The sequence below is a fragment of the Microbispora sp. GKU 823 genome (genome assembly GCF_002027145.1).
In the GTDB taxonomy this organism is placed as follows: Bacteria; Actinomycetota; Actinomycetes; order Streptosporangiales; family Streptosporangiaceae; genus Microbispora; species Microbispora siamensis.
In genome coordinates this window covers 1-57,671 of the sequence record NZ_MWJN01000045.1, presented here as the reverse complement: position 1 = coordinate 57,671, position 57,671 = coordinate 1, and the positions used below count along the sequence as shown (strand labels likewise).

The window sequence follows — 57,671 nt, the reverse complement described above, 5'->3', positions numbered from 1 at the left end:
GCGCTCGACGTGGAGGTGCTGGTCGAGCTGCGCGACGTCCTGCACGACGAGCTGGCCGCCACCGGCAAGCTGGAGTGGGCGCTGGAGGAGTTCGCGTCGATCCTGGCCGCTCCCGCCCATCCCCCGCGTACCGACCCGTGGCGGCGCACCTCGGGCATCCACCGGGTGCGCACGCTGCGCGGGCTCGCCGTGGTGCGGGAGCTGTGGACGCTGCGCGACGAGATCGCGCGGGAGGCCGACCTCGCGCCGGGCCGCGTGCTGCCCGACTCGGCGATCGTGCAGGCCGCCCTCGACCAGCCGCGCACGACCAAGTCCCTCACCGAGATCACGCCGTTCGTCGGCCGCAGCGCCCGCCGCCACCTCAACGACTGGCTGGCGGCGGTGAACCGGGCCCGCACGATGCCGGAGGCGGCGCTGCCGCAGCCCGTGGGGCCCGGGGACGGCCCTCCCCCGGCCAACCGGTGGGCCGACCGGGACCCGGCCGCCGCCAAGCGGCTCGTGGCGGCGCGGGCCGTCGTCGCCGCGCTCGCCGACGAGCACCGCATGCCGACGGAGAACCTCCTCCAGCCCGACGCCGTACGCAGGCTGACCTGGGAGCCGCCCGCGCCGATCAGCGAGGAGACCGTGGCGGCGCGGCTGCGCGCACTGGGCGCGCGGGAGTGGCAGATCGGCCTGACCGTCCACCCGCTGGCCAAGGCGCTCGAACGGCTGGAGATCAAAGGAGAGGTGTGACATGCGGGGCCATGGCGCGGACGTGGAGTCCCCCTTCGGCTACCGCCTGCACCACGTCCAGCTCGCCGTTCCGCCCGGTGCGGAGGACGACTGCCGCGCCTTCTACGTGGGCCTGCTCGGGATGACCGAGATCGGCAAGCCCTCCGTGCTCGCCGCGCGCGGGGGCCTGTGGGTGCGGGCCGGCGCCCTGGAGATCCACCTCGGCGTGGAGGAGGACTTCCGCCCCGCGCGTAAGGCGCACCCGGGCATCCTGGTGACCGGCCTCGACGACCTCGCCGCGCGCCTGGAGGCCGCCGGCGTCGAGGTCGCCTGGGATCCGCACTTCCCCGGCCACCGCCGCTTCTACGCCCACGACAATGTCGGCAACCGCCTGGAGTTCCTCGAACCGCTGTGAGACTACGCGGAGGCTCCCGGAGGCGTGGCCGTCGCGCCCCCGGGAGCCGCCCGTGATCAGACCGCGTCGTCGTCGGTCACGACGAGCCGGGTGAAGCCGCCGCCGATCGTCGCGCCGACCGGCACGGAGGCGACCACCTGGTAGGACTGCGGCGCGGACGCCACCGCGGTGTCGCCGTTCACCGGCACCCGGAAGGACGCCTCCAGGGCCCCGGCCGGGACGACGACCTCCTGCGCCGCCGAGGCGACCACCGGGGCGGCCCCGCTCGCGATCGTCTGGATCTGGACCGTCACCGGCGCGGCGCTCCTGCCCGACAGCCGCACGGTCATCGTGGCCGTGCCCGGCCCGTCGCCCTCGTCCACCGTGGCGCCCTCCACCGACACCTGCGGCAGCGTGTCGGTGCGGGCCTCACCCGCGGCCATCGTGGTGAACGCGAGATCGGCGAGGTAGACCGCGCCCTGCCGGCTCGCGCCCGAGATCCGGATCTCGCTGATCTGCTGCGGCTTGACGCCGGTGAGCGCGCTCAGCGGGACGCGGACCGTGCGCAGCCAGGTCTTGGGCAGCGGCGAGGCCGTGCCGGGGAAGGCCGTGAGCGCGTCGCTCACCTCGGACACCCTGACCGTCTGGGAGGCGCCCCGCTTGTCGACGACCTCGACCGCGAGGTCCACGTCGCCGGTCGCCGTCTCGTCCCTCGCCGCGCGGAAGGTGAGCGCGTCGTAGCGGGAGACGTTCTGGACCTGCTTGTCCAGCGGCACCGTCACCGTGCCCGTGGGGTCGCTCCAGGAGAACCGCAGCACCGGGGTCGAGGCGACGTTGTTCGCGTACGTCGCGGGCGTCCAGGACGGCGCCTGCGCGGTGGTCAGCGTGGAGGCGCAGGACGGCAGGCCGCTCTGCGGCGAGCGGCCGAGCATCCCGGCGCAGACGACCGCGGTGGCCGCGCCGGAGACCCGCGTGGACGGCGCGAGCGACGTGAAGGAGGCCACGTCGAGGCGCCTGCCCGCGGGCGCCTGGGCGACGGCGTGCACGACGGCCGCCCGGCGGAGGCGGTGGTGCCGCCGCTGCCGTCGAACAGCGGCAGCAGGCCCTGCTCGCCGCCCTGGACCAGGCGGAAGAACCCGGCGATGTACGCGGTGCCGACGGCGTACTGCTCGGCGGCGGTCAGTCGCGACGGCGCGGTGCCGCCGCAGACCGGGTCGTTGCGGTTCGACCAGTCGTCGGACGCGGGCGCGTGCGCGACGCCGGGGGTCCACTCGGTGTTGAAGAAGTTGTGGTCGGCGCCCATGACCATCAGCGAGGAGCGGAAGGCCGGGTCGCCGTCCGCGGCGTACCGGGAGTCGTCGTAGAAGTGCTGGCCCTGCTGGTTGGAGACGTCCCCGTCGCAGTACGGCAGGATGACGGCCATCGGCGTGCCGGGCAGGGTCGCCCGCGCGAAGTCCGTCGGCGCGAGCGGCAGCACCGCCCTGATCCCGTACGGCCTGGCCCGGCCCGCGTTCATCAGCGCGGCCTTGACGACGCCCTCGCCGCCGCGCGAGTGGCCCATCAGGCCGACGTCGGACATGTCGAGGCGGCCCTTGAACAGGCTCACCAGCTTCGCGTCGCCCACGCCCCTGTCGGCGTCGGCGAGCAGGTCGAGGTGCCGCATGACGACCTCGCCCCGGGCCAGCGCGCCCCGGTCCTCGCTGTAGGGGTTGTCGGCGGCGTTGACGCCGTTGGCGCTGACCGACACGACGGCGTACCCGTGGCTGGCGAGCACGTCGGCGGGGCCGTCGTAGCCCTGGTAGCTGGCGATGGGCTGCTGTCCCGCCGGGCAGGGCCACTGGGTGTTGGACGTCGTCCAGGCCGCCGGGTTGTAGCAGGCCGAGTGGCGGCCGTGCAGGAAGACGACCAAGGGGCGCCTGCCGCGGGCGCCGTCCGGCAGGTAGACCTTCGCCCGGATCTCGGCCTGACGGCCGCCGAGGCCCTCCAGCGTGATGGCGGTGTCGCCCAGGTCGTACTCGTCGTGGGTCACGGCGTACGGACCGGGCGCGGCGGGATCGACGGGCGCGGGAGCCGGTTTGCCGTGAGTCTTGGCGGGCGCCGGGGCGGCCTTGCCGGCGGCCGCCGCGGTGGCCTCGGGCACCTCGCCGTTCCAGGCCACGTCGACCGACGACGCCGTGGCCACGGCGGGGTCGGGGGTGACGACGGTCAGCGTCATGCCGTCGGGCGACTCCTCGGCCGGGCCGAGCGACCGGCCGTCCGCGGCGAGTTCGGGGACGGCGTCGCGGACCGGCAGCGGCGTGTTCAGGTGGAACGTGACCCGGTGGCCGCCGCCGACGGGTTCGACGGTCCAGGTGCCGTCCCCGCCGGCCGAGCCGGGCGGCGCGGCGTGCGCGGGTCCCGCGAGGAGGGGGGCGGACAGGGTCGCGGCCGTGACGGCCGCGGCGAGCGCCTTGGTCCAGGCGCGCACAGGAGAGCGCATTGGTTCCTTTTCGAGTGCAATGCCCCAAGAAAGCCGCTCAGGAGAGTTAGAGGGGGGATTCTTGAGGTTTGAGGGGTTGCATCCCGAATGAGATCGTCACCGGCGACATGTGCTGATTCCGTCTGGTTTCCGGCCGGTAAACGATCATTCACAGGCACGGCGGCCCCACCGATCCCAGGACCGGTTACTGACCAGTAGCATAGGGAGCCGGAAGCTACCGACAAGTAGGAGCGAACCCGTGCCTGCGTCCCGTGAAGTCGTCTTCGTCGACGGCGTTCGGACGCCTTTCGGCAAGTCGGGCCCGAAGGGCCTGTACGCCGAGACGCGTGCCGACGACCTGGTAGTCCGCGTCATCCGCGAGCTGATGCGGCGCAACCCCGGCCTCCCCCCGGAGCGGGTGGACGAGGTGGCCATCGCGGCCACCACCCAGATCGGCGACCAGGGCCTGACCATCGGCAGGTCCGCGGCGGTGCTCGCCGGCCTGCCGAAGTCGGTCCCCGGTTACGCCATCGACCGCATGTGCGCCGGCGCGATGACCGCCGTCACCACGGTGGCGGGCAGCATCTCCTTCGGCGCGTACGACGTGGCCATCGCCGGCGGCGTCGAGCACATGGGCCGCCACCCCATGGGCGAGGGGGTGGACCCCAACCCCCGGTTCCTGTCGGAGCAGCTCGTGGACGGCTCGGCACTGGTCATGGGCATGACCGCCGAGAACCTGCACGACCGATACCCGTCCATCACGAAGGAGCGCGCCGACGCCTTCGCCGTGGCCTCGCAGGAGAAGGTCGCCAAGGCGTACGCCGACGGCAAGATCCAGCGCGACCTGGTGCCCGTGGCGGCCCGCAAGGCCGCCGAGGGCTGGGGCCTGGCCACCGTGGACGAGGCGCCGCGCCCCGGCACGACGCTGGAGGGCCTGCGCACGCTCAAGACGCCGTTCCGCGCGCACGGGCGGGTCACGGCGGGCAACGCCTCCGGCATCAACGACGGCGCGACCGGCTGCATCGTGGCCGCCGAGGACGTGGCCAGGGAGCTGGGCCTGACCCCGCGCATGCGGCTGGTCTCCTACGCCTTCGCCGGGGTGGACCCCGAGGTCATGGGCATCGGCCCGATCCCCTCCACCGAGCGCGCGCTGCGCCTGGCCGGGCTGTCCATCGACGACATCGGCCTGTTCGAGATCAACGAGGCGTTCGCCGTACAGGTGCTGGCCTTCCTGGAACACTTCGGCATCGCCGACGACGACCCGCGCGTCAACCCGTACGGCGGCGCGATCGCGTTCGGCCACCCGCTCGCCTCGTCGGGCGTGCGGCTGATGACCCAGCTCTCGCGCGAGTTCGCCGAGCGGCCCGACGTCCGCTATGGGATCACCACGATGTGCGTCGGCATGGGCATGGGCGGCACTGTCATCTGGGAGAACCTGTCATGAGCACCCTCGACACCTGGAAGGCCCTCCTGGAGGGCAAGAACGCCGACGAGGTGGTCGCCAAGGCGCTCGTGCGCGACGTCGAGCTTCCGTACGGCGCGGGCACGATGGCCCTGATCACGCTGGACAACGGCCTCGACCACACCAAGCCCAACACCTTCGGCCCGCACGGCCTGCTCGCGCTGAACGACGCGCTCGACGCGATCGCCGCGCGCTCCGACCTCGCGGCCGTCGGCGTCGTGGGCAAGCCGTTCATCTTCGCCGTCGGGGCCGACCTCAAGGGCGCGGCGGCGGTGTCCTCCCGCGAGGAGGCGCTGGCCATCGGGCAGCTCGGTCACCACGTGTTCCGCCGCCTCGGCGAGCTGGACGTGCCGTCGTTCGCGTTCGTCAACGGCGCGGCGATGGGCGGCGGGCTGGAGATCGCGCTGCACTGCACGTATCGCACCGTGTCGTCCGGCGTCCCGGCGATCGCGCTGCCGGAGTGCTTCCTCGGCCTGGTTCCCGGATGGGGCGGCACCCAGCTCCTCCCCCGCCTGATCGGGCCGGAGAAGGCGCTGAAGCTCGTCATCGAGAACCCGCTGTCGCAGAACCGCATGATCAAGGGCCGGGACGCGTACGCGCTCGGGATCGCCGACGCGATGTTCGAGCCCGCCGACTTCGTCGAGGAGTCGCTGCGGTGGGCCGCCCAGGTGCTGCGCGGCGAGGTGACCGTCGAGCGGGCCGACCACACCGCCGACGACTGGTCCCCCGTGATCGACCAGGCCAGGACCCTCGTCGACCTCAAGCTGCGGGGCGCCTCCCCCGCGCCGTACCGGGCGCTCGACCTCATGGCCCTGGCCCGTACGGCGTCGCGCGACGAGGGCTTCGCCGCCGAGGACGAGGCACTGGCCGACCTGCTCATGAGCGACGAGCTGCGGGCCGGCTTGTACGCCTTCGACCTGGTGCAGCGCCGGGCCAAGCGCCCGGCCGGCGCGCCGGACAGGTCGCTGGCCCGCCCGGTCACCAAGGTCGGCGTGGTGGGCGCCGGGCTGATGGCCTCGCAGCTCGCGCTGCTGTTCGCCCGCCGCCTGGAGGTCCCGGTCGTGCTGACCGACCTCGACCAGGCCCGGCTGGACAAGGGCGTCGGCTACGTCCACGCCGAGGTCGACAAGCTGCTGGGCAAGGGCCGCGTCTCCGCCGACCAGGCCAACCGGCTGAAGGGCCTGGTGACGGGCTCGCTGACCAAGGACGCCTTCGCCGACGCCGACTTCGTGATCGAGGCGGTGTTCGAGGACCTCGGCGTGAAGCAGAAGGTCTTCGCCGAGGTGGAGGAGGTCGTCTCCGAGACCTGCGTGCTCGCCACCAACACCTCGTCGCTGTCGGTCACCGACATGGCGGCCGGCCTGCGGCACCCGGAGCGGGTGGTGGGCTTCCACTTCTTCAACCCGGTCGCGGTGCTGCCGCTGCTGGAGATCGTCCGGGGCGCCGCCACCGACGACGCGACGCTGGCCACGGCGTTCGCGGTCGGCAAGACGCTGAAGAAGTCGTGCGTGCTGGTCAAGGACGCGCCCGCGTTCGTCGTCAACCGGCTGCTGACGCGGTTCATGGGCGAGGTCACGGCGGCGGCCGACGAGGGCACCCCGCTGGAGGTCGCGACCACGCGCTCGACTCGCTCGGCCTGCCGATGACGCCGTTCGCGCTGCTCCAGCTCGTCGGCCCGGCCGTCGCGCTGCACGTCGCCGAGACCATGCACGCGGCGTTCCCGGACCGGTTCGGCGTCTCGGAGAACCTCGCCAAGCTGGTCGCCGCGGGCAAGCCGGGCCTGTACGGCCCGGACTTCCAGATCGACCCGGAGGTGCGGGCGCTGTTCGAGGGCGGCTCGTCCCCGTCGACGGGCGAGGAGGTGCGGCTGCGCGCGCTGCGGGCCCTCGCCCAGGAGATCAGGCTCATGCTCGACGAGGGCGTGGTCGCGGCGCCGCAGGACATCGACCTGTGCATGATCCTCGGCGCGGGCTGGCCGTTCCACACCGGCGGCATCACGCCCTACCTCGACCGTACGGGCATCTCCGAGGAGGTCACCGGCTCCCGCTTCCTGGAGCCCGGCGTCGCCTCCGTACCGGCCTGACGCATGCGGTCGCCCGGCCCAGGCTGACACGGCCCGCGCCGGGCGGCCCGCCCGAGCCTTCCGCCATGGACCCGCGAACCACGAGACCGCGGACCCACCAGGCCCTTCAACCACAGGGCCGCGCGGAACACGGGGCCCCGCACCACAGGGCCCCGACCCGAGCCGCCGCGCCACCCCGGCGCGGCGGCTCCGCATTACCGAAGCTGCGACCTGGGTGGACTCTGAACCCTGGAATGCGGAGGATGTCATCCCTCCTCTCTAGTTCTCTATGAGCAGGAAGGGAGCAGGCCATGACAGCGCAGCCGCACGACTTCGTGCCCGGCGAGACGCCGTTGCCGGAGAAGAACCTGCGAGCCATACGCTCCGCGTTGACCACCCCTCAGGACCGTGAGGCCTTCGACGCGGGGCTGAAGGCAGTGCTCGGCGAGGTCAGGGGCAGTCTGGACCTGGGTGCGCTCAACGCGTTCGTACACCGGTGGTGGATCTCCGCCTGCGACTCTGTACGCGATCCCGAAGGCCGCCGGCAGATGCACGAGCGGGCCGAACATGTCCTCGCCGGCGGACCCCGTTCCGAGGGGAAGCCGTGGCGCGAGATTCTCGCCGCCGGCAGGACCGATACGTAGGCAGGGCTGAAGCGTTCTCAGGGCTAACGCGAGCAGCGGGCCGAGTGGGTAGCGGCGCCCGCGCCGGCTGCGAGGGTCGGGTACGGCATCCAGCACCGCGGCTAGAGCGGGCAGGTCGGACAGCGGATCGGAGATGGTGACGCGCTCCAGGTGGCGGCAGAGCACGCCGATCGGGGATGATCGGCACGCGAACGCGGCCCCTGTTCTTGATCGATTGGCTAGACACCGACGATCATGAGGGGTCGCGTTTGTCATCTCCGCACCGGGGCGCCCTCAACCACCCGCCCGTCCCAGCGGTGCGAGCATCTCACCAGCCGAGAACGCTCGAGCCCTGCCCCAGGGCCAGTGCGTCGTATATGGGGCTGCGCCCCCTGACCTCGCGCTCCGCGAAGTACCGGTACCACTCCGCCGTCTCCACTGCCGCCTCCCGTATTGCCTTCGACTTTCCATCAAAGCAGGAGGAAACGAGCGCGCAAGAAGGGGGCCTCGGCGACGGGCGTTCCGGCGGACACTACGTGCGCATCAAAGATAGTCGAAAGAAAAAGCGAAGGCCGTTTACACCATGAGCGGCAAGGAAAACCAAGGCGGCACGCAACGATTCACGGCGGGTCACAAACAGGACATTCTCCATCAACTGGAAATGCCCGGGGAAACCCGCGCACAGGGGAGCTGAATTGCCCAGAAGAATCAGTCTTGTCGCCCTTTCCGCGGTCGGCGCCCTACTGACCGGCGGCGCCGTCGCCAATGCCGCCGTGAGCGGCGCCGCCAGTCCCGTGACCGCGCGGGACCTGCCCCGTCACGCCGCCGTCCACCTCTCCTCCCCGCACCCCGGCACGGACAGGAACAGGAACGACCAGCGGCAGCGGCAGCGCGGCAGTCAGAACCAGAACCAGAAGCTGCTGCGCGACTTCACCCATGTCCTGTCGCCGGTCCAGCAGGTGACGACGCAGTCGAGGACGCTGCCGGACAACCGGCAGCTCGTCGATTCACGGACGATTACCTCGAACACCCAGCAGACCGATTCACGGGTATGGAATTCACCGACACAGCAACACGAGCAGAACGTCCACGGCCGGCAGAACACGGCACAGAACGCGGCGCAGTCCCTTCAGGGAAGAGAGAACTCTCAGACTTCACACGAGAAGAACCGTAAGGGCGAGCCGGCGCAGAACCCGTGCAAGAATCCCGACATACGCGTCATGACGCAGAACATGTATGTGGGTAGCAGTTTCGCACCACTGATCGCCGCGCAGACGCCGGCGCAGTTCGTCGCGGCGGTCACGACCGTGTATCAGAACATCCTGGCGAGCAAGCCCGCCGAACGTGCGGCCGCGGTCGCCCGCGAGATCGCGCGCAACCGGCCCGACCTGGTGGGCCTCCAGGAGGCCGACATCGTGCGCACCGGCTCGCCGCCGGCGGAGAACGTGCAGTCGGACCAGCTCAAGGCCCTTCTGGCCGAGCTCGACCGGCTGGGACAGCACTACGAGACGGTGGCCATCATGCCCGGCTCAGACATCGAGGTGCCCAGCACGCTCGGGTTCGATGTGCGCCTCACCTACCGCGACGTGGTCATCGCCAGGGCGGACACGGCCAGGAGGATCACGCTCTCCAACCGGCAGGTGCAGACCTACGTGACCAACTCGAAGATCTCCACACCCGTCGGCTCCATCACCGACATCCGCGGCTGGATCTCCGTCGACGCCACCGTCTGCGGCCGGACGTTCCGCTTCATCACCACCCATCTGGACTCGACACCGCCGTTCACCACCCAGCGGACGCAGGCGCGGGAACTCATGGCCACGGCGGCGAACACGCGCCTGCCCATCGTGCTCGTCGGCGACTTCAACACCACCGCCGACGATCCGAACAATCCGACGTTCGCCACCTACCAGTTCCTTCTCGACCAGGGCTTCACCGACGCGTGGAAGCGCAGGCACCCGGGGGATCCGGGCTTCACCTGCTGTCAGGCGCCGGACCTGCGCAATCCCGTCTCCTCGCTGACGCACCGCATCGACCTCGTCCTGCTCCGCGAAGCGTTCGGCGTCAAGAGCGTCGACCTGGTCGGCAACCGGCCGGCTGACCGTACGCCGTCGGGACTGTGGCCCTCCGACCACGCGGGAGTCGTGGCGACGCTGAGACCGCCCGGCGCCAGGAAATAGGCGGCGTCGCACGGGCCGGCGGGAGACCGGCGCCCTCAGGCTCCGGCCTCCCGCCGTGCACCGCCCGGCCGCTCCCAGGCCCACAGGCGCTCGCCGTCCTCGACATGATCGGTGGGCAGCAGGCCGATCCGGCGGGCCACCGTCATGGACGCGTGGTGATCGGGGTGGATGTGCGCCTCGATCCGCGCGATGCCACGCGCCCGCAACCACCCGGCGAGGGCCGCCGCCGCCTCCGAGGCGTACCCCCTGCTCTTCTCGGATGGCGAGTGGCACCACCGATCACCAGGGGTCGCGATCTCTATCTGCTCAGCGGGGTGCCCTCAGATGACTCATCACTGGCTACCAGCCCATCTCGCCCTCCGAGAACGCTTCAGCCCTGGATACGTAGGTGATCCCGACAGCCGGAAATCAAATCCGCGCCGCCTGAGGAAACGCGGCGCCCGGCGCGGTCAGCATTCAGCCAGCAGACAGCGCTCGACCGGCCGGGCCTGCCAGAGGCCTTGCATGCCTCGGAAGCGGTCGATGACGGAGGGGATGTCGTCGGGATCTTTGAGCTTCAGGTGGTAGTAGGACACCTCGGCTGTGAAATCGCTGCTGGTGCGAGACCGCAGGTCCTTGGTGGCGTGCTCGGAATCCTCGAAGTAGAACGCCTCGACCTCCGGCGTGCCGCGGATCGCTTCGACGACCGCGTCCTGCTGCGCCTTGGTCAGAGGTTCACGGCAGCCGACCCCCTCTCCGGGCTCGGGCAGACACAGGCGCAGCGACACGTGGGCCTTGCCGTACCAGAATCCGTCGCCCTGGGGATAGACGCCGTCCACACCAGGTAGCGCACGGATGGCGCGGGAGAACTCACGGGATTTCGACCGGTCGAGCAGGACGCCGACGATGGAGTCGGTCATGTCTTCGCGTTGCCACTCGTGGAGCGGGTCGTCGCTTGTGCTCCAGGTGAGCTTCCTGTGCTCCTGGTACTCCTTCCACTCCTGCTCGGCTGATTGATATTCGACCTCGCGTACGTCGGGGCGGGCCTCAAGCGCGGCGAGGACGGCCTTCTTCTCAGCCTCGGTCGCCGAGCCGACGCTCACCTCGAACGTCCCGGTCGTGGGCCAGGGGCCGGGCGGCGGCGGGAGAGGTCCTTGGGGCGGCCCGGCCAGCAGCCGGGGCAGCCCCCACGCTCCGGCAGCCAGTACGGCGACGACGAGCGGACCCACGATCCACAACAGTCGTGACCGGGAGGATCTCGGCTCGGTCCCATCAGACATGTCGGCGAATATGCCCACTGGTCCTCGCGCGGTCAAGCAGCATCGGTGACGGCCTCCGACCCGCTCGGCGCGAGATCATTGCACGGGACAGAAGATCAACGGGGAAGGGCTGGGACTTGCTCACGGACATCGAGGCTCACTATGCGGACCTCATCGAGCGCTCCCTTGATATCGGCGAGCTGTGCATGACATGGTGCCGGGCGGCCTCGGCCGACGAGGTGATTGACGCCCTCGATGTCGAGGTGGTCGATGTCACCGTGAGTGGTCTGCACCATCTGGTCAAACAGTCGTACGACGACCTTGAGGAGGGCAGGCTGGGAAGGTACCTGATGTTGGCCGAGGAACCGCCCTGGTTCCTCGCGCTGGAGTACAGCGGCGATCGGGCTTTCCGGGCGCTTGAGCGACTCTCCTCCGGCGGCGAGGCCATCTGCCTGATAGGCAGTCAGACCCTCTATCGATTCAGGTTGTACTACGCTCGTGGGGGCCGCACGCTGTGCACATTCGACTACGGCGGCGACGTCTGGGGCGACACGGCCCCTATCGAAAAACACCTCGACGGCCTGTTCAATCTGCACGAGAGATATGCCGACGTCGAGAGAGGCCTCGTGCCGGGGGAGCAGACGCTGGACGACTGGCGCATCCATGCCTTCGTCCTGATGGAGCGGATCACCGGAATCCGCCTGTCGTTCGAATTGCTACGGGAGAACGCGCTCTACCGCTTCTGGGGGTGGGGTGACCCACCCTCAGAAGCTCCAAACCAGGACATCGGGCGCCGAGGCTGAGCCGCCGCGCCACCCCGGCGCGGCGGCTCGCCGTGCTTCCGCACGCGGTCAGGCCGCGTGGCGGTAGGCGGGATAGGTGATGTAGCCGTCATCGCCGCCCTGATACCAGGTGGACTGGTCGTGCGGCGCGATGGGGAGCCCCTGGCGCAGCCGCTCCACGAGGTCGGGATTGGCGATGAAGGCGCGGCCGAAGCTGATCAGGTCGGCGCCGAGCCCCAGCCAGTGGTCGGCGGCCGCCTTGTCCGTCTGCCGTGGGCCCATCGGGAAGACCGGGTTGACGATGAGCGTGCCGGGCCAGGCCTTGCGCAGCTCGACCAGCACGTCCTCGTCGGTGGTGGCCTCCAGGTGGACGTATGCCAGGTTCAGGGGGGCCAGTTCGGCGAGCAGCGCGCCGTACAGTTCGGGGACGTCGGTCTCCTCCGCGCCCCAGATGCCCGCGCCCGGCGAGAGCCGGATGCCGGTCCGGTCACTTCCCACCGCCTCGACGGTCGCCGACACCGCCTCCACGGCGAAGCGGATCCGGTTCGCGATCGACCCGCCGTACGCGTCGGTGCGCAGGTTGGCGGAGCTGGACAGGAACTGCGCGATGAGGTAGCCGTTCGCGCCGTGCAGCTCGACACCGTCGAAACCGGCGTCGACGGCCCGGAGCGCGGCCTGCGCGTAGGACAGGGCGTGCTCGGGCACCTCGGCGGTGTCCAGCGCCCTCGGCACGGGTGCGGGCTTGGGCCCCGCCGGAGTGAACACCTCCCCGGGGGCGGCGACGGCCGAGGGGCCCACCGGCTGCATCCCCGTGGTGTCGGGGTGGGAGACGCGGCCCCCGTGCATGATCTGGGCGAAGATGCGGCCGCCGTTGGCATGGACCGCGTCGGTGACCTGCCGCCACGACGCGACCTGCTCGTCGGTGTACAGCCCCGGTGTGCCCGGATTGGACTGGCCGACGAGGCTCGGCTGCACCCCTTCGGTCACGATGAGCCCGGCGGTGGCGCGCTGGGCGTAGTAGGTCGCCATCGACGGTGTCGCCAGGCCGCCCGCCGCCGCGCGGACCCGGGTCATCGGGGCCATCACCACACGGTTGGGCAGGGTCAGCGCGCCGAGCTGGTAGCGGTCGAAAAGGGTCGTCATTCCTGAGTGCCTTTCAGGGGTTCCTGCGGAAGGACGCGTCCGCCGGCTGGACACGGTGACTACGCTAAGACCTGACATTGACGTTAGATGCAAGCGTTCGAGCGCAGATTTTCGACAGGAGGCGCGATGCGGATCGGGGAGTTGGCGTCGCAGGCCGGGGTGAGCGTCCGCTCCCTGCGCTACTACGAGGAGCAGGGCCTGCTCACCAGCACGCGCAGCCCCAGCGGCCAGCGCCACTACACCGACGACGAGGTCGAGCGCGTACGGCTCATCCAGTGTCTGTACGCCGCCGGGCTCTCCAGCCGGACGATCGTCGAAGTGCTGCCGTGCGTCGACTCGCCGAACGAGCGGAACTCCGACGAGGCGTTCGAGCGGCTGCTCCAGGAGCGAGAACGGATCAGCCGGCACATCGACGAGCTCCTGCAGGCCCGCGACGCCCTCGACCGGCTCATCGAGATCAACCGTGCCCACCGCGCCCAGCTGACGCCTCGCTGACCTCGGGCATGACGGGGACGGCGCGGCGCAGTCGCCCGTTGCGTCGGGCGACTGCGCCGTGAGAAACCGCGGGTCAGCGTCTGAACAGACGCGGCGCCAGGTCGATGAGGTTCTTCTGCCACACGTCCCAGCCGTGCGGTCCGGGGGTGACCCCGTCGAACTCGTAGCGGATACCGAGATCGTTCAACGTGGTCAGGGACCCCATGAAGAACGGCTGCACGAAGTCGGTCTGGTCGCCGACGTACAGGCGCAGCATCGCGGTCCCCCTGTTGACCGCCTCCACGTCGACGCCGGCACCGTCGCCGAACCAGGCCGAGAACGCCGCGACGTAGGCGAACCTCCCCGGGTACGCCTTGAGCACCCCGAGCGTCTGCACACCGCCCATCGAGAGGCCGGCGAGGGCCTGCCGCGACGGGTCGCCGGAGACGTTGTAGTGGGCGCGGGCCGCCGGAACGATGTTGTCCAGCAGTTCCTTGGTGAAGTCGGACACGTTGCCGTTGCCCATCACGACCACCATCGGCACCAGCTTCCCGTCCAGGAACTCGTGGTCGAGGATCTGCTTGGCGCGACCCATCTCCACCCAGTCCGTGTAGCTCTGACCGCTGCCGTGCTGGAGGTAGAGGACCGGATAGGGCTCCGCGCGGCCGGCGTCGTACCCGGGCGGGGTCCACACCAACGCGGTCCGGTCCTGGTTCGCCACGGTGCTCCGGTATGTCAGGCTCTCGATCTTTCCGCCCTGACCGGCGGGAACGTCCGAGAGCAGGCGCGACCTCTCGCCCGGGATGAGGAAGGTGCTCCAGGTCGGCTCGGAGGTCACCTTCGTCGGGTTCGACGTGTCCTTGACCCCGACCCGATCCACGATCACCTGGTAGTAGTAGAACCACGGGTCCAGCGGGCCCATGGTCACCCGCCACCGGTCGCCTTCACGGGACATCGGGATGCGCAGCCAGCTCCCTCCGGGAGCCACGTTGGCCCAGAGCGTGACGTGCTTGGCGTTCGTGAAGTCCGTCGTGGTCTCGAAGGTGACGAAGCCGTCCTCGGTCAGGAACGGCGTCGGGTTGGTGCCGGGCAGCGGCGGCTTGAACTCGCCCTTCAACCGCCCGTGCCCTGCGCTCGGACCGTGATCCGGCACCGTGCGGAACAGCCGTGGCACGAAATCGATCAAGTTCTCCTGCCAGGCGTTCCAGTTCGCCCCGGCGTCGGGGTTGACCCCGTCGAACTCGTACCTGACACCGGCGCGGTCCAGCGCCCTCGTGAGGCGGACGGTCGCGTTGTACGCGGGATCGGTCACGTTCCCGGTGTACAGACGCACCAGCGTGACGGTGCGATTGACGGCTTTGGCGTTCGCCCGATCCACGCCGTCCGTCAGAAGACCCGAGAACGAGCCGACGTAAGCGAACTGACCCGGGTTGGCCAAAGTCGCACGTAGCGCCCGCGTCCCGCCCTCGGAGACACCGGCGATGGCCTGGTGCGCCGGGTCGCGGAGGACGCGGTACTTGTCCTCGGCCGCCTTCCGGAGGTCCTTCAGCTCCTTCTCGTCGTCCGGCCCGTCTCCGTCGCTGATCACGACCACCATCGGCTCCATGGCACCCTGGATCGACAGGTTGTCGAGGATCTGCTTGGCACGGCCGAGATCGAGCCAGTCGGTTGCGCTCTGCCCTTCGCCTGACCGCAGGAACAGCACCGGGTAGGCCTTGGCACCCTTGGCCGAGTACCGCGGCGGCGTCCATACCAGCGCCGAACGCTCCTTCTTCTTGGTCCGGTAGGTCAGGGTCTCGACCTTGCCGCCCTGCCCCTGAGGCGCATCCGCCAGCAGGCGCGCCGAGTCACCCGGGACGATGAAGGTGCTCCACAAGGGCTTGGACGCCACGCTGGTGGCGTTCGTCGGATCCTTGAGGACCTTGGTGTCGTCGCCCGTGATCTGGTAGGAGTACAGCCCCGGCTTGAGTGGGCCGAGGGCTCCCCACCAGACGTCGCCCCGGCGGGTCAGGCCGTACTCCGCCCACGCGAAGGAGGGGCCGAAGTTCCCCTCGACCATCACCTCCGACACCTGGCCCACGTTGGCCTCGATGGAGGCCGCCGGGATGCTGATCGACACGTAGCCGTCGTCCGAAACGCTCAGCCACGGTGTGTCCGCCACCGCCGGCCGAGGCGCGGTCAGGACCGCCGCGACCATCATGACCCCGGCGGCGATCACCGCCGAGAGCCGGCGCACACCCGTGGGGCGCATGCCGCCGTGATGGAATAACGCCATACCGAAACTCCTGGATTGCATGCCTGGACTTCCGCCGTCACGCTGCATTCACTCTCTTTTAGTAGTGAGCGTTAACAGTCGCGATTCCACCAAGTCAAGGTAATTGATACACATTGGGAACACAAGCCTGTTTCAGGCTCTCGGCATGCCGGCCAGGACAGGGAGGTTCCGCCGGCCCGCCTCGGGACTCGGCCCCGAGCCGCCGCGCCCTATCGGCGCGGCGGCTCGGCGTACAGCGTGTCACTCGCGACGGTCAGCAGCAGCTGCCCACCGGGTCGGGGAACAGGTCGGCGATCGCCTGGACGTGGTGGTCCGGAACGACGACGCTGGCCCCCGCGACCAGTCCCGCGCCGATCAATGCGGCAATCAGGAGGTGTTTCATGTGCTCTTTCATCTTTCTCCCCGTTTTGTAGCGACCTTCGGGGACTTCGATGCGGATCCGGACGAGAAAGTTCGCACTCATTGAAGATTCAATGGGGACACCGACGACGGTTTCGGGCGTGCGGGCGGGTGGACCGGAAACGGTCAGCCGTGGCCGTGGATCTCGGCCTGCTCCCGGAGGGCACGTCGTTCGTCGTGCCGGTCGCCGCTCTCCCTGGCGATCCGCAGCGCCTCCGCGACGTGCCTCGACGCCTCGTCGAGATCGCCGAGCATCCGGGAGGACCGGGCCAGCGCGACCAGGGCCTGCGAACGCTCCTGCGGCCCCTGCGCGAAGGCGTCGAAGCTCGCCAGCGCGTCCAGGAGTTGCGCGCGGGCGGCGACGACGTCCCCGGCCTCGAGGTGCGCCTCGCCGAGACGCCGGAGCGTCATCGCTTCGTGCATCGCGTCGCCCGCCTCCCGGGCGCGCCGCAGCGCCTGCCGCAGCGTCGCGACGGCCTCGTCGTGTGATCCGAGCAGCAGATGGGCTTCGCCGACCATCATCAGCGCGTACCGCTCGCCCACGGGGGATTCGACCTGCCGGCTGATCACGAGCTGCCGCTCGGCATATCGCAGCGCCTCCTCCGGGCGCTCCAGCGACAGGCAGGCACTGGCGAGGTTGCCGAGCGCGCGCAGTTCTCCGAGAGGGTCGCCGAGCTCCCTGCACAGGTCCAGCAGCTCATGGAGGCACGTGAGTTCTTCCTCGTCGTGGTTGAGCAGGCGGTGCGCCATCGCCACCATGGCCAGCGCCTGTGCCTCGCTCACACGGTCCGCGAGCCGGCGCGCGGTCTCCAGCGACCTCGTGCCGAGCCAGAGCATCTCGTGACGGTACCCCTGCGCGGCCAGATGCCACTGCAGGTTGAGGGCGAGGGCAATCGCGAGGTGAGCGGTCGCCGCGTCGCCGTCCCACGCCTGGCCGAGAATCGTCAGCAGACTCGGCCGCTCCCGTTCCAGCCAGCGGGTCGCCTCTTCCCGGTCGTGCAGCGCCTTGGGCGTCTGCGGCACCTCCGGCACGCCGGCGTGCAGGCGATGCGGGTCGATCATCCGTACGGCCGCGCCCGTGGTGGCGAGGAAGAAGCCGAGCACGCGGCGGAGCGCGGCCTCCCGTCGCTCCGGCGGTTCGGTGTCCACCCCGCGCTCCTGCGCGTACAGCCTGATCAGGTCGTGCAACGTGTAGCGGCCGGGAGTCGGGGTTTCGACCAGCCGCGCGTCGAAGAGCCTTTCGACGACTCGTTCGGCCGTCCGTGGCGGCACGTCGAGCAGCGCGGCCACCGCCTCCAGGCTCAGGTCCGGTACGCGCAGCAGGCCGATCAGGCGGAACGCCCGTGCAGCCTCACGGTCGAGGGTCTGCCCGCTGCCGGCCAGGGCCGTGTAGCTGACCGCGATGCTGCTGCGCACGCCGACCTGCCCGGTGCGCAGCTCGTCCAGCCGGCTGCTCTCGTCCTCCAGGCGTTCGATGAGCATGTCGGCCGACCAGCCGGAGCGGCTCGCGAGCCGGGCGCCGGCGACGTGCAGAGCCAGAGGAAACCCGTCACAGAGGTCGGCGAGCCGTTCGATGGCCTTCTGGGAGAAGCCGACGCCGCCGGACCGGAACCGGCGCACCAGCATGGCGACCGCCTCGTCCCGCGGCATGGGGCCGAGATCGACGTGCGAGGCGGGAGCGGCCGGCGCCAGGTTCTCGCGGGACGTCAGCAGGACGGTCGAGCCGGAGGTCATCGGCAGCAGGGGGCCGACCTGCGCGATCGAGGAGGCGTCGTCGAGGAGGAGCAGCACCCGCCTGCCATGGAGGATCGTACGCAGGGCCGAGGCGGCCTCGTCCACGTCGGGGGGAACCTCCGACCCCGGCGTGCCGAACGTCCGCAGAAGCCGGCCGATCAGCTCACCCGTGTCCAGTCGTCGCACGCCGGGCATCGCGCCGCGCAGGTTGACGTACACCTGGCCGTCGGGGAAACGGGCCGCGGCCCGGTGCGCCGCGTGGAGCGCCAGGGCGGACTTGCCCGCACCCGGCGGGCCGCAGATCGTCACCACCGGCGTCGGCGGCGACCCGTCCGGAGGGTTCAGCCAGGCCTCCAGGCGGCTCAGCTCCCGCTCCCGGCCGACGAAGTGCGGCGCGCCGGACGGGAAGCTGCCTCGGCACCGCCGAGGGCGCCACCGGGGGTGCCGGTCCCCCGCCGTCGCGGGTCCCGCCCGGGGCGGCCCGGGCAGCGTCGAGGAAGAGGTCGGCGTCCCCCGGCGAGGATCCGCTGGTGGAGCCGCTGAACGGGTTGCCCCGGCTCCACGCCCAGCTCCTCGACCAGGCGGGTTCTCAGTTCGTGGAAGGCGGCGAGCGCGTCCGCCCGCCGGCCGTCACGCACGAGGGCCAGCATCAGCTGGCCCCACGGGCGTTCACGCAGGGGGTGGTCGCGTACGCACTGCCGGAGCGGGCCGATCGCCTCCGCGTGCAGGCCGAGATCGAGCCGGGCGTCGGCCCAGTCTTCGAAGACCCCCAGCCGCTCCTCCCGCAGCCCCGCGGCGATCTCGTTCATCAGGAGGGTGAGCGGCACGCCCTGCAAGGGATCGTCACGCCACAGCAGAAGGGCCCGCCGGAGCCTGGCCTCCCCCTGCCGTACGTCACCCGCCTTCAGCGCGCCACGGCCCTGCCGTACGAGGTCCCGGAACGTCAGGAGGTCGAGCTCGCCGGGTCGTACGACGAGGCGGTAGCCGTCTCCCACCGTCTCGATCGGCGCGGCCGCCGGGTCCTCCGGCGACAGCAGCCGGCGCAGCGCCGAGACGTAGGTCTTGAGGTTGCCCCGTGCCGAGCGGGGCGCCGTGCCGTCCCAGAGATGCTCCACGAGGTGATCGGCCGGGACGACCCTGTTGGCGCTCACGAGCAGGGTGACGAGGAGCTGACGGTGCTTCGGACGGACGAGGGGGACCTCCCGGCCGTCCGCGTCGCGGACGCGAACCGAACCCAGGAGCCGGTATTCCACGCCGCCTCCACCCCGAGTCGCAAGACGCCTAGATCCTAGGCACCTCCCTGACTCAGGGCAAGATCAGGCAGCATCAATCCGTGGCAAACCACAGATCCTCAGCCGAAAATTCCTCCGCGGTACGAGTAGGCAGGGCATCCGGAAGGATGTAACCCGGAAAAGCCCTACGTAGAAGATTCACGTCAGCAGAGAAGCACCTTGCATCCCAGGAATCCACACGCAGTACCACCACATCCTTCCCAGCAAGCTCTGACAGGTCGTCCGCCGCCCAGCGTATGGCCATGACAAACGGCCTATTGATGTGGACATAACACATCGTCTCTGGACACAGAACCTGTATCCAGTCCTCATCGCCTTCGTCCCACGCAATGACTGCTTCGGGAAACCGCGAGATCACCGATGAGGTGAAGCGCAAAGTGGTCGACTCGTCCCACGAAGAATCCACGATGCTGCTCAGATGGTCATCTATTCGTATAGTTGCCATCATGGCGCCCCCGATGGCCAGGCATGGATTGTCCGTCCAGAACGCGTTACCGTCATCCAATTCGTGAGTTCACCCGTCCTGCCGATAACACCGATAGGGCCATTCTCAACGAAAACCTTCGCCTTGTTGCCGACCCAGAGATCGTTCGCGTCTGCAAATCGCGCCGCTCTGAGGGCCTCTCCGGCCGCGTCCACCTGGAACAGGAACTGGCTCTTGCCCGCAGGCAAGAAACTTCCGTCCGGGAGCATCTTTCCTGCAAACGATCCACTCGTATGCGGAGCCATCGCAGCATCGTTCACGGTATACCTACCGTCGGTGAGATTCCCGTGTCGATCACGGAAGGGCTTGTCTCCGCAGTTGTGGACGAGGACGGGGGCGGATCCGGCTTGGACGTAGAAGGTGTGGGTGCCGGCGACGGTGAGGTCGTAGACGGCGGGGTTGGACGGCACCACCTTGGTGCCGACGACCTGGACGGTGGCGCCGGACGGGGTGCGGAGGCGGTCGGCCGGGGTCAGATGGTCGGCGCGGACCCAGGTGCGATCGACCGTGTCCCAGAACAGGTGGTGTTCCGTGGCGAGGATGACCCCGGTGTCGTGGCCCTTCTTGCCGTCGGTGTCGACGGTGATCTGGACGAGGCTGACGTAACCGACGCCCGAGAAGGCGGCGACCACGAGCTTCGGGGCCGTCTCACCGGTCGACGGGTCGGTGGCGAGGACCCTGTCGCCGGGCTTGATCTTCTCGATCGCCCTGGTGGTGCCGTCGGCGAGCTTGACCAGGGTGCCGGCGACGAAGCTGTCGCAGGTCCCGCGAGATCCGGACGAGGCGTGCGCCCTCTCGCGTGCGGCGCCCCTTCCGGCCGATCGTGCGGCCGCGCCTTCGCCCGCTTCGGCCGCGTCCTCGGCGGCGGCGCCCGCCTTGCCCAGAGCGGCTCTGGCCTTGCCGGCAGCTTTTCCGACGGCCCCGGTGACGGCCTTGCCCGCCGCCGTGGTGGCCACCTTCCCGAGCACGGCCGAGGCGGCCTTGCCGAGCACGCCTCCGGCCGCTCCGGCCACGGCTCCCACCGCCGCCGCGTGGAAGGCGCCGCCCAGGCTCCACTGATCACGCGGTGTCGAGACGAGATAACCGGCGAGGTTGCCCGCCGCGCCGCCGGCCGCGGCGCAGCCGACGCTGCCGGCGCCGCCCGTGGCCACCTCGCAGCCGATGGTCACGGTCACCGAGACGGCGACGTTGACGATCGTGGCCTTGTGCTGGTTCCAGAAGTTCTTGGCCTTGCAGCCGAAGTCCCAGGTGCCGCAGTGCGGCCGGCTGACCGGCGGGGGCGGAGGAGGATAGGAAGGCGCGCCTCCACTGCTCCCTTTGTTGCTGCCGCTGCCGCTACCGGAGTTGTAAGGAGCGTGCGCGCCGCCTCCGTTGTCGCGGGGCAGCATCAGGCCGCTCGGGTCGGACTTGGTGACCGGGTTGTTGTCGGCGTAGGCGTAGCCGTTCCAGCTCTGGGGGTCGGCCGCGTCGAACACCGGGTCGACGGAGATGAAGCGGCCGGTCTCGGCGTCGTACTCGCGGGCGCCGAGGTGGGTGAGCGCCGTGGCGTCGTCGATGACACCGCCGACGAAGCCCCGCTGGCCGGGCCAGAACGACGGTGGGGTGCCGCGCTGCTGCCCGAACGGGGTGAAGCGGCGGCGGGTGGGCGTCTGAGCCGCGTCGTCGCTGACGGAGATGTCAGTCGTGCCGTGGTTGTCGGCGCCTAACCAGGTCACGCCCTTGTTGGTCCGGGCCGCGACGACCTGCCCACCGTGCGTGTAGTAGCGGGTCGCGCTCTTGGCGCCGGTGGCCTTGTCGACCCGGATCTCCATCCCGGCGACGTACAGGGTGGTGGAGGTGGGGTCGCGGCGGATCAGGCGCTCACCGTTGGCGTCGTAGACGAAGGTGCTGACGCCGGAGGGGTCGGTGGACTTGGCGAGGTGACCTTCGACGTCCCATTCCAGCGCCCGGCCCGAGCCGCGCTCGGTGGTGTTGCCTGCGGCGTCGTAGGTGTAGCTGTCGATCTGCCCGTCGCGGTCGCCGCCCTTGTACTCGACCGAGGTCAGCGTGTGCGGCTGCGGCTTGCCGGCCCCCGCGTACGTGTAGGTCTTGGTGACGTCGCCGCTCGCCTGGTGGTCGATCTCCTTGGTGCGGTTGCCGACCTTGTCGTAGGCGAAGGACTGCCAGTACGGCGCCGGTCCGCCGACGATGGCCTGCGAGGGGTCGGCCGCGCAGTCGTCGGTGGCCGTCCACGCCTCGGTCAGGCGCTGCAGGTAGTCCTGCCGGAAGCACTGCACGTCGGGCGTCTGACCGGACGGCTTGTCCGCGATTTTGGTGATATTTCCGGAATCGTCGTAGGTGTAGTTGGTGCCCGCGACGGAGATCGGCGCCGTCTCTCGCTCGTACAGGGAACGGGTGAGCCGGTTGGTGCCCTCCTCGTAGAAGTTGGTCTCCTTCACCCGCTTCAGGCCGGTGCTCATCGTCATGTCGAGCACCTGGCCGAGCTTGGAGTACGTGGTGGAGGTGACGTAGTCGGTCAGGCCGCGCGTGGTGGTGGGGTTGCCGAGCTCGTCGTAGCCGTAGAGCATCGTCTCGCCGAGCAGCCCGCCGGCCGCGGGCAGCACCGTGCGGCGGACGGTGCCGTCGGGGTTGTAGTCGGTGCTGGTCTTGTAGGTGCCGGCGAGCGCGCCCTCGGAGGCCGGGATGACGGTCTCGGTGCCGAGGGTGCGGTAGGCGTCGTCGAAACCGGTGACGGCCGTCGTGTAGGCGTCCATGGCGCCGGTCGTGGCGTTCTTGACGTACCGGGTCGAGGCGGTCGGCTGGCCCTTGACGACGGTGCCGTCGGGCAGGGCGTCGTACGTCCACTCGGCGAGCTTGGTTCCGCTCGCCGAGGTGCCCTCGTACTCGGCGGTCTTGCGGCCGAGCGCGTCGTAGGTGAAGAAGACGCTCTTGCCGCGGGCGTCGGTGGTGGTCAGCAGGCGGTCGGTCGTGTCGTCGTACGTCAGCTTCGCGGTGCCCTTGTCGGGGTCGTCGAGCTGGACGAGGCGCCCGCGCAGGTCGTAGTGGTAGATCCACGTGTTGCCGTCGGCGTCCTTGATGGTCGCCGGCTGCCCGGTCGGCGTGTAGGAGTAGGTGGTGGCGTCGTAGTCGCCGCTCGGGCCGTCGCCCTTGTACTCCCGGAACTCGACGATCTCACCGCGGGCGTCGGTGATCCTCGTGGTCGGCGTCGATCCCTCGGGAGGATCGACGCTGACGCGGTCGCCGCCGTACGTCACGGTGGTGCGCCACTGCTCGCTGCCGCGCTTGCGGAAGATCTGCGCGGTGGCCCACTCCATGCCGTTGTAGACCGTGACGTTCTGACCGGGTACGTCGTCGTCGCTCGCCGGGGTCCACAGCGTGGCGCCGGGCGCCCCCTCGACGTAGTAGTCGTCGTTGGTCTTGTAGACCAGGCCGCGGCTGTCGTACAGCGTGTCGTTCACGACCCGGCCGCCGCCGGGGGCGGGTTGCTGGGTCTGGCGGGCGCGCAGCAGGCCGTCGTACAGGGCGTAACCGGTGGTGTAGTTCACTCCGTCGTTGCGGAGCGTCGAGGTGGTCACCGTCGTCGGCCCGTCGGCCCGGATCTGGTAGCCGAACTTCATGTTCGGCGCCGAGGCGTACGTCGCCTTGGCGTGCCCCGGCAGCCACACGCCGGTCAGCCGGCCCAACGGGTCGTAGGTGAGGTCGGTGCGCTTGCCGTTGACGTCGATCGTGGCGGTGGGGAGCCCCCAGGCCGGTTCGACCTCCGTCTTGCTCACGTGCCCGAGCGCGTTGGTCACCGTGGTGCCGGTAACCAGGCCGGTCGCAGGGATGTACGCCGTGGTCGTCTTGCCGCCCGAGGCGTCGGTGACCACCAGCGGCCTGCCGTACACGTCGAACGTGGTGGTACCGGTGGTGACGTACTGCGGGCCGCCGTTCCACGAGCCGAGCTTCTCGGTCCTCGTGACGTTCCCCTTGTCGGGCGCGGCGCCGAACGCCTTGCCGTCGTAGTACCTGCGCACATCGGAGGCCACGTCGCCCGGCCGGTCCGGGGTGACGCCGCACGCCTTGGTCACGGTCTCCACGCGGGAGGCGTAGGAGATCATCCACTTGGCGTCGTCCCGGGCGTAGGTGGTGCGGGTGCACTGGTCGTCGCTCGCGGTGGACTCGTCGCCGAGGTCGTTCACCTGCGTGGGCAGGCCGTCGTTGTCGTAGTCGGTCTCGGTCTTCGTGTACCGCCAGCCGCCGGACGCCAGCGCGGTGCGGGTGCGTACGGTATCGGCCTGGACCAGGTGCGCGGTCGTGGTGCCCCAGGAGCGCACCCGCTTGGCGGTCTGCCTCGTCCAGTAGCCGGTGACGGTGCCGCTCAGGGCGGGACCGCCGGGGCCGTCGTAGTGGACCTCCTCGCGGACCCGTCCCTGCAGGGCGTCGGCGTCGTCCACGGCGGTGCCCGTGGAGTCGGTGACCTTCACGTTCCGCGTGCCCCCGCCGGGCAGCTCGTCGCCGTCCATGCCGCGGAAGTAGAGGTACTCCGACTGGGAGCGCTGCTCGGGCGCCTCGCCGTGGGTGATCCGGACCTTGCCGTAGCCGCGCCACTGCGACCAGGTCTTGTACTTCTCCTTGGTCAGCCCGTCGTCGTCATCGTGATGCCAGGCGCCGCCGCCGAGGTACTCGTAGCTCGTCACCTCGTCGGGCGCGCCTCCCGTACGGTCGATCTCCCGCACCTGGGTGACGACGTACTTGTGGAACCAGTCGAGCTTGGGCGAGGTCGCGCCCTCCGGCGACCAGTACTGCGGGTAGCACCGCCGGGTGTTGGTCCCGATGTCCGGCTTGTCACCGGCCGTGCAGTCCTCGTCGGAGTAGGCGACGGACAGCGAGCCGCCGGTCTCGTTGTCGATCGCCGAGATCCGCCACTTGGTCAGCGGCGGGCGTCCTTCGAGGGCGTCGACACGGTTAGGCTTCTGCACGCCCGCGAACCTCACCGACGGCAGCGAGGCCGTGCCGCCGACCTTGCCGGTGTGGGTGATCCCGGCCAGCCACAGCGTGGCCGCCGTCCCGTCGCCGGGGGCGCGCATCTCCTGGTCGAGCGCCCAGGTGTCGACGTCCTTGTACGCGCTGCCCGACAGCACCTGGGTGGTGACGGCGGCCAGCCGCTTGCGCGTCCAGAACGTCGGCGAGTACTTGTCGATGCACTTCTCGCCGGAGTCGCAGTTCTGGTCGTAGGGGACGTCGGGCCAGTACTTGGCGTTGTCCTTGGTGAACTTGTCCGCCGCGCAGTCGAAGCCCGACGTCGGGATGCACCGCTCCTTCACCTCGAAGGAGACCCGCGCCGGGGCGGAGGAGGTGAAGATCGCGTCCGAGCGCTGTCCGTAGTCGATGCGCTTGAGGTAGCCGCCCCGGTCGTACGCGGTCGGGGTGCCGTTGGGCACGCCGTCGGTCAGCGTGGTGACGTCGCGGCGGTAGTAGTTGGTCTCCTTGCCGTACCAGAACGTGCTGACCGTGCCGTGCGGGTCGACGACGTAGTCGAGGTTCCACCGCCAGGCCTGCCGGCACCAGGAGTCGGAGAAGGCGCTCTTGTGGCACGGCTCGCCATCGTCGTCGCCGAAGACCGGCACGGTCCAGGTGGAGTTCGTCTCGGCCTTGCCGTCCGCCCAGCCGGGCAGGTGGTTGCGGCCGAAGTAGTACTGGGTGCCCTCCGGGGTGGTGACCCGCCAGTACTCGCCGTCGTCGTCGCCGTTGTCGGCGCCGGAGAGCTTCTCGACCTTGGAACCGTCGTCGTCCTTCGGCTGCCAGGTGCCCGTCGCGTCGTCCAGCACCAGTTCGGTGGCCTGCCCGTTCAGCGACATCGTCGCGTTCGCGTTGCCCCAGCACTGGTCGTTGCGCTTGGGCGTGACGCCGTCGTCGGCGCATGCCTTGTACCTGCGCTCGATGAACCCGGGCCAGTAGTCGAAGCCCTCGCCGATCCAGGAGGCCTGGTTGTTGGTGGCGACCGTGCGGCCGTCGACGCTGCCGGATGAGTAGGCGAGCCCGACGTTGGGGGTCGGGCCTCCGGGCACCGGCGGCAGGCGCAGGGGGTAGGACCAGGAGAACGCCCCGCTCTGGTTGCTCACGCTCCAGGTGGCCGACGGGGACAGCGAGGTGGCCTCGTAGGTGCCCGCCGGTCCCGACGGCGCCGCCTCGGCCGCCAGCGTGGTCGCGCCGGCGGCGGCGAGGTCGACGTCCGCGGTCAACCGGCCCGCGGTGACGTCGTTGCTCGTGGGCAGCGGGGTACGGGTCTGGCACTGCGGCAGGTCGGGCGTGCCGGCGGCGCACCCGGGCAGCCGGACGAGGCGCAGCCGGGACGCCCAGTCACCGCCGTAGGCGTACCGGAAGCCCGAATAGTCGACCGCGACCGCGACCCGCCGTGCCACTCCCCCCGCTTGCGGGGTCAGCTGGAAGCCCAGCCCGGTGACGCCCGACCGCTGGGCCGTGGGCGCGTCGAGCACCCGCACCTGCACCGCCGCCGAGGCCCCGGAGGACGGCGCCGAGGATTTCGCCGCGGTGTCCGAGGACGGTGCCGAGGTGCCGCCTTTCGCCGCGCCCGCCGGGCCGATCCACACCGGGAGCAGACCGGCCCGCGCCATTCCCGGCCCCGCGCCTTTGCCCGGGGACGCCTTCGCGGCCGCCGCGTCCCCGGCGGGAGAGCCGAGGGCGACCACCGCCGTGCCGGGCTGCGGCCAGGTCACCGCGGGGGCGCCCTTGAGGTCGAACCGGGCCCCCGGGTCGGGCGCGGCGGCCCGCGCCCGGCTCTCGTGGCCGGGCACGGGACGCTGGTCCTGCGCCTTGTGCCAGGCCGGGTCGCCCGCGGCCTGCGCCACGGGCACCGGGACGGCCAGCGTCGCCGGCACCACGACCGCCAGCATCGCGGCGACCCCGGCCCAGCCCCGCCATGAAGCGAGCACGACTACCTCCGGTTGAACGTCGATGAGGGGGGACGAGGCGGCGGTCAGCCGTCCAGGGGAAGTCCCAGGGTGAGGTTGACGATCTGGCGATCGGTGAGTGTCCCGGCGAACACGCGGACGTCGTCCACGTCGCCGGCGAAGTAGTCGACGTAGCCGCCCCGGTACTTGACCCGGCCGATCTCGAGGCCACCGCTCGCGTGCCAGCCCGACGACGGCCGTACGTCGGAGATCTGTCCGTTGACGTACAGCCGGATCTCCTTGGCGACCTCGTCGTACACGCCCACCAGATGGGTCCAGGAGTTGATCGCGGAGCAGTCGATCGGCTCGGCGGACTTGGCGACCGTCATCTTCTCGGTGTCGGTGTCGTCACTGGCGGTGGAGAAGCCCCAGCGGGACACCTTGACGCCGTTCTCCGTGTAGACGCGGTAGCCGAGGTAGAAGCCGCTGTTCCTGCTGCCGTCCTGGCCGACGGCGGTCATCACGCGGTCCGGCAGCACGCAGGTGTCGTCGCCGGCCAGGCGTACCCAGGCCGACACGGTGTAGCTGTGGTCGGTACGCACGGGGGCCGAGGCGGTGGTGGCGTACGCCGTGGCGCCGTCGAGACTGAGCACGCCGGCGCCGTCGACACCGTCGTCGGACCAGGCGGCGCTCCCCTTGAGGGTCGCGGTCCTGCCGTAGCCGGAGGAGTCGGCGCCGGACGTGCCCGTTCCCTCGTCGAACGCCCACCGGCCGGACAGGGCCGGAGGCTGCTTGGCCATGACGGCGATCTCGTTGCCGAGCGCCGGGTCGTTCACGGTGCGGGGGTCGTCGGACAGGATCCGGTCCCAGACGCGCACCTCGTCGATGTCACCGGCGAAGTTCTCCTGGAAGGTCCCGTTGTACTTCACCCGCCCGAGTTGCAGCGGCCCGGTGGCGTCCCAGGGGGTGTAGGTGTACGCGGCGGGAACGGACTGCCGTACGCCGTTCACGTACAGGCGGAGTTGCCCGGCCGGGGCGTCGTAGACGCCGGCCAGGTGGGTCCACACCCCGACCTGCGGCTCCGCGTCGCTCACGACCCGGACGATCACCGGGTTGTCCTTGTCGGCGTCGTACTTGTTGAAGATCCACCGCTTGTAGGACGAGGAGTAGTAGAGCTGGAAGCCGACGCCCCTGTTGCCGGCCTGGCTCACCACCGTGGAGTTCCTGCTGTTGTCGGTCAGGCGCACCCACGCCGAGACGGTCATGCCTCTGTCGGTGTGCACGACGGGCCCGGAGGTGGTGCCGTAGGCGGTGGAGCCGTCGAGGTGGACGGCTCCGTTCACCCGGCCGCCGGTCCAGCCGGTGGTGCCGGACAGTGTCACCGGATGCGGGGCGGCGCCGGAGTCCGCGGCGGTGGCGCCCGACGTCTCGTCGAGATGCCACTCACCGGCGGGGCGGCGCCGGCCTTCACGTAGAAGCTGTACGCGGCGGGCGTCTTGCCCACGTTGCCCGCCTTGTCGACCGGGAAGACGTACAGCGTGTTGATCCAGTCGTGCCGCGGCGCGACCTTCACGGTCACCGACGTCTGCCCCGAGGGAATGGTCACCTGGGTCGCCGGCGTGGCGAGAGCGGCATCGTCCAGGGCGTACCGGAAGCTCGTCACGTCGCTCTCGCCGTCCCCCGGGCTGAGGGTGAACGCTCCCTCGGAGCCGACGCCGCCCTTCCAGTCGTCGGGAGTGTCGGCGGGATAGTCCCCCGAGGCCACCTTCGGCAGCGTCGCCGGGTCGACCGTGTCGACGGTGAACTCGCACCAGGGGCTCCACGCGCTGCCGTCGGTGCCGTCGTAGGCCCGCACCTTGTAGGAGTAGCTCTCGCCGCTGACCAGTCCGGGCAGCTTGATCTCGTGGTCGGTCGCCGTGGTGGTGTACTTGTACGCCGTCTTGCCGCCGCCGGGCAGTGAGGAGGTGATGCTCTCCCACGCACCGGTGGTCGTGTTGTAGTGGTTCATGACGAACTCCGCGCGTACGCCGTCGTTCGCCTTGTCCGGGTCGTAGATCTTCGCCTTGAGCCTGATCGGGTTCGCGGCGTCACCCGCGTTGATCCACGGGCGGTTCGCCCCCGTCACGCACGGCGTGCCGGGATAGGTGCCCACCCCGGACGGCGTGGCGGGCGGGGTGTTGTAGTCGACCACGAGCTTGGGCGAGCCGCTGAAGCCCTTCCAGCCCCACACGCTGCCCGCGCCGTCGTCGTAGTCCTTCAGTCCGAACGTCGTGTTCGACCAGCCGTTCTCGGCGGCCTTGACGATCGCGCCGGTGACGTCGAACTCGAGGCCCTTGTCCGGGCAGGAGGAGCTGTATCCGGCGTCGGACGCCACGCTGTCGAGATGGTCGGCCCAGGACGGCTGGTGGCTCCAGGTCGTGGACGTGGAGATGCCGCCGGTCAGCCAGATCTGCGCGACCTGCGGGTCCGACCTGCACCCCCACGACTTGGTCTGGGTGATCCGGAACGTCGCCTTGAGGATGTGCTTGCCGTTGACGTTGTCGGAGTCCATCCGGAAGAACGACCGCTTGACCCCGCTGCCGTAGTAGCCGATCTCCGGCGTGTGGTCGGAGTTCCAGTACGACTGCGAGGGGTACGCCTTGTCGACGTACGTCCAGGCCAGCTTCGACCCCGACCACTGGGGATCGATGTAGACGGGGTAGACCGTGTCCGGGCCGGTCAGCACCGAACTGTCGGGTGTGAGGGCCACCCGGTCGCCGGCGACGTCGACGCCCATCAGCGCCTGCTTGGCCTGCTGCCGCGGCCCGGAGACGGCCGGCCCGAGGTCCTTGCCCGAGGAGTCCCACATGCGGGGCTGCGGCGCGTGGAAGACCTCGGTCCCCGTGTCGGTCACGGCGCTCAGGGCTCCGGCCGGCGTCTTGCGCACGGTCAGCCCGTTCGCCCGCATTCCGAAGGCGAGCCCGGCCAGCGCCGGGTTGGCTGCGGCCTCCCGGCTCTTCACCACCAGGACCTCGGAGTATCCGAGCACCGAGGCGGTCACCTTGAGGTCGACCCCGGGCAGCACCGACGCGTACGTCGCGGTGTTCCCGTCCAGGTCCGGCTTCGGCAGCGTCCCCGGCCAGGTCATCGCGACCGAGCGCCCGCCGTCGCCGATGGTCGCCAGCGGCGCCGTCCCGCCCCCGGAGAAGGACAGGTCCAGCGGCGCCGCGACCGGCCGCACCGTGCCGTCGTCGGCGAAGCGCAGGGTGGTGTCGACGTCGGCCCAGTCCGTGCCGCGTCGCACCCGCTCGGGCAGCGCCGACGTCTCGGAGGTGAGGCTGCCGTCGGCGTTGGCGAACACCTGGCGCGTCTCGGTGCGCAGCGGCAGCACCTCCACCCGCTCCCGCGACGTCCGCGCCAGTTCCACCGCCTCCCTCTCGGTCGAGGCGACGGCCGGTGACGGCGACGGGCCGGGGGTGCTGTCCGCCGCCGCGGGCAGGGCGGGGCCGGCGTGTACGGCACCGGCCGTGAGCAAGGCGCAGGCGGCCAGGGCGATGCCGCGCGGGCGAAGGCGCATCGGGTCTCCATCAGGCGGGGGGTACGCGCAGAACCGCGATGGTTCCGAACCAGGAGATCAGGACCGGGTCCACGGCCGGTTCACCCGGAATGAACCGGGTCGAACCTGGTTGATCCGGCGTCTCGGACGCCCTACGCAGGACATGGCCTCGACCGGCTCAGGGCGCCGTGCAGGACCGGCGCCCGGAGCGTCGGGCCGCGGGCCGCTCCAGAGCTCGATCCTCCCGATGTCGTCGCCCAAGGCCATCGGCCGCCCGTCATCGGTCGCCCGTCATCGGCGAACGCCAGGGCCGGGAACGCGTTGTCGCCCGCTGGGGAACGTCGTAGTCCCCGCCGAATGGCCCGGCCGAGGTCGCGTCGATGAACCGGCTGCGGCTGGCGCCGATCGGGGAGTCGTAGCGCCCGTCCGGGGGCAGGACATACGCCCCGGAGGAGCCGGCGAGCCGCACCGTCGTGCGCACCGCGCCGCGGTGGACGTGCACAAGCCGCAACCGAAGTGAGGAGTTGTGGGGGCCCGGCGCCATCCGCGGTCCGGTCACCACCGAAGAGAGGTCTGGCGGCTCGGGTCGGGGCGCGATCGTTTGCGGGCGGAGTACTGCGCAGCGTCACATGAGGCCAAGCTCCGCTGGCCCATACACCTGGAAGCGGCTACCGAGCTTGGAGTACGCCGGCGTCGAGAGACGTCGCGAAGGTCTGCACGTGGTCGATGGCCGCCTGCAACGCGTCTTTCAGTGGAGCGATGTCCCGCGCGACCTGGGCGAGGAGCATGCCGCCCTGGAAGGCGGCAAGGAGCAGGTTGGCCAGCTGTGTGGGATCCGCCTCAGCGCTGATGCGGCCGAGTTGCTGCATGCGCTCGATTCCATCGCGGAAGATGCCTCTCCACTGGTCGAACGCATTCGCGAGCTCGTCGTGGACGTCAAGGTCCGTCTTGATGATCTCGCTCGCCAGGGAGCCGAGGCTGCAGCCTTCCTGGTAGGCGCGCTCGTAGCGGACGTAGAAATCCGCCCACGCCCGAAACGCGTCGAGGTTGTCGAAGCAGGCGAATTGCTCGCCGCGGAGGAACGTGAGAACGCGCTCGGCCTGCCAGGCGATAACGGCCAGGACGAGACTCTCCTTGGTCGGGAAGTAGTGGTTGAGCTGCGATCCGCTGACGCCGGCGGCGCGGCGGAGCTGTTCGTTGTTCGTCGCGTGGACCCCCTTGGTGTAGATGAGCTCCGCGGCGTGCTCCAGGATGCGGGCCCGCGTTGCCTGTCCCTTGTCGGTGAGCTTGTGGGGCTCCCGAGCTCCTGTGGTCGGTTTCATGCTTCAGACGATACCTGGATTGGGCTTGACAGCCCAGTCCGGAGCGGTGTTCACTCAAGAAGTGGGCTGACAAGCCCAAAATTCTCAAGCGCAACCCGGGCCGACGAGGGCCACTCACCGGAGGCTGATCCGCCATGTCACGACTGAACGTTCCCTCTCCTGACGACGTCCCCGACGGGGTGGCGGGCATCCTCGACAACGTCGGCGCACAGTTCGGCTTCGTTCCGAACATGTTCGCGACTCTCGCGTCGAACCCGACCGTCCTCGACGTCGTCATGACACTGCAGGGAACCTTGAGCCGGGTTCTGGACGCGAAGACGCGGCACACCATCGCGCTCGCGGTGTCGCAGGCGAACGGCTGCGATTACTGCCTGGCGATGCACACGTACGTATCGTCCGAACTCGGTGGCATGTCGAGCGATGACATCGACTTGGCCCGGGCCGGGAGCTCGATCGATCCCAAGCGCGCCGCGGTCGCTCGTTTCGCTCAGCAGCTGATGGAGAGCCGCGGTCGGGTGAGCGACGCCGACCTGGCGGCTGTGCGAGGTGCCGGGTACACCGACCCGCAGATCCTGGCGATCGTCACGGTGGCGGTGCAGGTCCTGCTGACCAACTTCATCAACAACGTCAACCAGACCGACGTCGACATTCCCGCCGTCCGCTCGGTCAGTACGCCGGGATGAGCGCCGGCGTCCTCGTCGAGGCGGCGTACCGAGCCGCTCAATCCGTCACCGTCTCCACCGATCATTCAGGGATCGGCTTCGAGCGCATCAGCGACCTATTTGCCCGCGGCACGAACTAGTCCAAACCACGCGAACCACTGCTCCTCACCCACTCATCGCAAGAAACGGCAGAGTGCCATGAATCTCGACAAGCTCATGAACAAGCACCTCACCAGGTATTTCGACCCCAGCAAGACCATTCCGGAGGAAACCCTTCAGCAGCTGCTGAGGTTCCTGCGCTCCACGCCGTCATCGGTGAACGTACAGCCCAACCACTTCTACGTCCTCGCCACGCGCGAGGGCAAAGAGCGGCTCGCCAACAACCTGGGCGAACGATTCCAGGACAACGGCGAGAAGATCTTGAACGCGTCGCACACCATCATCCTCACCACCCGGGCAGATCTGCCTGACAGCCACCTCGAGGCGGTGTTCACGAAGGAGAGGGCCGACGGCCGGTTCCCTGACCCGTCGAAGCAGGAGCTGTGGGAATCAATGACCCGAGACTTCCTCAACCTGCGCAACTACGGCTACAAGGACCTGAACCACTGGATGGAGAAGCAGACCTACATGGCGGTGGGCCTGACCATGATGGCGGCCGCTGAGCTCGGCGTCGAGGCCACGCCGCTGGAAGGGTTCGACCCGGCCAGTGTCGACAAGGCGTTCAAGATCCGCGAGACCGGACACAGCACGACGGTGCTGCTGGCCCTCGGCTACCCCGACCCGGCGAGGGTGTACACCAGCCCGATCTCGCGATTCGACGCCGACCAGCTGTTCACCTTCATCTAAACACCCACCCGGAGACCAAACCCACAACACGAACGAGGAAGGGGACAATCTCAATGAAAGCCATTGTGGTAACCGACCAGGCCGCGGGAACGGCCGGGATGACGCTGACGGAGCGGCCGGAGCCGCTCGCAGCGATCAACGACGTCATCGTTCAGATTCATGCATCGGGCTTCGTGCCGACTGAGATGGAGTGGCCATCGACCTGGACCGATCGCGCCGGCCGTGACAGGACACCGTCGATCCCCGGCCACGAGCTGGCCGGAGTGGTCACCGCCCTCGGCTACGGCACGTCGGGGCTGTCGGTCGGGCAGCGGGTGTTCGGCCTCGCCGACTGGTACCGCGACGGCACCCTTGCGGAGTACGTGGCGATCGAAGCACGCAACCTCGCACCGCTGCCCGGCGACGTCGACTTCACAGTAGGCGCGTCCCTGCCGATCTCAGGTCTGACCGCGTGGCAGGGGCTGTTCCAGCACGGCCGCCTTCAGGCCGGCCAGACCGTCCTCGCCCATGGCGCAGCCGGGGCGGTCGGGACGATGGTGACCCAGCTCGCACGTGAGGCCGGCGCTTACGTCATCGGCACCGGACGCGCCGCCGACCGTGAAAAGGCACTCGACTTCGGCGCGCATGAGTTCGTCGACCTCGACAACGACGCGCTGAAAGACGTCGGGGGCGTCGATCTGGTCTTCGACGTCATCGGCGGCGACGTTCAGAAGCGGTCCGCTGCCCTGATCAAGGCCGGAGGAACGCTGGTGTCCATCGTCGGCCCGGTCGAGGCGCGGCCCGCTGACGGCCTGGCGGTGGACTTCGTCGTCGAGGCCGATCGTGCCGAACTGGGTGAGATCGTGCAGCGGGTGCGGGACGGACGGCTGCGGACGAACATCGGTGACGTCGCGAGCCTCGATGATGCCATCAGTGCCCTCAACCCGACCACGCGACGCAGCGGGAAGACAGTCATCCACGTACGCCCGTAGGGAGCGGATGGCCGCAGTCCGGCTGGCGGGTCATGGGCCGCCGTCGGTGGCGGCCGTGCGGAAGACGCCACCTTGGTCCTTGACCGGGCGGTCAGGGCACTCGGATCGCCAGAGGAGTTGATCACCTTGGACGGACAGGAGCTGCAGAAGATCGCGGCCGACTGCACTGCCGGACTGCCCGGCACCGACCTGGAGCATCGTTTCGGCCCCGACTGGCACCTCTACAAGGTGCGCGGCAAGGTCTTCATGCTCATGACCGACATGCCAGGGCGCCCCGTCGTGATCCTGAAAGCTGATCCGGACGACGCCGCAGCCCTGCGTGAGCAGCACGCAGACATCACCCCCGGCTATCACATGAACAAGAGGCACTGGATCACGGTGGAAGGCGGGGGCACCATCGACGAGAAGCTGGTGAAGGAGCTCGTGATCGACTCCTACCGTCTCGTGGTCGGCGGGCTTCCCACGTCCGAGCAGCCCGTGGATCCGCGCACCTACGGCCGCCGCGCCTGACTTCGTCATGCCCATCAGCGGCGAGAAGCTCCAGGACAGAGTGCGCGAGACGGCACTGGCGCTGCCCGGGGTCAGCCACGGGCGCCCGTTCATCGGGCATCTGGACGAGGCGGGGCGCCCAGGCGAACACGCCGGCCGGGGTGCCGGCACGCTGCCCGGGGTGATCTCTTCCGTCGCGTGCTCCCCCGCTGCTCCACCGGCGATAGCCTCACGTGCGGATGAAACGGGAGGTCGCCGGCGTGACGGAACTGCTGATGGGGCTCAGTCTCGGCCTGGGCGCGGGCGTCACGCCCGGTGCGTTGCTGACGCTCGTCATCACGGCCAGCCTGCGCGGCGGGTTCCGCTCGGGGGTGCGCCTGGCCTGCGTGCCGCTGCTGTCCGACCTGCCCGTGGTGCTGCTCGCCGTAACGGCCGTCGGGGCGCTGCCGCAGGTGCTCCTGCGCGTGCTGTCGGTCGGCGGCGGGCTCTACGTCGTGTACCTCGGCGTGGAGACGCTGCGCGAGGCCCGTACGGCCCTGCCGCCCCGCCCCGGCGAGGACGCGCCCTCCTCCGCCGGGGAGGTCCTGCGCGGCGTGGTGGTGAACCTGCTCAACCCCCACCCCTGGCTGTTCTGGATCGCGGTGGGCTCACCGATCTTCGTCTCGGCGTGGGACCGGGCCCCGGCGTACGCGCTGGCCTTCGGGGGCGGGTTCTACCTGGTCCTGGTGGGTTCCAAGGTGGCGCTCGCGGGAGCCGTGGGGGCCGGCCGGCACCGGCTGACCCCCCGCGGCTACCGATTGCTGCTGGGCGCGAGCGGCGTGCTGCTGGCCGCCGTCGGCGTCATGCTCACCGTTCGAGGACTGCTTTCCCAGGGGTGGTAGCGGCCACCCTGCTGCGGCGGTAGCCGTACAGGAAGTAGATGACCGTGCCCACCCACATCCAGATGAAGAACCGGTACCACGTCTCCAGGGGCAGGTTGAGCATCAGGTAGGCCGAGGCCAGCATCGAAAGGATCGGCACCACCGGCACGAACGGCGTGCGGAAGGAGCGGGGCAGGTCGGGCGGTCCTGCGCAGGACCACCACCGCCACCGCGACGATCACGAACGCGAACAGCGTGCCGATGTTCACCAGCTCGGCGATGGCGCTCAGCGGGATCAGCGCCGCGAGCAGCGCGGTGACCGCGCCGATGACGATCGTGATCCGGTACGGCGTGCGGAACGTCGGGTGGACCTTGGCGAGGGAGCGGGGCAGCAGGCTGTCGCGGCACATCGCGAACAGCACCCGGCTCTGGCCCAGCATGAGGATCATCACGACGGTGGTGAGCCCGGCGATGGCTCCGACGCTGATCAGCGTCGCCATCCAGGGCTGGCCCACCGACCGGAACGCGTCGGCGAGCGGGGCCGACGCGCTGAGCTCCGAGTAGTGCTGCATGCCGACGACCACGAGCGAGACCGCCACGTAGAGGATCGTGCAGACGACCAGCGAGGCGATGATCCCGATCGGCAGGTCGCGCTGCGGGCGGCGGGTCTCCTCGGCCGCGGTCGCCACGACGTCGAAGCCGATGTAGGCGAAGAACACCAGGGCGGCGGCCGTGAAGACGCCGAAGACGCCGTACGCGACCGGCTGCACGCCGAACAGCACCTGGATGAGCGGGGTCTTCATGCCCTCCCCGGCGGCCATCTGGTGCGACGGCGGGATGAACGGCCGGTAGTTGGCCCCCTTGACGAAGAACGACCCGGCGATGATCACCAGCAGCACCACGGCCAGCTTGACCGCCACCATGGCGCCGTTGAACCGGGCCGACATCTTGATCCCGGCCACCAGCACCCCGGTCAGCAGGATCACGATCAGCGCCGCCGGGACGTTGAAGACGGCCTCGTCGCCGGCGATGGACGACGGCAGGTAGATCCCGAAGTTCTTCAGCAGCGAGGCGAAGTAGCCCGACCAGCCCGAGGCGACCACCGCCGCGCCCAGTGCCAGCTCCAGCATCAGGTCCCAGCCGATGATCCAGGCCGGGAACTCGCCGATCGTGGCGTACGCGTAGGTGTAGGCCGAGCCGGCGACCGGGACCGTGGCGGCGAACTCGGCGTAGCACAGGGCCGCGAGCGCGCACACGATCCCGGCGATCACGAAGGAGATCGCGACGGCCGGCCCGGCCGTGTTGCGCGCCGCCACTCCGGTCAGCACGAAGATGCCGGTGCCCACGATCACGCCGATGCCGAAGACGGTGAGATCGAGAGCGCTCAGGCTGCGCCTGAGCCGATGTTCGCCGCCTTCGGCATCCTCAATCGACTGTTCTACCGGCTTCGTCCGGAAAAGGCTCATCCGCAGGCTCCTCATCACGTCGATGACCTGCAGACTTCCCGGTCACACCGGTATTACTCATAGTTATCGGTCTGTGGGCTGCGCCAGCCGCGCCGGATGGCTCTCCATCACCTGCGACCGGCGCGCCACGGCCTCGGTGATCTGACGGGCGAGGTCCTGCCCGGTCAGGCCGATCTCGGAGAGGATCTTGGGCCGCTTGGCGTGGTCGAGGAAGCGCTGGGGGATGCCGTAGGTCCGCACCGGCACGTCCACGTCGGCGTCGCGCAGCAGGCGCGCCACGGCGTCGCCCACGCCGCCGACCCGGCCGTTGTCCTCCACCACGACGACCAGCTTGTGCGCGGCGGCGGCCAGCACCAGGGCCTGGTCCAGCGGCTTCACCCAGCGGGGGTCCACCACGGTGGCCGAGATGCCCTGCGCGTCGAGGAGGTTCGCGGCCTCCATGCAGACCTCGGCCATCGGACCGACCGCGACCAGCAGCACGTCGGCGTCCCCGGCGCGGAGCACGTCCATCTCGCCGAGCTTGCCGACGGCCTCCACCTCCTTGGGCAGGCCGCCCTTGGGGTAGCGGACCACCGACGGGCCGTCGCCGATCCCGACCGCCTCGGCCAGCAGCTCGCGCAGCCGCGCGCCGTCGCGCGGGACGGCGATCGACAGCCCGGGGATCACCTGCAGGATCGACAGGTCCCACATGCCGTTGTGGCTGGGGCCGTCGTCCCCCGTCACCCCCGAGCGGTCGAGCACGACGGTGACGGGCAGGCGGTGCAGCGCCACGTCCATCAGGAGCTGGTCGAAGGCCCGGTTGAGGAACGTCGCGTAGAGGGCCACGACCGGGTGGAGGCCGCCGATCGCGAGCCCGGCGGCGCTGGTCAGGGCGTGCTGCTCCGCGATGCCCACGTCGTAGATGCGGTCCGGGTACGCCTCGGCGAACGCCGCCAGGCCGACCGGGTGGAGCATCGCCGCGGTGATCGCGACCACGTCGTCCCGCTCGCCGCCGATCTTCACGATCTCCTCGCTGAACACATTGGTCCAGCTGTGCGGCTTGGGCCGCTCCTCGCCGGTCAGCGGGTCGAACGGGCCGGGACCGTGGAAGCAGTCCTCGTCATGGTTCTCCGCGTGCGAGTAGCCGTTGCCCTTGCGGGTGAGCACGTGGACGATGACGGGCCCGCGGAAGCCCCTGGCGCGGCGCAGCGCGGCCTCCACCGCCCCCTCGTCGTGGCCGTCGATCGGGCCGACGTACTTGAGCCCGAGGTCCTCGAACATGACCTGCGGGGTCAGGATGTCCTTCAGGCCCTTCTTGATGCCGTGCAGGGTGTCGTACAGCGGCGCGCCGACCACGGGCACCCGGCCGAGGTTGTTCTTCACCAGTTCGAGCACGTGCTCGTAGCCCTGGGTCATCCGCAGGGACGACAGGTGGGAGGCGAGACCGCCGATCGTCGGCGAGTAGGAGCGGCCGTTGTCGTTGACCACGATGATCAGCGGCAGGTCCTTGCGCCCGGCGATGTTGTTCAGCGCCTCCCAGGCCATGCCGCCGGTCAGCGCGCCGTCGCCGATCACGGCCACCACCGTGCGGCCGGTCTCCCCGCGCAGCGTGATCGCCTTGGCCAGCCCGTCGGCGTACGACAGGGCGGTGGAGGCGTGCGAGTTCTCGATGACGTCGTGCTCGGACTCGGCCTGGCTGGGATACCCCGACAGGCCGCCCTCCTGGCGCAGCGTGCCGAACTGCCCGGCCCGCCCGGTCAGCATCTTGTGCACGTACGCCTGGTGGCCGGTGTCGAACAGGATCGGGTCGCGCGGTGAGTCGAAGACCCTGTGGAGGGCGATGGTCAGCTCGACGACGCCGAGGTTGGGCCCGAGGTGACCGCCGGTCTTCGCGACGGAGGAGACCAGCAGGTCGCGGATCTCCTCGGCCAGCACGGGCAGTTCCCCGGCCTCAAGGCGCTTCACGTCGAGCGGGTCCTTGATCGTCTCCAGAATCCCCACCGCTCATCCTTCCCGCTCGCCATCGAACGGATCGAGTCTAGTTCGAGGAAGGTGCGGGGGTATCAGGGGTTGCACCGAACCTTCACAAGACCTTCCCGGTGCCGACGTCGATCCCGCTTTACCCGTCGTCGCCTCCTGCCCTACCCTCATGATCCTCCGAAGGAAAAAGTCCGCATTACCGGGCATTCGGACGTTTCACCACATTCCCGACTATCTCTCTGTCCGCTTGGGATGCCCACTGATGATTCGCATAAGCCTCCGCGCGGTGGCCGTCGCAGCCACGGCGGTGGCCGCAGTCCTGTCCCTCACCGGCACGGCGGGCGCGTCCGGCACGACGGCGGCACCGGCCGCGTCGTCGGCGCGGCCCGTGCCCATGGGCCCGGGAGCACTGACGAGGAACCCGCTCTACACGACGGGTGAGTTCGAGTTCTTCGAATGCGCCGAGCTGAGCCGCCGGCCCGGCGACATCGACACCTATCGGATCTATCTGGACAACCTGCTCGACTGCCTCAACCGGACCTGGACCGAGGAGTTCACGCAGGCCGGACTGCCGTTCTCCCCGCCCAGGGTGCGTTACATCACCAAGAGCGTGGGGACGGGCTGCGGGAAATACCCGGCCGGCTACGCGGCGGGCCTGTACTGCCCCAGGAACCACACCATGTGGATCCTGCTGTCCAAGGGGCAGCTGTCCGACCCCACGGAGTTCAACCTTTTCACGGTCATCGCCCACGAGTACGGCCACTACGCCCAGGACCGCGCCGGCATCCTGTACGAGTTCGCCCGGCAGTACCCCAAGCTGAGCAAGAAGCGGATGTACGACCTCAACCGCCGCATCGAACTGCAGGCCGAGTGCTTCTCCGGTGCCTTCATCGGCAGCGTCTGGCGTTCGCTCGGCCGCGACCAGCTCGACTGGGACGAGCAGCTCAAGTGGATCGTGGGCGACAAGTGGCACGGTAAGGCGGGCAACATCCGCTACTGGCTCAAGCGCGGCTGGTACGGCAACGGCCCCAAGGTGTGCAACACCTTCTCCGCCCCCGCCGCCAGGACCGCCTAGGCTCTCGATCTCCCGCTTCGCTCCTCGCCGCGGCGCAGCCGGACTGCGCCGCCTGCGGGGCGCCGCCGCCCGTCCGGAAGAGGCGCTCGACGCGCCGTACGAGCGGAGGCATCCGGGCTGTGACTCAGATCACTCCTTAGATTTCCCGCGCGACGCCGGATTCTCCTCCGGTGACGGGTCTTGATATCGAACGAGTTCCTCCACCCTACGGAGCCTTCGATGTCGAACCCCTTCCAGACCGCCGTCGTCACCGGCGCGAGCCGGGGCTTCGGGCGCGCGATCGCCGCCGCGCTCGTCGCCTCCGGCACCCGCGTGGTCGGCGTCGCGCGCGACGAGCAAGAGCTGGGTGCCGTGCGCCACGGCCTCGGCAGGGCCTTCACCCCCCTGCCCGCCGACGCCACCGACGAGACGCTCGTGCACGAGGTGATCCGCGAGCACCGTCCCGGCCTGATCGTCCTCAACGCCGGTGCGGCGCCGCACCTGTCGCCCCTGCACGAGCAGACCTGGGAGACCTTCGGCCGCAACTGGCACGCCGACACCCGGCATGTCTTCACCTGGATCCGGGCGGGGCCCCGACAGACTGCTCGCCACCGGCGACCCGGCGGCGATCGTGGCCGGCAGGACCGGAGTGCGGCTGGCCTTCATCGCCGCGCTCCAGCTCCTGCCCGCCCGGCAGCGGGCCGTGCTGACGTTGCGCGACGTACTGGCCTTCCGCACGGCGGAGGTCGCCGAGATGCTGGACACGACGGCTGCCGCCGTCGACAGCGCGCTGCGCCGCGCCCGGTCCCGCCTGGCCGCGGCCGGACCGGTCGAGGACGACCTGGCCGAGCCGGACGAGGAGATCCGGCGGATCCTCCTCGACGACTATGTCGACGCGTTCACCCGGGCCGACGCCGACGCGCTGGTGACCTTGTTGCGGGCCGACGTCGAGCTGGAGATGCCGCCGATCCCGACCTGGTTCACCGGACGGCAGGCCGTCGTCGGGTTCCTGACCGATCACGTACTGGTCCCGGACCTGTGGCGGATGGAGCCCACCCAGGCCAACGGCCAGCCCGCGCTCGTCGCCTACCAGCGCGTGGACGGCGGCCGGTACGAAGCGTACGGAGTGCAGGTCCTGACCCTGATCGGGACCCGGATCAGCCGCATCACGACGTTCATCGACCCGAGCCTGGTGCCGACGTTCGGTCACGCACCGGCGCTCGCGACCTGAGCCGAAGCCCGGCCTGCACCATCGCGCAAGGAAGAAGACAAGGAGAGTCGCCCTCATGGCGAACATCGCAGACAAGACCGTTCTGATCACCCGGCCGCGTTCTCCATGACGCAGGCGCTGCGTGCTCTTCTGGCCGGGCGGGGCGTCGGCGTCCATGCCGTCCTGGCCGGACCCATCGACACCGGCATGTCCCGAAACCTCGACATACCGAAGGCGTCTCCGGAGTCCGTCGCACGAGCCGTCTTCGACGGGGTGGAGAAGGACGAGGAGGACATCTTCCCCGACCCCGTGTCCGAGGCCATCGCCGAGAGCTGGCGTGGCGGTGTGGCCAAGACGCTGGAGCGGCAGTTCAGGGCGTTCGTCGCCGCCGCGTAGCGTCTTCGCCGTCACTCAGGGGGCGACCCGGGACAGTGCTTCGAGTGGGTCGGCGAGCACCTGGGCGAAGGCCAGCTCGGCGGCCCCCATCAGCGTCGCGTCGTCGCCCAGGGCCGAGGTGCGCAGCCGGACCTGCTCCCGCGTCGCGCGCAGGGTGCCGGTGGCGATCCGGCTGCGCACCTGGGCGGCCGAGCCCAGGTAAATCTCCCGAAGGATGCCGCCGAAGACGACCATCTCGGGGTTGAAGATGTTCACCAGGCTGGCGACGCCGAGCCCGAGCCAGTTGCCCACGTGGGCGAGGGCCTCCTGGGCCATCACGTCGCCCCGGTCGGCGGCGTCGACGACGGCGCGGACCGCGTCCCTGCCGATCATCTCGCCGTACCGGCCGGCGTGCTCCATCAGGGCCGGCTCCCCCACCTCGGCCTCCAGGCAGCCGCGCGAGCCGCAGGCGCACGGGCGGCCGTCGGGGTTGACCACCATGTGGCCCACCTCGCCGCCGTAGCCGCCGTACCCTCCGAGGAGCTGGCCGTTCACGATGATGCCGCCGCCGATGCCCACGTCGCCGTGCAGGTAGACCAGGTCGCGGCAGCCGGCGCCGATCCCGCGGGTGTGCTCGGCGAGCGCGCCGAGGTTGGCCTCGTTGCCCACCGCCACCGGCAGCCCGAGCGCGAGCCGCTTCGTCAGCTCCTCCCCCAGCGGCACCTCGAACGCGCCGATGTTGGGCCCGATCCTGACCACGCCGTCGGAGGCGCGGACCACTCCGGAGACCGCCGCCGCCGCGCCGACGCAGATCGTGTCCTCGCGTGTCTTGCGCCGCATCTGCCGGGCGAAGCCCGCCAGCGTCCCCACGACCTGCGCCATGTCGAACGGCCCGCGCGCCCGTACGACCTCGCGGCGGTCGAGGATCACGCCGCCGAGGCCGATGCGCGCGGCGGCCAGCCGGTCGACCCCGACCTCGAAGGCGAGCACGTAGACGCGCGCCGTCTCCGGGCGGACGACCAGCGACGGCCGTCCCGCCCGGCCGGTGTCCTTGGGCAACTCCTCCCTGACGAGGCCGGCCGCCGTCAGGTCCGCCGTGAGCGCCATGATGGTGCTCCGGTTCAGCCCCATCAGCGAGGTCAGCTCGGCCCGCGAGGTCGGCCCCCCGAGATGGACGTGCCGCAGCAGCGTCCCGAGGTTGTGCTTGCGGATCTCCTCCTGTGAGGGACCGGCGCGCATCATCGGGACAGCCTCGGATTCCGTGGGGTCGGGGGGAACCTGAGCAGGTCAGGGGTCGGAGATCACCTTATCGGGCCCGATCACGTCATCTTCTGCCGGTCGCCGCCGCGCGCTTCCTCGACAGCGCGTCCACGCCCGCGGCGAGCAGGAGCACCGAGCCGGTCACGACGAACTTGACGCCGGCGCTGTAGCCCATGAGGCCCATGCCGTTCTCGATGACCGCGACCACGGCGCCGCCGAGCAGCGCGTCGAGCGCCCGGCCCTTGCCGCCGAAGAGGCTGGTGCCGCCGATGACGGCCGCGCCCACCGCGAACAGCAGCACGTTGCTGCCGCCGGTGTTGGGGTCGACCGAGTTGGCCCGCGACGCCGCGATGATGCCGCCGATCGAGGCCATGAAGGAGCAGATGACGAAGGCGGAGATGCGGATGCGGTCCACGTTGATGCCGGCCCGGCGGGCGGCCTCGGCGTTGCCGCCGACCGCGTAGATGTGCCGGCCGTACGCCGTGCGCCGCAGCACGAAGGTCCAGACGATCAGCAGGATCACGATCAGCGGGACGACGATCGGCACACCCTTGAGCGACACGATCGCCGCGTTGCGGCTGCGCTCCAGGTTGAGCACGTACACCGCGACGCCCGCGACCACGGCGAGCGTCACGACCCGGGCGGCGATGACCGCGATGGGAGTGGCGACCAGGCCGCGGGCCGCGCGGCGGCGCGCCTGCAGGAACTGGATGGCGGCGTACGCGGCGACGCCCACGACCAGCGCCACCCAGCCGGCGACCGGCGGGACGTTCTTGTTCGCGATCGCGAGGATCGTCTCGTCCCGGATCGAGATGTTGGTGCCGTCCTTCACCAGCAGCAGCACGACGCCCTGGAAGGCCAGGAACGCCGCCAGCGTGACCACGAAGGACGGGATGCCGAGCTTGGCCACCAGCGACCCGAGCACCAGGCCGATGAGCGCGCCGGTGACCATCGCGGCCAGGACGGCGAGATACCAGGGCCAGCCCTGCAGGGTCAGCAGCACGGCGAGCACCGCCGCGCAGACGCCGCTCGCGAAACCGGCGGACAGGTCGATCTCGCCGAGGAGGAGCACGAAGATCAGGCCCATGGCGATGACGGCGACCGCCGCGCCCTGGGTGAACAGGTTGGCGAAGTTGACCGCCGACAGGAAGGCCGGGCGCAGGACCGAGAAGACCACGCAGAGGATGACGAGGCCGAAGACCGCGGGCAGCGCCCCCAGCTCACCGCCCTTGACCCGCTCGAGGTAGCCCTTGACGTGCACGCCGAGTGCGGACTCGGCGTTCTCCTGCTTGGGGAGCGTTTCGGTTGTCATGATGCCGCTCCGTTGCCGTTCTTGAGCCCGAGCTCCCCGCTGCGCCCGGAGGTGATCAGTTCCACGATCTGCGCGTGGGTCACTTCGGATGCCTTGACCTGGGCCGCCATCCGTCCCAGGTACAGCGCCGCGATCCGGTCGGACACGGCGAAGACGTCGTTCATGTTGTGGGAGATGAGCACCACCGCAAGTCCCTTGTCGGCCAGGCGGCGGACCAGTTCGAGCACCTGGGCGGTCTGCGCGACGCCGAGGGCCGCGGTCGGCTCGTCGAGGATGACGACCTTGCTGTTCCACAGCACGGCCTTGGCGATCGCCACGGTCTGCCGCTGACCGCCGGACAGGCTGGAGACGTGCTGGCGCAGCGACTTGACGGTGCGGACCGACAGGCCGGCCAGGGTCTTGGCCGCCATCTCCTCCATCGTGTCCTCGTCCAGGACCAGACCGCTGCGGCGTTCGCGGCCGAGGAACATGTTCTGGACGATGTCGAGGTTGTCGCAGAGGGCGAGGTCCTGGTAGACGATCTCGACGCCCAGCGCCGCCGCGTCCCTGGGCCCGCTCACGTGGACCCGCTCGCCCTCGAAGAAGTACTCGCCCGAGTCGATCGGGTGGATGCCGCCGATGCACTTGACCAGCGTCGACTTGCCGGCGCCGTTGTCGCCGACGAGTGCTGTCACCTCGCCCGGATAGGCCGAGAAGGCGACGTCGTGAAGGACCTGCACGGGGCCGAAGCTCTTGTTGATGCCGCGCAGTTCCAGGATCGGTCCCTGGGACACGATGGGCTACTCCGTAGATCGATGGGGCCGGTACGGCGCCGTTCTCCGGGCCGCCTCTCGTCGCTCCGGGCGGTGCGGGGCGCCCTGTGCCTGGTCAGAACGGTGCCAGGCCAGGACGGGGCGCCCCGCACGGTGCTCGTCGCGGCTCAGCACGTCACCCGCTCAGGGGGTCCGCGTCGCCGTACGCACCCGGTGGATGGATGTGCTTAGCTGATGCCAGCCTTGGTGCACTTGTCGGCGAAGTCGCCGGTGCACAGCTCGTCCTTGCTCACGAAGCCGTCGGCCACGACGTCCTTGACGTTGTCGAAGTAGATGGCCTGGGGCTCCAGCAGCACGGAGGGGACGTCACGGTTGCCCTCGGTGTCCTTGACCGTGCCGCTCGCCTGCGGCTTCTCGCCCTTGGCCAGCGAGACGGCGAGCTGCGCGGCGGCGTCGGCCTCCTTCTTGATGGCCTTGTAGACCGTCATGCACTGGTCGCCGGCGAGGATGTTCTGCAGGCCCTGCACGGTGGCGTCCTGGCCGGTGACCGGGACCTTGCCGTTCAGCTTCTGCTTCTTCAGCACCGAGATCGCGGCGTTGCCGAGGCCGTCGTTGGCGGCGAGGACGCCGGCGATCTTCGGCTCCTGGGTCAGCATCTGCTCGAAGATCGTGCCGGCCTGGGTGTTGTCCCAGTCCGGAACCGACTGGTCCGGGCCCTTCTTGTAGTCGCCGGAGTCGTACTTCGGCTGCAGCACGCTGTCGTAGCCCTGCTTGAACAGGGTGGCGTTGTTGTCGGTCGGCGAGCCGTTCAGCTCGGCGATGATCGGCTTGTCGGCCTTCTTGTCGGTCAGGCACTTGACCAGGCCCTCGCCCTGCAGCTTGCCGACCGCCGTGTTGTCGAACGACACGTAGTAGGAGGCGCTGCCGCCGAGCGTGAGGCGGTCGTAGTCGATCGTCGCGACGCCCTGGGACTTCGCCTTGTCCAGCACGGCCTTGCCGGTGCCGCTGTCGAGGTTGACGATCATCAGGACGGTCGCGCCGTTGGTGATCATCTGGTCCGCGATCGTCTGGAACGCGGTCTTGTCGCCCTGGGCGTTCTGGATGTCGTACTGGACGCCCGCCGCCTTGAACGCCTCTTCGAGGTACTTGCGGTCGGCGGTCTCCCACCGGGCGGAGGACTTGCTGTCCGGCAGGATGACGCCGATCTTGCCGGGCTTGGCGTCACCGGCGGCGGCCGACGAGGGGGCGCCGCTGGACTGCGCGGAGGTGTCACCGCTCTCGCCCCCGCAGGCGGTGAGACCGAGGGTGAGCGCCGCGGCCGCGGCGCCGATGCTGAGGATCCCCTTGCGCATGATGCGTGGGTCCTTTCTTTGACTGGGGGTCTATGAGGGGGTGCGGCCGAGCCGGTGCCCCGTCCCGCCGTCTGGGCAGATCTTGTGGGCTGTAGGCACCTTGGCCACCCGGTACGGCAGGGGCCGGGTCACGGCGTTCACCGCTCCAGGGAATGTTGTTTGAGACAACGTAAGCCCAAAGCCCAGGTGGTGAAAGACACAGGACGGTAACGTTTGTTGTCCGCGGTAACAATGAAGAAACGCACGATCAACATCAGGCGGCGTTCCGTCCCACCCGGTTCGACAGGTGATCGTGACACGTTCGTGACCAAGGGGCTCCTACTGTCGGCGGGGACGCCCCCCGCGTGTGGCGGCGGGGCCGGCGATGCGGAGGCCGGTGATGCCCCAGCCCGTCCTGTCCTGCCAGTCGCTGAGCTGCCGCGCCGGCGGCCGTGAGGTCGTGCGCGACCTGTCGCTGGACGTCGCGCCGGGCGAGCGCGTCGCCCTCGTCGGCCCCTCGGGCTCGGGGAAGACCACCCTGCTGACCACGCTCGGCGGCCTGCTGGCGCCCGCCTCCGGCCGTGTGCTGGTCGGCGGAGTACCGCTCGGCGAGCGCCCGGACCTGCGCCGGGAGACCGCGCTGGTCTTCCAGTCCTACGGCCTGCTGTCGCTGCTGACCGCCGCGGAGAACGTGGAGGTCGCCCTGCGCGCCGCGGGCCGTACGGCCGGGGAGGCACGGACCGAGGCGGCCGAGGCGCTGGCGCGCATGCGGCTCACGGCCTATGCCGAGCACCTGGTCGAGGAGCTGTCCGGCGGCCAGCAGCAGCGGGTGGCGGTCGCCCGGGCCCTCGCGCTCCGGCCGCGGGTGCTGCTCGCCGACGAACCGACGGCCGAGCAGGACAAGGTCAACCGGGCGCTGGTGCTGGAGGCGCTGCTCGCGTCGCCCGCCGCCCTGGTCGTGGCCACCCACGATCCGGAGGTGGCCGGACGGTGCGACCGCGTGGTCGAGTTGCGGGCGGCGGTGAGCCGGCGGTGACCGCTCCTGCGAACGCGGCCGTGCGCTGCGACGGCGTCGTGCAGATCTACAAGACCAGGGAGATCGAGGTCGTCGCGCTGCGCGACATCGACCTGGTCGTCGAGGACGGCGAGAGCGTCGCACTGCTCGGGCCTTCGGGAGCGGGCAAGTCCACCCTGTTGTGGCTGCTCGCGGGGCTGCTCCGGCCGAGCGCGGGACGGCTGTGGCTGGGCGGCGCCGAGGTCGGCAGGCTCGGCCCGCGCGCTCTCGACCGGCTGCGGGCCGCCCAGATCGGCGTCGTCCTGCAGAATCCGGCCCGCAACCTCATCCCGTACGCCTCCGCGGCGCAGAACGTCGCCTTCGCCCAGCGGGCCGTACGGCGGCGGGCCCGGCGGCCGGCGGGCGAACTGCTGGAGCGGGTCGGCCTCACCTCCGTGCGGGACCGCCCGGCCGGGCTGCTGTCGGGCGGCGAGCAGCAGCGCCTCGCCGTCGCGATCGCGCTGGCCAACCGGCCCCGCCTGCTGCTCGCCGACGAGCCCACCAGCCAGCTCGACGCGGAGTCGGGCCGGGCCGTGGTCGAGCTGATCAAGGAGATGGGCCCGACGTCCGTGGTGGTCACCCACGATCCCCGGGTCAGCGAGGCCATGAGCCGTACGGTCACCATCAGGGACGGGCGGATCGGCGCCGAGGGCAGGGACGGGGAGGACTTCGTGGTGATCGGGCGCGAGGGCGCGGTCCAGCTTCCGCCCGAGTATCACGAACTGCTGCCGCCGGGGTCGATGGCCCGGGTCGAGCCGCTGCGCGACGGCGTGATCCTGCGGAGGGCCGGCGAATGACGCTCCGCGGCCTGTGGCGGCGCCGGTGGCTGTCGCTCGCGCTTCTCGTCGTGGCCGCCGTCACGGTGGCCGCCGCGTCCCTCGGCCCCCTCTACGCCCAGGCGGCGCGCGCCGCCGTGCTCCGCGACGCCCTGGACACCGCCCCTCCCGACCACCGGGGCTGGCGTGTCACGTCGGTGCGGGGCGACGCCGCCGATCTCGCCCGCCGGGTGTCCGCGCCGTACCTGCGGCCGCCCGTTCCCGGCGCCGAACTGCTCAGCCCTGACCCGCGGGGCAAGAAGACCTACCCGCTGATGTGGCAGGAAGGCCAGTGCGGCCACGTGACGCTGCTCAGGGGCCGCTGCCCGCGCTCGGCCATGGAGATCATGGTGACCCGCGCGTCCGGGTTCCGGGTCGGGGCGGACGTGAAGCTCACCTCCATCACGACGTGGGAGGACGGCGAGGAGCGCCTCGTGCCGCTGCGGGTGGTGGGTATCTACCGGGCCGACCCCGGCGACCCCTTCTGGTTCGGCCGCAACCTGTTCCCCCAGACGGCCGGGGTGAGCGAGGGGAACGGCGATCCGCTCCTCACGGTCCCCGAGACGCAGGCGCGGTCGGGCCTGCCGACCGGCGCGAGCGCCGCCGACGCCGCCGCCGGGAACGCCTGGACCGGCTACGCGATCGTCTACACCGACCCGCGGGTGATCGGCGGGGGTGACCTGGCCGGGCTGGAGTCGGCGCACGCCCGGCTGGCGGGCATGGGGCGGAGCGGGGACGCCGTCACGGTATTCACCCACATGGACGACACGCTCACGCGGATCCGCCGCCAGATCGACTCGCTGTCGGTGCCGGTGACCCTCGTGACCCTGCAGCTCGTGGCGCTGGGCTGGCTGTTGCTGTTCCTCACCGTGCGCGACCTCGTCGCCGCCCGCGCCCCGGAGACCGCCCTGGCCCGGCTGCGCGGCCTGAGCACCGCGCGGGTGTGGGCGTTCGGCCTGTCGGAACCCGTGGTGCTGCTGCTGGCGGCACTGCCGCTCGGTCTGGCCGCCGCGTGGGCGGTGGCCGCGCGGCTGGCCGGCGAGTTCCTGCGCGCGGACGTGCCCGTCACGCTGGACGGGCCGACCGCGCTCTACGGCCCGGCCGCCGTCGCGGGCGGGCTGCTCGCCGCCGCCGCGGCGGCGTGGAGCGGCCGTCACGCGTCCCGTGGTCGAGCAGTGGCGGCGCACCCCGCGCGCCCGGCGCCGCACCTGGATCCCCGAGGCCGTGGTGCTCGCCCTCACCGGTGTCGGTCTCGTCGAACTGCTCGCCGGCGGCCCGATCAGCGGCTCCGCCGGACAGAACACGGGAGCCCTGCTCGCGCCCGGTCTGCTCGCGGTGGCGTTCGCGCTGCTCGCGCGGCGGCTGCTGCCGCTCGCGTGCGCCGCGCTGTTCCGGCTCACCCGCTCGCGCGGCGGGATCGCGCCCTTCCTCGCCGTACGCCAGATCGCCCGTGGGAGCGCCACCGGCAGCACGGTGATCGTGCTCGGCGCGGGGCTGGGTCTTGCGGTCTTCGCCGTCGCGGCATGGTCGGTCACCTCGCGCAACTTCGCCGAGGTGGCCCGCGTCCACAACGGCGCGGAGACCGTGTTCGTGGTCCGGGCCGGGGACGCCGCGACGCTGCGGCGGGTGTCGGCCGGCATCCCCGGCAGCGCGCCGGTCGTCCGCATGCCCGGGCCGCCCGTCATGCTGGCGACCGACCCCGCCAGGTTCGCCGCCGTCGCGCTGTGGCGTCCGTCGTACGCGGGAGGCCGGGCACTGGAGGACCTGACGCCGCGCCTGGCGGCCCCCGTGGCTCCCCGCGTGCCGCTCACCGGCGACCGGATCCGGGCCCGCCTCGACGTGGGCGACATCCCTTCCGGCTGGACGATCGTCCTGTTCGCGAACGTGCGGGTGCCGGGGCAGGACCGGCCCTCGGTGCTCCCCCTCGCCCGGCCCGAGCACGGGCGGACGGTCTACGAGTGGGGATTGCCCCCGGCCTGCCGTACGGGGACCTGCGAGCTGCGCGGGCTGCGCATTCAGTCCACGCCCACCGGCACCAGCGACTTCGAGCATCCGCCCGGCGACCTGGGCGTCGTCGGGCTGGACGTGCGGCGGGACGGCCGCTGGGCCGCCCTCGACGCGGGCCTCACCGACCGGGCGAGGTGGCGGCCCGCCGTGGCCGGCCAGGCCGGGCTCGTCCTGTCGATGTCCCCCTGGGCCGGGGCGGCCGGGGGTGCGGGCGCGGCCGTGCCCGCCACGTTCCCCGATCCGCTGCCCGCCCTGACCGGCGGGACGCCGGGCAACCGGAAGCTGCCCGGCCTGGACGACGCCTTCGCCTCCGGGTACGTCCCGGCCGTGCCCGCCGCCGCCGTGCCCGGCCTCGACGCGCCGGCGGAGTGGTCGACATCGAACTGGCCGATCGGGCCGCGTACGGATACTCGGACAAGGCCGAGTTCGAGATCTGGGCGGCGCCGGGCCGCGCGGGCGCGGTCCTCACGGGCCTGCGCGCCGCCGGGGTGCCGGTCCTGGCCACCCGCACCACCGCGGGCCTGCGGACCGGTTACGCGAGCGAGGGGCCGGGTCTCGCGCTGATCCTCCTCGTCGTGGCGGCCGGCGCGCGCCCTGCTCGCCCTCGGCCGCGCCGTCCTGGCGCTGTACGCGGCCGCGCGGCGGCGCACCCTGGAACTGGCCGCCCTGGAGGCGGCGGGGGCCCGCGCCGGCCCGCTGCGGCGCTCCCTGCTGATCGAGCAGGCCGTGACGCTGACGTGGGCCGGTCTCACCGGCGTGCTCGCCGGCGTGACGGCCGCCCGCGTGGCGCTGCCCCGGGTGCCCGAGTTCGCCGAGCCGCCGCTGACGCCGGCGCTCGCGTACACGATCGTCCCCGGCCCGGTCGTCCTCGTGGCGGCCGCCGCCCTGGCCGCCTGCCTGGTCGCCGCCGCGGCGACCGCCGAACTGCTCCTGCGCGGCGTCCGGGTCGAGCGTCTGCGCGAGGCGCCGGCCTGACTCGGTCCGCGGACCTCCCGGCCGTACGGCCGGCTACCCGCCGTGGCCCGGGGGCGGCCCCTCGGCCCAGTTCAGTGAGCGCGTTCAGTGAGCGCGTTCAGTGGGCGAGGCTCTGCCCGAGCAGCGCGCAGGCCGAGACGGCGGCCACCGTCAGGACGGCCGTACGGACCCGCCCGCCGTCGAGGTAGCGGCGCAGCGGCCCCGAGACCGCGAAACCGAGCAGGACGAACGGCACCAGCGCCGCTCCGGCGGCCAGGGCGCGTGGCGGCAGCTTGCCGAGGAGGGCGAGGATGACGAGCGACTGGGCGGCGCTCACGCAGAAGAACATCGCGAGCGTCGCCCTGATCTGCGGGCCGCGGGCGCTCTGGTAGACCAGGGCGATCGGCGGGCCGCCGATCCCGGTGGCCGTGCCGGTGATCCCCGAGAGGAACCCGGCGGCCGTCAGCGTCGCGCCGTTGCGCGGCACGGCGACGGCGCGGGCGGTCAGCACGACGGCGACCAGCACCATCACGCCGACCAGCACGCCGAGCGTCGCCGTGCTCACGTAGACGACCACGAGGGCGCCGATCGCGCTGCCCGGGAGCCGGCCCAGCAGGGCCCAGCCCGCCCCCCGCCACTCGGCCCTGCGCCACTCCCTGGTCAGGGTGAACAGCGGCATCGCCATGTTGACGACCTGGACCGCGCCGGGCATGACCGTCGGGTCGAGCAGGGTGATCAGCGGGGAGGCCACGAGGCCCAGCCCGAACCCCACCCCGCCCTGCACGACCGCCCCGATGAAGACCGCCGTACCCCCGATGAGCAGCAGCGCCACGTCGTGATCCATGCGCGGACCCTAGCGGCGCCTCCCACCGCCCCGGCAACCGGTTATCCAGGCCCAGGAACTCGGACAATCACCGTCAGTAATTGAAATATGTTGTGAGAGTAATCAGAGCCTTCGTAGACTCCCACGTGGCGACATCGCCATAGCGCTTTTTGTAGACAGGATCGTAGCCTCGCGGTATGGGGAGCGAGCAACGCCACACGACGATCCGGGTCAGCACGCTTACTCGCGACAAGATCGCGGCAATCGCCAAGCAGGAAGGCAGACCCATGACAGCAGTGATCGACGATGCCGTCGCGGAGTACGAGCACAAGAAGTTCTGGGAGGAGATGCACGCGGCAGTCGAGCGGACCCGGCGGGAGGACCCGGAAGGGTGGGCCGACTATCTGGCCGAGACGGCCGTATTCGACCGCGCCGCCTCAGACGGCCTCGAACCCGAGGACTGGTCTTCACACCTCGATCGAAAGGAGTTCGATGCGGATAACCCGCGGTGACCTGTGGCTGGCCGACTACGGTCAGCCGCTGGGCCGTGAGCAGGGCGGGCCGAGGCCGATGGTGGTCGTGAGCGGCCGCGCGGTCAACGATGTGCGGATGGGCCTGGTGCTCACGGTGCCGCTGACGACCACGCAGCGCGGCTGGCCCAGCCACGTCGAAATCGACCCGGGCACGGGTTTGGAGAAGCAGAGCTGGGCGATGGTGGAGCAGTTCCGTGCCATCTCCGTGCAGCGGCTGACCAGGAGGATCGGCTGGGTGGAGGAGCCCACGCTCGCGAAGATGCGCACCATCCTGAGCTACCTCATCAGGGCGTAGGCCAGCCGCGAACCGACCCTGCTCCGAGGACGGGGAGCGGGAGTTCCTTGTGCCGCGACGCCAGGAGTCGGGCCCTCTACGGGTGACACCGGCGGCGCCGGGCCAGCGGCCCGGTGGTCGACCGGGCCGCCGGTTCACGGCGGACGCGCTTCTGCGCTTTGCGAGCCTCGTCAGCTCTTGGCGAGCAGGGAGCGCAGAACGTACTGCATGATGCCGCCGTGGCGGTAGTAGTCCGCCTCACCGGGCGTGTCGATGCGCACGACGGCCTGGAACTCGACGTCCCCGGCCCGCACGGTGACGGTGGCGGGGGTCGAACCGGTGTTGAGCTCCTCGACGCCGACGATGTCGAAGGTCTCCTCGCCGGTCAGGCCCAGCGACTCGGCGCTCTCGCCCTCCGGGAACTGCAGCGGCAGCACGCCCATGCCGATCAGGTTCGACCGGTGGATGCGCTCGTACGACTCGGCGATCACGGCGCGCACGCCGAGCAGCGCGGTGCCCTTGGCCGCCCAGTCACGCGACGACCCCGAGCCGTACTCCTTGCCGGCCAGGACGACCAGCGGGATGCCGGCGGCCTGGTAGTTCTGCGACGCGTCGTAGATGAACGCCTGCTCCCCGCCCTTGGTGAAGTCGCGGGTGTAGCCGCCCTCCACGCCGTCGAGCAGCAGGTTGCGCAGCCGGATGTTGGCGAACGTGCCGCGGATCATCACCTCGTGGTTGCCGCGGCGGGAGCCGTACGAGTTGAAGTCCCTGACCTCGACGCCGTGCTCGCGCAGGTAGCGGCCCGCCGGCGTGTCGGCCTTGATCGAGCCCGCGGGCGAGATGTGGTCGGTGGTGACCGAGTCGCCCAGCTTGGCCAGGACCCGGGCGCCCCTGATGTCCGTCACCGGCTCGGGCTTGGCGGGCATGCCGTCGAAGTACGGCGCCTTGCGGACGTACGTCGACTCGGGGTCCCACTCGAAGGTGTCGCCGGTCGGGATCGGCAGCGACTGCCAGTGCTCGTCGCCCTTGAACACGTCCGCGTAGTCGCGCTGGAACATGTCCTGGCTGATCGACTCCGACACCACCGCCGCGACCTCCTCGGGCGCGGGCCAGATGTCCTTGAGGAAGACCGGCTGCCCGTCGGAGCCGGTGCCGAGCGGCTCGTTGTTCAGGTCGATGTCCATGGTCCCGGCCAGCGCGTACGCCACCACGAGCGGCGGCGAGGCCAGGTAGTTCATCTTGACGTCCGGGTTGATCCGGCCCTCGAAGTTGCGGTTGCCCGACAGCACGGCGGTGACCGCGAGGTCGTTCTCCTGGATCGCCGCGGAGATCTCCGGCTCCAGCGGACCGGAGTTGCCGATGCAGGTGGTGCAGCCGTAGCCGACGAGGTTGAAGCCCAGCTTGTCCAGGTAGGGCTGGAGGCCGGACCGCTCGAAGTAGCCGGTGACGACCTGGCTGCCCGGGGCGAGCGAGGTCTTCACCCACGGCTTGCGCGACAGGCCCTTGTCCACCGCGTTCTTCGCCAGCAGGGCCGCGCCGAGCATGACGTACGGGTTGGAGGTGTTCGTGCAGGACGTGATCGCGGCGATCGTGACGACACCGTGGTCGATCTCGAACGAGGTGCCGTCCGACAGCGTGACCGGGGTCGGCCGGTGCGGCCGCTCGCCATTGCGCCGCACGGCGTGCGGCACGTCGCCCGCCCCGCTGTGGGAGATTGCCGGAGAGTCCGACGCCGGGAACGACTCGGCCGACGCCTCGTCGGCGGGGCCCTCGATGCACTCGTCCGTGACGTACGTGCGGACGGCCGCGCGCCAGGCCGACTTGGCGTCCGCCAGCGGGATGCGGTCCTGCGGGCGCTTGGGCCCGGCGATCGACGGGACGACGGTCGACAGGTCGAGCTCGATGTACTCGCTGAAGACGGGCTCGGGCGCCGAGGGGTCGAGCCACAGGCCCTGCTCCTTGGCGTACGCCTCGACCAGCGCGACCTGCTCCGGCGAGCGGCCGGTGAGCTTGAGGTAGTCGATGGTCTGGCCGTCGATCGGGAAGATGGCGCAGGTGGAGCCGAACTCGGGGCTCATGTTGCCGATCGTGGCGCGGTTGGCCAGCGGCACGCTGGAGACGCCCTCGCCGTAGAACTCCACGAACTTGCCGACCACGCCGTGCTTGCGCAGCATCTCGGTGATCGTGAGCACGAGGTCGGTCGCGGTGGCGCCGGCCGGCAGCTTGCCGGTCAGCTTGAAGCCGACGACCCGCGGGATCAGCATCGAGATCGGCTGGCCGAGCATCGCGGCCTCGGCCTCGATGCCGCCGACGCCCCAGCCGAGGACGCCGATGCCGTTCTCCATCGTGGTGTGGGAGTCGGTGCCCACGCAGGTGTCCGGGTACGCCTTGCCGTCGCGGGTCATGACCACGCGGGCCAGGTGCTCGATGTTGACCTGGTGGACGATGCCGGTGCCCGGCGGGACGACCTTGAACTCGTCGAACGCCGTCTGACCCCAGCGCAGGAACTGGTAGCGCTCGCGGTTGCGCTCGTACTCCCGCTCGACGTTGCGGACGAAGGAGTCGGGGTGGCCGAAGAAGTCGACGATGACCGAGTGGTCGATGACCATCTCGGCCGGCGCGAGCGGGTTGATCTTCGCGGGGTCGCCGCCCAGGTCGCGTACGGCCTCGCGCATGGTGGCGAGGTCGACGACGCAGGGCACGCCGGTGAAGTCCTGCATGATCACCCGGGCGGGGGTGAACTGGATCTCCACGCTCGGCTGGGCGTTCGGGTCCCAGCCCGCGATGGCGCGGATGTGGTCGGCGGTGATGTTCGCGCCGTCCTCGGTGCGGAGCAGGTTCTCCAGCAGGATCTTGAGGCTGTACGGGAGGCGCGCCGACCCCTCGACGGCGTCCAGCCGGTAGATCTCGTATGACGCGTCACCGACGCGCAGCGTGTCACGGCTGCCGAAGCTGTTCGCGGACACGAAGTTCGCCTCCCCAGGGTTCCGGGCTTGTCACAGGTTTCGTGTGCATCCTCCCGCACGCACGGGACACTCCTGACAATTAGGTTGCCCTAACCTGTGCGGCTCGGCGGATGTCTCGACGTCAAGATATCCCTCAAGATATCTCGACATCAAGTTACTAATGGGTAGGCCGACGGCCACAGGGCTGAGGTCGGCAAACAGCCGGATTTTTCGGCTTTCGGGAAGTTCCTGCGGATGCTTCGGGCGCGTCCCCGCTCAGGCGGGCATGAGCCGCAGGCAGAACAGCGCGATCACCACGATGGACAGGGCGGGACCGAGGAACTGCTTCTCGAACGCCTTGCCGGTCTTGATGCCGATGTCCCACGGCAGGAGCCAGCGCCCCTTGATCGGCCATAAGACGGGACAGCCGCGCTCGGTCAGGCAGTCGCCGATCACGTGTACCAGGCAGCCGATCCCGATGGCCAGCCCCAGCCAGGAGTAGGTGACCCCGAGTGTCATGAAGGTCAGGAACAGCGCCGCGGTGAGTGCCACGTTCACGATCGCGGAGGTGAGCGTCTTGCCGGGCACGCCGATGCCCACGGCGCGGATCGCCAGGCCGATCATCAGCACGACCAGGATGTCTCGCCCGATGGCGTAGCGATCGCCGAGCAGGTGCGCGCCCACCCCCATCAGGACGCTGAACAGCAGCGAGTGGGTGGCGTGCCGGTGCCCGCCGCTCACGAAGTTCACACCCTTGCTGAGCAGCCAGGTCACCGGTCCGAACGTCTGGGCGATCGTGGCGCTGGGGTGGTCGAGATCGGGCAGCATGGCCGCGCCCGCGCACACCACGGCGCCCGCGACGAGCTCGGGCGGGGTCAGGATCGGCCCCGTCATCGTCGCCAGCTCCGGATGTCCCAACGCTTCCGGCAGCGCCACCAGGGCCGGCGCGACCGCCAGCCACACCGCCGCCCCGCTGAGGGCGTGCGAGTGCCCCATCATGACAAGATCACGCTTTGAGACTGTACGGCAAAGCACCGACAAATTCCGCGAAGCACCCACCCGCCCGGCGCGTGTCGCCCTCCGTCGTACGGCGGCGGCGGGAACGTGCCACGGAGCTTCGGCGGCCCGAGCGTGCCGCGCGGGGCGGCGACCGGAACGACAAAGACGGGATCGTCCCGCTCCAAGAGCACCCCCCAGCCCTCTCAGAGCAGAACGATCCCGTCTTCGTGAGAGATAACGCTACGGTCTCGGGGCCTGTTCCCCCTACTCGAAAAACTTCCTCGTGAGCTATGTCACTCTTACCCGTGGATTGTCGCCGGAACGCTCGCGATATATCGTTGAGACATCGAGAACGAATCGTGAACCAGAAGGGGGCACTGCGATGAGTTCGGCACACACGGTCGGCGGACCCTGGGCGCACCCGGAGTTCGGCCACCGGCTCAGACACGAGATGCGCCGCCACATGCGGCGCGCGATGCACGAGGCGTTGATGAAGGGGGCGACCATGTGGCACCAGGAAAGTCACGAGGGCGGGGGCCCTCACGAGCACCGGCACAGGGGCGGCATGCGGGGGCGCGGCCCATGGGGCGGCTTCGGGCCGGGCCCGTTCGGGCCGCCGTGGGCGGGCGGCAACTTCCCGTTCGGCCCCCGGGGCTTCGGACGGCCCAGGAAGGCCAAGCGCGGTGACGTACGGGCGGCGATCCTCGCCCTGCTCGCCGAGGAGCCGCGCAACGGCTACCAGATCATCCAGGAGATCGCCGAGCGCAGCCAGGGCGGATGGAAGCCCAGCCCCGGCGCGGTCTACCCGGCGCTGCAACAGCTCACCGACGAGGGCCTGGTGCGCGCGGAGGAGACCGACGGGCGCAAGACGTTCCAGCTCACCGAGGCCGGCCGCGCCTACGTCGAGGAGCACGGGGACGAGGTCCGGGCGCCCTGGGAGGAGATGACGCCGGACATCGGGGACAACGTCCACGAGCTGTTCGACCTGTCCAGGCAGGCGGCGTCCGCGCTGTTCCAGATCGCCCACTCGGGCACCGAGGGCCAGGTCAGGCAGGCGAGGCAGGTCCTGACCGAGACCAGGCGGCGGCTGTACCAGATCCTCGCCGACGGCGACCCTGTGGAGGAATGACGATGGTCTCCCCTGACGAGCCCGCCGAGCCCGCCGCCGGCGGCGGCGCACACCACCCCCGCGGCGGCGCGCGCCGGGCGCCGGGGGCGGTTCTTTTGCCATACGTTGCCGTTATCGGGGCCAATCAGAG

The 57,671-nt window shown here is 70.4% G+C and carries 46 protein-coding genes and 3 pseudogenes (1 of these 49 running past the window's edge); 24 read left to right on the top strand and 25 right to left on the bottom strand.

Annotation, left to right across the window (positions count from 1 at the left end; translation table 11 throughout):
- Positions 1 to 732, top strand: the 3' portion of a protein-coding gene (locus B1L11_RS23475) for a ribonuclease D (RefSeq protein ID WP_079316486.1). 492 nt of this gene lie to the left of the window's left edge; 732 of the gene's 1,224 nt are visible here — the last part of the coding sequence; the start codon falls outside the window, past its left edge; its stop codon occupies positions 730 to 732.
- 1 nt (position 733) lies between these two features.
- Complete coding sequence (locus B1L11_RS23470; protein WP_079316485.1) at positions 734 to 1,126, top strand: glyoxalase; 393 nt, start codon at positions 734 to 736, stop codon at positions 1,124 to 1,126.
- A gap of 859 nt (positions 1,127 to 1,985) precedes the next feature.
- On the opposite strand, the gene B1L11_RS23465 is transcribed toward B1L11_RS23470, so the two are convergent.
- On the bottom strand, positions 1,986 to 3,584 hold the full coding sequence (locus tag B1L11_RS23465; RefSeq protein ID WP_143737483.1) for an acetylxylan esterase: 1,599 nt from the start codon (positions 3,582 to 3,584) through the stop codon (positions 1,986 to 1,988).
- 238 nt (positions 3,585 to 3,822) lie between these two features.
- On the opposite strand from B1L11_RS23465, the gene B1L11_RS23460 reads away from it, so the two are divergent.
- From B1L11_RS23460 to B1L11_RS23445, 4 genes and pseudogenes are all read left to right on the top strand, one after another.
- A complete protein-coding gene (locus B1L11_RS23460) occupies positions 3,823 to 5,007 on the top strand; it encodes a thiolase family protein (RefSeq protein WP_079316483.1) in 1,185 nt (394 codons plus the stop codon).
- A pseudogene (locus B1L11_RS23455) lies at positions 5,004 to 7,108 on the top strand (3-hydroxyacyl-CoA dehydrogenase NAD-binding domain-containing protein). Before B1L11_RS23460 ends, B1L11_RS23455 begins: the two are co-directional and overlap by 4 nt.
- Positions 7,109 to 7,398: 290 nt before the next feature.
- Positions 7,399 to 7,731 (top strand): DUF6247 family protein, encoded by a 333-nt coding sequence (locus B1L11_RS23450; RefSeq protein WP_079316482.1) that lies wholly within the window; start codon positions 7,399 to 7,401, stop codon positions 7,729 to 7,731.
- A 674-nt stretch (positions 7,732 to 8,405) separates the two neighbouring features.
- On the top strand, positions 8,406 to 9,890 hold the full coding sequence (locus B1L11_RS23445; protein ID WP_143737482.1) for an endonuclease/exonuclease/phosphatase family protein: 1,485 nt from the start codon (positions 8,406 to 8,408) through the stop codon (positions 9,888 to 9,890).
- Between the two features lie 35 nt (positions 9,891 to 9,925).
- Here the strand turns inward: B1L11_RS23445 and B1L11_RS23440 are convergent, their stop codons facing one another.
- Together B1L11_RS23440 and B1L11_RS23435 are read right to left on the bottom strand one after the other, a co-directional pair.
- Positions 9,926 to 10,186, bottom strand: coding sequence for a GNAT family N-acetyltransferase (locus B1L11_RS23440; protein ID WP_256862819.1), 261 nt, complete (start codon positions 10,184 to 10,186; stop codon positions 9,926 to 9,928).
- Positions 10,187 to 10,339: 153 nt separating this feature from the next.
- Positions 10,340 to 11,149 carry a permease-like cell division protein FtsX gene (locus tag B1L11_RS23435; protein WP_143737481.1) on the bottom strand — a complete coding sequence of 270 codons (810 nt, stop codon included), beginning with the start codon at positions 11,147 to 11,149 and terminating at the stop codon, positions 10,340 to 10,342.
- 116 nt (positions 11,150 to 11,265) lie between these two features.
- Here B1L11_RS23435 and B1L11_RS23430 point away from each other — a divergent pair, with 116 nt between their 5' ends.
- A complete protein-coding gene (locus B1L11_RS23430; protein ID WP_079316478.1) occupies positions 11,266 to 11,931 on the top strand; it encodes a DUF6461 domain-containing protein in 666 nt (221 codons plus the stop codon).
- Between the two features lie 48 nt (positions 11,932 to 11,979).
- On the opposite strand, the gene B1L11_RS23425 is transcribed toward B1L11_RS23430, so the two are convergent.
- Complete coding sequence (locus tag B1L11_RS23425; RefSeq protein WP_079316477.1) at positions 11,980 to 13,053, bottom strand: alkene reductase; 1,074 nt, start codon at positions 13,051 to 13,053, stop codon at positions 11,980 to 11,982.
- 126 nt (positions 13,054 to 13,179) lie between these two features.
- Here B1L11_RS23425 and B1L11_RS23420 point away from each other — a divergent pair, with 126 nt between their 5' ends.
- On the top strand, positions 13,180 to 13,548 hold the full coding sequence (locus B1L11_RS23420; RefSeq protein ID WP_079316476.1) for a MerR family transcriptional regulator: 369 nt from the start codon (positions 13,180 to 13,182) through the stop codon (positions 13,546 to 13,548).
- A 73-nt stretch (positions 13,549 to 13,621) separates the two neighbouring features.
- Here B1L11_RS23420 and B1L11_RS23415 read toward each other — a convergent pair whose 3' ends face one another.
- The 10 genes from B1L11_RS23415 to B1L11_RS23380 form a co-directional block, all read right to left on the bottom strand.
- On the bottom strand, positions 13,622 to 15,802 hold the full coding sequence (locus B1L11_RS23415; RefSeq protein ID WP_079316475.1) for an alpha/beta hydrolase-fold protein: 2,181 nt from the start codon (positions 15,800 to 15,802) through the stop codon (positions 13,622 to 13,624).
- 253 nt (positions 15,803 to 16,055) lie between these two features.
- A complete protein-coding gene (locus B1L11_RS45545) occupies positions 16,056 to 16,265 on the bottom strand; it encodes a hypothetical protein (RefSeq protein ID WP_143737480.1) in 210 nt (69 codons plus the stop codon).
- Positions 16,266 to 16,327: 62 nt separating this feature from the next.
- Positions 16,328 to 18,280: a tetratricopeptide repeat protein gene (locus B1L11_RS23410; protein WP_256862818.1), complete on the bottom strand. Its 1,953-nt coding sequence runs from the start codon at positions 18,278 to 18,280 to the stop codon at positions 16,328 to 16,330.
- A 17-nt stretch (positions 18,281 to 18,297) separates the two neighbouring features.
- The gene (locus B1L11_RS23405) at positions 18,298 to 19,188 is read right to left on the bottom strand and encodes an AfsR/SARP family transcriptional regulator (RefSeq protein WP_079316473.1); all 891 of its coding nucleotides are present in this window, start codon (positions 19,186 to 19,188) and stop codon (positions 18,298 to 18,300) included.
- Between the two features lie 73 nt (positions 19,189 to 19,261).
- Positions 19,262 to 19,633, bottom strand: coding sequence for a hypothetical protein (locus B1L11_RS45540; protein WP_143737479.1), 372 nt, complete (start codon positions 19,631 to 19,633; stop codon positions 19,262 to 19,264).
- Positions 19,634 to 19,671: 38 nt separating this feature from the next.
- Positions 19,672 to 26,646, bottom strand: a complete 6,975-nt coding sequence (locus B1L11_RS23400; protein WP_079316472.1) for a polymorphic toxin-type HINT domain-containing protein — start codon at positions 26,644 to 26,646, stop codon at positions 19,672 to 19,674.
- A 44-nt stretch (positions 26,647 to 26,690) separates the two neighbouring features.
- Complete coding sequence (locus B1L11_RS45535; RefSeq protein WP_179155287.1) at positions 26,691 to 27,986, bottom strand: LamG domain-containing protein; 1,296 nt, start codon at positions 27,984 to 27,986, stop codon at positions 26,691 to 26,693.
- A complete protein-coding gene (locus B1L11_RS45530; protein ID WP_143737477.1) occupies positions 27,983 to 30,160 on the bottom strand; it encodes a DNRLRE domain-containing protein in 2,178 nt (725 codons plus the stop codon). The genes B1L11_RS45535 and B1L11_RS45530 overlap by 4 nt, the downstream gene beginning before the upstream one ends.
- A gap of 256 nt (positions 30,161 to 30,416) precedes the next feature.
- On the bottom strand, positions 30,417 to 30,620 hold the full coding sequence (locus tag B1L11_RS23385) for a hypothetical protein (RefSeq protein WP_143737476.1): 204 nt from the start codon (positions 30,618 to 30,620) through the stop codon (positions 30,417 to 30,419).
- Positions 30,621 to 30,807: 187 nt separating this feature from the next.
- A complete protein-coding gene (locus B1L11_RS23380) occupies positions 30,808 to 31,461 on the bottom strand; it encodes a TetR/AcrR family transcriptional regulator (RefSeq protein ID WP_079316470.1) in 654 nt (217 codons plus the stop codon).
- A gap of 134 nt (positions 31,462 to 31,595) precedes the next feature.
- Here B1L11_RS23380 and B1L11_RS23375 point away from each other — a divergent pair, with 134 nt between their 5' ends.
- The 5 genes from B1L11_RS23375 to B1L11_RS23355 all read left to right on the top strand — a co-directional run bounded on the left by B1L11_RS23375 (position 31,596) and on the right by B1L11_RS23355 (position 35,310).
- Positions 31,596 to 32,144 carry a carboxymuconolactone decarboxylase family protein gene (locus B1L11_RS23375; protein WP_079316469.1) on the top strand — a complete coding sequence of 183 codons (549 nt, stop codon included), beginning with the start codon at positions 31,596 to 31,598 and terminating at the stop codon, positions 32,142 to 32,144.
- A gap of 177 nt (positions 32,145 to 32,321) precedes the next feature.
- Positions 32,322 to 32,969 (top strand): nitroreductase family protein, encoded by a 648-nt coding sequence (locus B1L11_RS23370; RefSeq protein WP_079316468.1) that lies wholly within the window; start codon positions 32,322 to 32,324, stop codon positions 32,967 to 32,969.
- A gap of 53 nt (positions 32,970 to 33,022) precedes the next feature.
- A complete protein-coding gene (locus tag B1L11_RS23365) occupies positions 33,023 to 33,940 on the top strand; it encodes an NADP-dependent oxidoreductase (protein WP_079316467.1) in 918 nt (305 codons plus the stop codon).
- Positions 33,941 to 34,066: 126 nt separating this feature from the next.
- On the top strand, positions 34,067 to 34,450 hold the full coding sequence (locus B1L11_RS23360; RefSeq protein ID WP_079316466.1) for an MmcQ/YjbR family DNA-binding protein: 384 nt from the start codon (positions 34,067 to 34,069) through the stop codon (positions 34,448 to 34,450).
- A 218-nt stretch (positions 34,451 to 34,668) separates the two neighbouring features.
- Positions 34,669 to 35,310: a LysE family translocator gene (locus tag B1L11_RS23355; protein WP_079316465.1), complete on the top strand. Its 642-nt coding sequence runs from the start codon at positions 34,669 to 34,671 to the stop codon at positions 35,308 to 35,310.
- Here the strand turns inward: B1L11_RS23355 and B1L11_RS54120 are convergent.
- The 3 genes and pseudogenes from B1L11_RS54120 to dxs all read right to left on the bottom strand — a co-directional run bounded on the left by B1L11_RS54120 (position 35,276) and on the right by dxs (position 38,735).
- Positions 35,276 to 35,413 carry an amino acid permease C-terminal domain-containing protein gene (locus tag B1L11_RS54120; RefSeq protein WP_306291698.1) on the bottom strand — a complete coding sequence of 46 codons (138 nt, stop codon included), beginning with the start codon at positions 35,411 to 35,413 and terminating at the stop codon, positions 35,276 to 35,278. The two genes, B1L11_RS23355 and B1L11_RS54120, sit on opposite strands and share 35 nt — an antisense overlap.
- A gap of 136 nt (positions 35,414 to 35,549) precedes the next feature.
- Positions 35,550 to 36,755: pseudogene (locus B1L11_RS23350) on the bottom strand (amino acid permease); the annotation flags it as partial.
- A gap of 63 nt (positions 36,756 to 36,818) precedes the next feature.
- A complete protein-coding gene (gene dxs / locus B1L11_RS23345; protein ID WP_079316464.1) occupies positions 36,819 to 38,735 on the bottom strand; it encodes a 1-deoxy-D-xylulose-5-phosphate synthase in 1,917 nt (638 codons plus the stop codon).
- Positions 38,736 to 39,000: 265 nt separating this feature from the next.
- Here dxs and B1L11_RS23340 point away from each other — a divergent pair, with 265 nt between their 5' ends.
- From B1L11_RS23340 to B1L11_RS23325, 4 genes and pseudogenes are all read left to right on the top strand, one after another.
- Positions 39,001 to 39,789: a neutral zinc metallopeptidase gene (locus tag B1L11_RS23340; protein WP_179155286.1), complete on the top strand. Its 789-nt coding sequence runs from the start codon at positions 39,001 to 39,003 to the stop codon at positions 39,787 to 39,789.
- Between the two features lie 219 nt (positions 39,790 to 40,008).
- A pseudogene (locus B1L11_RS55070) lies at positions 40,009 to 40,293 on the top strand (SDR family oxidoreductase); the annotation flags it as partial.
- Between the two features lie 40 nt (positions 40,294 to 40,333).
- Positions 40,334 to 40,999, top strand: a complete 666-nt coding sequence (locus tag B1L11_RS23330; protein WP_079316462.1) for a sigma factor-like helix-turn-helix DNA-binding protein — start codon at positions 40,334 to 40,336, stop codon at positions 40,997 to 40,999.
- A gap of 105 nt (positions 41,000 to 41,104) precedes the next feature.
- Positions 41,105 to 41,374 (top strand): hypothetical protein, encoded by a 270-nt coding sequence (locus tag B1L11_RS23325; RefSeq protein ID WP_218671262.1) that lies wholly within the window; start codon positions 41,105 to 41,107, stop codon positions 41,372 to 41,374.
- 15 nt (positions 41,375 to 41,389) lie between these two features.
- Here B1L11_RS23325 and B1L11_RS23320 read toward each other — a convergent pair whose 3' ends face one another.
- From B1L11_RS23320 to B1L11_RS23305, 4 genes are all read right to left on the bottom strand, one after another.
- The gene (locus B1L11_RS23320) at positions 41,390 to 42,595 is read right to left on the bottom strand and encodes an ROK family protein (protein WP_079316461.1); all 1,206 of its coding nucleotides are present in this window, start codon (positions 42,593 to 42,595) and stop codon (positions 41,390 to 41,392) included.
- Positions 42,596 to 42,677: 82 nt separating this feature from the next.
- Entirely contained in the window at positions 42,678 to 43,925 is a 1,248-nt protein-coding gene (locus tag B1L11_RS23315) for a sugar ABC transporter permease (protein WP_079316460.1), read from the bottom strand.
- Positions 43,922 to 44,698 (bottom strand): ATP-binding cassette domain-containing protein, encoded by a 777-nt coding sequence (locus tag B1L11_RS23310; RefSeq protein ID WP_079316459.1) that lies wholly within the window; start codon positions 44,696 to 44,698, stop codon positions 43,922 to 43,924. The genes B1L11_RS23315 and B1L11_RS23310 overlap by 4 nt, the downstream gene beginning before the upstream one ends.
- Positions 44,699 to 44,904: 206 nt before the next feature.
- Positions 44,905 to 46,029 carry a sugar ABC transporter substrate-binding protein gene (locus B1L11_RS23305; RefSeq protein WP_079316458.1) on the bottom strand — a complete coding sequence of 375 codons (1,125 nt, stop codon included), beginning with the start codon at positions 46,027 to 46,029 and terminating at the stop codon, positions 44,905 to 44,907.
- Between the two features lie 379 nt (positions 46,030 to 46,408).
- Between B1L11_RS23305 and B1L11_RS23300 the strand changes: the two genes are divergently transcribed.
- Both B1L11_RS23300 and B1L11_RS23295 read left to right on the top strand, forming a co-directional pair.
- Positions 46,409 to 47,044 carry an ABC transporter ATP-binding protein gene (locus tag B1L11_RS23300; RefSeq protein WP_079316457.1) on the top strand — a complete coding sequence of 212 codons (636 nt, stop codon included), beginning with the start codon at positions 46,409 to 46,411 and terminating at the stop codon, positions 47,042 to 47,044.
- Positions 47,041 to 47,859, top strand: coding sequence for an ABC transporter ATP-binding protein (locus B1L11_RS23295; RefSeq protein ID WP_079316456.1), 819 nt, complete (start codon positions 47,041 to 47,043; stop codon positions 47,857 to 47,859). The genes B1L11_RS23300 and B1L11_RS23295 overlap by 4 nt, the downstream gene beginning before the upstream one ends.
- 664 nt (positions 47,860 to 48,523) lie before the next feature.
- On the opposite strand, the gene B1L11_RS47055 is transcribed toward B1L11_RS23295, so the two are convergent.
- Positions 48,524 to 48,946, bottom strand: a complete 423-nt coding sequence (locus B1L11_RS47055; RefSeq protein WP_179155285.1) for a hypothetical protein — start codon at positions 48,944 to 48,946, stop codon at positions 48,524 to 48,526.
- Between the two features lie 95 nt (positions 48,947 to 49,041).
- Between B1L11_RS47055 and B1L11_RS23285 the strand changes: the two genes are divergently transcribed.
- Positions 49,042 to 50,448 carry a hypothetical protein gene (locus tag B1L11_RS23285; protein WP_079316454.1) on the top strand — a complete coding sequence of 469 codons (1,407 nt, stop codon included), beginning with the start codon at positions 49,042 to 49,044 and terminating at the stop codon, positions 50,446 to 50,448.
- 30 nt (positions 50,449 to 50,478) lie between these two features.
- Entirely contained in the window at positions 50,479 to 50,859 is a 381-nt protein-coding gene (locus tag B1L11_RS23280) for an FtsX-like permease family protein (RefSeq protein ID WP_143737475.1), read from the top strand.
- A gap of 97 nt (positions 50,860 to 50,956) precedes the next feature.
- Here B1L11_RS23280 and B1L11_RS23275 read toward each other — a convergent pair whose 3' ends face one another.
- Positions 50,957 to 51,682: a sulfite exporter TauE/SafE family protein gene (locus B1L11_RS23275; RefSeq protein ID WP_079316452.1), complete on the bottom strand. Its 726-nt coding sequence runs from the start codon at positions 51,680 to 51,682 to the stop codon at positions 50,957 to 50,959.
- 176 nt (positions 51,683 to 51,858) lie between these two features.
- Between B1L11_RS23275 and B1L11_RS45520 the strand changes: the two genes are divergently transcribed.
- Together B1L11_RS45520 and B1L11_RS45515 are read left to right on the top strand one after the other, a co-directional pair.
- Complete coding sequence (locus B1L11_RS45520) at positions 51,859 to 52,173, top strand: hypothetical protein (protein ID WP_143737474.1); 315 nt, start codon at positions 51,859 to 51,861, stop codon at positions 52,171 to 52,173.
- On the top strand, positions 52,154 to 52,489 hold the full coding sequence (locus tag B1L11_RS45515; protein ID WP_218671261.1) for a type II toxin-antitoxin system PemK/MazF family toxin: 336 nt from the start codon (positions 52,154 to 52,156) through the stop codon (positions 52,487 to 52,489). The genes B1L11_RS45520 and B1L11_RS45515 overlap by 20 nt, the downstream gene beginning before the upstream one ends.
- Positions 52,490 to 52,659: 170 nt before the next feature.
- Here B1L11_RS45515 and B1L11_RS23265 read toward each other — a convergent pair whose 3' ends face one another.
- On the bottom strand, positions 52,660 to 55,434 hold the full coding sequence (locus B1L11_RS23265) for an aconitate hydratase (RefSeq protein ID WP_079316450.1): 2,775 nt from the start codon (positions 55,432 to 55,434) through the stop codon (positions 52,660 to 52,662).
- Positions 55,435 to 55,689: 255 nt separating this feature from the next.
- Complete coding sequence (locus B1L11_RS23260; RefSeq protein ID WP_079316449.1) at positions 55,690 to 56,412, bottom strand: metal-dependent hydrolase; 723 nt, start codon at positions 56,410 to 56,412, stop codon at positions 55,690 to 55,692.
- A 382-nt stretch (positions 56,413 to 56,794) separates the two neighbouring features.
- Between B1L11_RS23260 and B1L11_RS23255 the strand changes: the two genes are divergently transcribed.
- Positions 56,795 to 57,541: a PadR family transcriptional regulator gene (locus tag B1L11_RS23255; RefSeq protein ID WP_079316448.1), complete on the top strand. Its 747-nt coding sequence runs from the start codon at positions 56,795 to 56,797 to the stop codon at positions 57,539 to 57,541.
- Positions 57,542 to 57,671: the final 130 nt, after the last annotated feature.

What these genes read in the sequence shown, in the direction of transcription:
- B1L11_RS23470 (WP_079316485.1), top strand. Translation starts at nt 734, where the DNA reads ATGCGGGGCCATGGCGCGGACGTGGAGTCCCCCTTCGGCTACCGCCTG.
- B1L11_RS23275 (WP_079316452.1), bottom strand. Translation starts at nt 51,682, where the DNA reads ATGGATCACGACGTGGCGCTGCTGCTCATCGGGGGTACGGCGGTCTTC.
- B1L11_RS23255 (WP_079316448.1), top strand. Translation starts at nt 56,795, where the DNA reads ATGAGTTCGGCACACACGGTCGGCGGACCCTGGGCGCACCCGGAGTTC.
- B1L11_RS23420 (WP_079316476.1), top strand. Translation starts at nt 13,180, where the DNA reads ATGCGGATCGGGGAGTTGGCGTCGCAGGCCGGGGTGAGCGTCCGCTCC.
- B1L11_RS23375 (WP_079316469.1), top strand. Translation starts at nt 31,596, where the DNA reads ATGTCACGACTGAACGTTCCCTCTCCTGACGACGTCCCCGACGGGGTG.
- B1L11_RS45520 (WP_143737474.1), top strand. Translation starts at nt 51,859, where the DNA reads ATGGGGAGCGAGCAACGCCACACGACGATCCGGGTCAGCACGCTTACT.
- B1L11_RS23415 (WP_079316475.1), bottom strand. Translation starts at nt 15,802, where the DNA reads ATGGCGTTATTCCATCACGGCGGCATGCGCCCCACGGGTGTGCGCCGG.
- B1L11_RS23370 (WP_079316468.1), top strand. Translation starts at nt 32,322, where the DNA reads ATGAATCTCGACAAGCTCATGAACAAGCACCTCACCAGGTATTTCGAC.
- B1L11_RS23330 (WP_079316462.1), top strand. Translation starts at nt 40,334, where the DNA reads ATGTCTTCACCTGGATCCGGGCGGGGCCCCGACAGACTGCTCGCCACC.
- B1L11_RS23300 (WP_079316457.1), top strand. Translation starts at nt 46,409, where the DNA reads ATGCCCCAGCCCGTCCTGTCCTGCCAGTCGCTGAGCTGCCGCGCCGGC.
- B1L11_RS23425 (WP_079316477.1), bottom strand. Translation starts at nt 13,053, where the DNA reads ATGACGACCCTTTTCGACCGCTACCAGCTCGGCGCGCTGACCCTGCCC.
- B1L11_RS45530 (WP_143737477.1), bottom strand. Translation starts at nt 30,160, where the DNA reads ATGCGCCTTCGCCCGCGCGGCATCGCCCTGGCCGCCTGCGCCTTGCTC.
- B1L11_RS23305 (WP_079316458.1), bottom strand. Translation starts at nt 46,029, where the DNA reads ATGCGCAAGGGGATCCTCAGCATCGGCGCCGCGGCCGCGGCGCTCACC.
- B1L11_RS54120 (WP_306291698.1), bottom strand. Translation starts at nt 35,413, where the DNA reads ATGCTCAACCTGCCCCTGGAGACGTGGTACCGGTTCTTCATCTGGATG.
- B1L11_RS23465 (WP_143737483.1), bottom strand. Translation starts at nt 3,584, where the DNA reads ATGCGCTCTCCTGTGCGCGCCTGGACCAAGGCGCTCGCCGCGGCCGTC.
- B1L11_RS45515 (WP_218671261.1), top strand. Translation starts at nt 52,154, where the DNA reads ATGCGGATAACCCGCGGTGACCTGTGGCTGGCCGACTACGGTCAGCCG.
- B1L11_RS23450 (WP_079316482.1), top strand. Translation starts at nt 7,399, where the DNA reads ATGACAGCGCAGCCGCACGACTTCGTGCCCGGCGAGACGCCGTTGCCG.
- B1L11_RS23325 (WP_218671262.1), top strand. Translation starts at nt 41,105, where the DNA reads ATGACGCAGGCGCTGCGTGCTCTTCTGGCCGGGCGGGGCGTCGGCGTC.
- B1L11_RS45545 (WP_143737480.1), bottom strand. Translation starts at nt 16,265, where the DNA reads ATGAGTGCGAACTTTCTCGTCCGGATCCGCATCGAAGTCCCCGAAGGT.
- B1L11_RS23260 (WP_079316449.1), bottom strand. Translation starts at nt 56,412, where the DNA reads ATGATGGGGCACTCGCACGCCCTCAGCGGGGCGGCGGTGTGGCTGGCG.
- B1L11_RS23315 (WP_079316460.1), bottom strand. Translation starts at nt 43,925, where the DNA reads ATGACAACCGAAACGCTCCCCAAGCAGGAGAACGCCGAGTCCGCACTC.
- B1L11_RS23365 (WP_079316467.1), top strand. Translation starts at nt 33,023, where the DNA reads ATGAAAGCCATTGTGGTAACCGACCAGGCCGCGGGAACGGCCGGGATG.
- B1L11_RS23380 (WP_079316470.1), bottom strand. Translation starts at nt 31,461, where the DNA reads ATGAAACCGACCACAGGAGCTCGGGAGCCCCACAAGCTCACCGACAAG.
- B1L11_RS23320 (WP_079316461.1), bottom strand. Translation starts at nt 42,595, where the DNA reads ATGATGCGCGCCGGTCCCTCACAGGAGGAGATCCGCAAGCACAACCTC.
- B1L11_RS23355 (WP_079316465.1), top strand. Translation starts at nt 34,669, where the DNA reads ATGAAACGGGAGGTCGCCGGCGTGACGGAACTGCTGATGGGGCTCAGT.
- B1L11_RS23435 (WP_143737481.1), bottom strand. Translation starts at nt 11,149, where the DNA reads ATGTCTGATGGGACCGAGCCGAGATCCTCCCGGTCACGACTGTTGTGG.